Source organism: Nonomuraea sp. WAC 01424 (genome assembly GCF_003947315.1).
GTDB classification, from domain to species: Bacteria; Actinomycetota; Actinomycetes; order Streptosporangiales; family Streptosporangiaceae; genus Nonomuraea; species Nonomuraea spiralis.
The window spans coordinates 169,681-224,827 of the sequence record NZ_QHHZ01000021.1 but is presented as its reverse complement, the minus strand read 5'-3'; the positions used below and the strand labels follow the sequence as shown (position 1 = coordinate 224,827).

At 71.0% G+C, this 55,147-nt stretch carries 55 protein-coding genes and 1 riboswitch (2 of these 56 running past the window's edge); of the genes, 31 read left to right on the top strand and 24 right to left on the bottom strand.

Annotated features, from left to right (window positions below; genetic code table 11):
* Positions 1-785: the 3' portion of an L-glyceraldehyde 3-phosphate reductase gene (gene mgrA, locus DMB42_RS44335; RefSeq protein WP_125645738.1), read on the top strand. The gene continues 214 nt to the left of window position 1, outside the view; only the last 785 of its 999 coding nucleotides appear in the window; its start codon lies beyond the left edge, outside the window; the stop codon is at positions 783-785.
* A gap of 11 nt (positions 786-796) precedes the next feature.
* On the opposite strand, the gene DMB42_RS44330 is transcribed toward mgrA, so the two are convergent.
* Positions 797-3,172 (bottom strand): lysylphosphatidylglycerol synthase transmembrane domain-containing protein, encoded by a 2,376-nt coding sequence (locus tag DMB42_RS44330; RefSeq protein WP_125645736.1) that lies wholly within the window; start codon positions 3,170-3,172, stop codon positions 797-799.
* Positions 3,173-3,670: 498 nt separating this feature from the next.
* Here DMB42_RS44330 and DMB42_RS44325 point away from each other — a divergent pair, with 498 nt between their 5' ends.
* Entirely contained in the window at positions 3,671-5,683 is a 2,013-nt protein-coding gene (locus DMB42_RS44325; RefSeq protein ID WP_125645734.1) for a molybdopterin-dependent oxidoreductase, read from the top strand.
* Here DMB42_RS44325 and DMB42_RS44320 read toward each other — a convergent pair.
* Positions 5,661-6,452, bottom strand: a complete 792-nt coding sequence (locus DMB42_RS44320) for a hypothetical protein (protein ID WP_125645732.1) — start codon at positions 6,450-6,452, stop codon at positions 5,661-5,663. The two genes, DMB42_RS44325 and DMB42_RS44320, sit on opposite strands and share 23 nt — an antisense overlap.
* 93 nt (positions 6,453-6,545) lie before the next feature.
* On the opposite strand from DMB42_RS44320, the gene DMB42_RS44315 reads away from it, so the two are divergent.
* Positions 6,546-7,088 (top strand): PadR family transcriptional regulator, encoded by a 543-nt coding sequence (locus tag DMB42_RS44315; RefSeq protein ID WP_125645730.1) that lies wholly within the window; start codon positions 6,546-6,548, stop codon positions 7,086-7,088.
* Positions 7,089-7,119: 31 nt separating this feature from the next.
* Here DMB42_RS44315 and DMB42_RS56180 read toward each other — a convergent pair whose 3' ends face one another.
* Positions 7,120-8,046: a GNAT family N-acetyltransferase gene (locus DMB42_RS56180; RefSeq protein ID WP_125645728.1), complete on the bottom strand. Its 927-nt coding sequence runs from the start codon at positions 8,044-8,046 to the stop codon at positions 7,120-7,122.
* A gap of 75 nt (positions 8,047-8,121) precedes the next feature.
* On the opposite strand from DMB42_RS56180, the gene DMB42_RS44305 reads away from it, so the two are divergent.
* Positions 8,122-8,571 carry a hypothetical protein gene (locus tag DMB42_RS44305; protein WP_260478306.1) on the top strand — a complete coding sequence of 150 codons (450 nt, stop codon included), beginning with the start codon at positions 8,122-8,124 and terminating at the stop codon, positions 8,569-8,571.
* On the opposite strand, the gene DMB42_RS44300 is transcribed toward DMB42_RS44305, so the two are convergent.
* The 4 genes from DMB42_RS44300 to DMB42_RS44285 form a co-directional block, all read right to left on the bottom strand.
* Positions 8,537-9,460 carry a zinc-binding dehydrogenase gene (locus tag DMB42_RS44300; protein WP_125645726.1) on the bottom strand — a complete coding sequence of 308 codons (924 nt, stop codon included), beginning with the start codon at positions 9,458-9,460 and terminating at the stop codon, positions 8,537-8,539. The two genes, DMB42_RS44305 and DMB42_RS44300, sit on opposite strands and share 35 nt — an antisense overlap.
* Positions 9,461-9,484: 24 nt before the next feature.
* Entirely contained in the window at positions 9,485-9,868 is a 384-nt protein-coding gene (locus tag DMB42_RS44295) for a VOC family protein (protein ID WP_125645724.1), read from the bottom strand.
* A gap of 4 nt (positions 9,869-9,872) precedes the next feature.
* The gene (locus DMB42_RS44290; RefSeq protein ID WP_125645722.1) at positions 9,873-10,193 is read right to left on the bottom strand and encodes a multidrug efflux SMR transporter; all 321 of its coding nucleotides are present in this window, start codon (positions 10,191-10,193) and stop codon (positions 9,873-9,875) included.
* A gap of 33 nt (positions 10,194-10,226) precedes the next feature.
* Positions 10,227-10,286, bottom strand: a riboswitch (guanidine-III (ykkC-III) riboswitch).
* A 25-nt stretch (positions 10,287-10,311) separates the two neighbouring features.
* On the bottom strand, positions 10,312-11,109 hold the full coding sequence (locus DMB42_RS44285; RefSeq protein ID WP_229824979.1) for a bifunctional 2-polyprenyl-6-hydroxyphenol methylase/3-demethylubiquinol 3-O-methyltransferase UbiG: 798 nt from the start codon (positions 11,107-11,109) through the stop codon (positions 10,312-10,314).
* 103 nt (positions 11,110-11,212) lie between these two features.
* Between DMB42_RS44285 and DMB42_RS44280 the strand changes: the two genes are divergently transcribed.
* From DMB42_RS44280 to DMB42_RS44270, 3 genes are all read left to right on the top strand, one after another.
* A complete protein-coding gene (locus tag DMB42_RS44280) occupies positions 11,213-13,018 on the top strand; it encodes an acyl-CoA dehydrogenase (RefSeq protein ID WP_125645718.1) in 1,806 nt (601 codons plus the stop codon).
* A gap of 63 nt (positions 13,019-13,081) precedes the next feature.
* Positions 13,082-14,020, top strand: a complete 939-nt coding sequence (locus DMB42_RS44275) for an MBL fold metallo-hydrolase (RefSeq protein WP_125645716.1) — start codon at positions 13,082-13,084, stop codon at positions 14,018-14,020.
* A 71-nt stretch (positions 14,021-14,091) separates the two neighbouring features.
* The gene (locus tag DMB42_RS44270) at positions 14,092-14,316 is read left to right on the top strand and encodes a DUF6458 family protein (RefSeq protein ID WP_125645714.1); all 225 of its coding nucleotides are present in this window, start codon (positions 14,092-14,094) and stop codon (positions 14,314-14,316) included.
* Here the strand turns inward: DMB42_RS44270 and DMB42_RS44265 are convergent.
* Positions 14,313-14,606, bottom strand: a complete 294-nt coding sequence (locus tag DMB42_RS44265; protein WP_125645712.1) for a Dabb family protein — start codon at positions 14,604-14,606, stop codon at positions 14,313-14,315. The two genes, DMB42_RS44270 and DMB42_RS44265, sit on opposite strands and share 4 nt — an antisense overlap.
* A gap of 79 nt (positions 14,607-14,685) precedes the next feature.
* Between DMB42_RS44265 and DMB42_RS44260 the strand changes: the two genes are divergently transcribed.
* The 4 genes from DMB42_RS44260 to DMB42_RS44245 are packed head-to-tail and all read left to right on the top strand — an operon-like array spanning position 14,686 to position 18,384.
* Entirely contained in the window at positions 14,686-15,417 is a 732-nt protein-coding gene (locus DMB42_RS44260) for an NUDIX domain-containing protein (RefSeq protein WP_125645710.1), read from the top strand.
* Positions 15,414-16,268, top strand: a complete 855-nt coding sequence (locus DMB42_RS44255; protein ID WP_125645708.1) for a molecular chaperone DnaJ — start codon at positions 15,414-15,416, stop codon at positions 16,266-16,268. The genes DMB42_RS44260 and DMB42_RS44255 overlap by 4 nt, the downstream gene beginning before the upstream one ends.
* A gap of 11 nt (positions 16,269-16,279) precedes the next feature.
* Positions 16,280-17,215, top strand: a complete 936-nt coding sequence (locus DMB42_RS44250) for a hypothetical protein (protein WP_125645706.1) — start codon at positions 16,280-16,282, stop codon at positions 17,213-17,215.
* Positions 17,212-18,384 carry an adenylosuccinate synthetase gene (locus DMB42_RS44245; protein WP_125645704.1) on the top strand — a complete coding sequence of 391 codons (1,173 nt, stop codon included), beginning with the start codon at positions 17,212-17,214 and terminating at the stop codon, positions 18,382-18,384. The genes DMB42_RS44250 and DMB42_RS44245 overlap by 4 nt, the downstream gene beginning before the upstream one ends.
* Before the next feature lie 40 nt (positions 18,385-18,424).
* Here DMB42_RS44245 and DMB42_RS44240 read toward each other — a convergent pair whose 3' ends face one another.
* Genes DMB42_RS44240 through pdhA form a run of 3 tightly spaced genes read right to left on the bottom strand, consistent with a single transcriptional unit; the run spans position 18,425 to position 21,953 of the window.
* Positions 18,425-19,867, bottom strand: coding sequence for a dihydrolipoamide acetyltransferase family protein (locus tag DMB42_RS44240; protein ID WP_125645702.1), 1,443 nt, complete (start codon positions 19,865-19,867; stop codon positions 18,425-18,427).
* Between the two features lie 17 nt (positions 19,868-19,884).
* Entirely contained in the window at positions 19,885-20,865 is a 981-nt protein-coding gene (locus tag DMB42_RS44235; RefSeq protein WP_125645700.1) for an alpha-ketoacid dehydrogenase subunit beta, read from the bottom strand.
* Positions 20,862-21,953, bottom strand: coding sequence for a pyruvate dehydrogenase (acetyl-transferring) E1 component subunit alpha (gene pdhA, locus DMB42_RS44230; RefSeq protein ID WP_125645698.1), 1,092 nt, complete (start codon positions 21,951-21,953; stop codon positions 20,862-20,864). The genes DMB42_RS44235 and pdhA overlap by 4 nt, the downstream gene beginning before the upstream one ends.
* Positions 21,954-22,181: 228 nt before the next feature.
* Between pdhA and purS the strand changes: the two genes are divergently transcribed.
* The 4 genes from purS (at position 22,182) to purL (ending at position 26,089) form a co-directional block, all read left to right on the top strand.
* A complete protein-coding gene (purS, locus tag DMB42_RS44225; RefSeq protein WP_125645696.1) occupies positions 22,182-22,427 on the top strand; it encodes a phosphoribosylformylglycinamidine synthase subunit PurS in 246 nt (81 codons plus the stop codon).
* Between the two features lie 221 nt (positions 22,428-22,648).
* A complete protein-coding gene (locus tag DMB42_RS44220) occupies positions 22,649-23,038 on the top strand; it encodes an ATP-binding protein (protein WP_125645694.1) in 390 nt (129 codons plus the stop codon).
* Between the two features lie 118 nt (positions 23,039-23,156).
* Positions 23,157-23,840, top strand: a complete 684-nt coding sequence (purQ, locus tag DMB42_RS44215) for a phosphoribosylformylglycinamidine synthase subunit PurQ (RefSeq protein ID WP_125645692.1) — start codon at positions 23,157-23,159, stop codon at positions 23,838-23,840.
* Entirely contained in the window at positions 23,837-26,089 is a 2,253-nt protein-coding gene (gene purL, locus DMB42_RS44210) for a phosphoribosylformylglycinamidine synthase subunit PurL (RefSeq protein ID WP_125645690.1), read from the top strand. Before purQ ends, purL begins: the two co-directional genes overlap by 4 nt.
* A 55-nt stretch (positions 26,090-26,144) precedes the next feature.
* Here the strand turns inward: purL and DMB42_RS44205 are convergent, their stop codons facing one another.
* Positions 26,145-27,044, bottom strand: a complete 900-nt coding sequence (locus tag DMB42_RS44205; RefSeq protein ID WP_125645688.1) for a hypothetical protein — start codon at positions 27,042-27,044, stop codon at positions 26,145-26,147.
* Between the two features lie 194 nt (positions 27,045-27,238).
* Between DMB42_RS44205 and DMB42_RS44200 the strand changes: the two genes are divergently transcribed.
* Genes DMB42_RS44200 through DMB42_RS44190 form a run of 3 tightly spaced genes read left to right on the top strand, consistent with a single transcriptional unit; the run spans position 27,239 to position 31,479 of the window.
* Entirely contained in the window at positions 27,239-29,251 is a 2,013-nt protein-coding gene (locus DMB42_RS44200; RefSeq protein ID WP_260478305.1) for an adenylate/guanylate cyclase domain-containing protein, read from the top strand.
* 50 nt (positions 29,252-29,301) lie between these two features.
* Positions 29,302-29,964: a Crp/Fnr family transcriptional regulator gene (locus tag DMB42_RS44195; RefSeq protein WP_125645686.1), complete on the top strand. Its 663-nt coding sequence runs from the start codon at positions 29,302-29,304 to the stop codon at positions 29,962-29,964.
* A gap of 45 nt (positions 29,965-30,009) precedes the next feature.
* Positions 30,010-31,479 (top strand): MFS transporter, encoded by a 1,470-nt coding sequence (locus DMB42_RS44190; protein WP_125645684.1) that lies wholly within the window; start codon positions 30,010-30,012, stop codon positions 31,477-31,479.
* On the opposite strand, the gene DMB42_RS44185 is transcribed toward DMB42_RS44190, so the two are convergent.
* Both DMB42_RS44185 and DMB42_RS44180 read right to left on the bottom strand, forming a co-directional pair.
* Entirely contained in the window at positions 31,440-32,186 is a 747-nt protein-coding gene (locus tag DMB42_RS44185) for a methylenetetrahydrofolate reductase (RefSeq protein ID WP_125645682.1), read from the bottom strand. The two genes, DMB42_RS44190 and DMB42_RS44185, sit on opposite strands and share 40 nt — an antisense overlap.
* A gap of 10 nt (positions 32,187-32,196) precedes the next feature.
* The gene (locus tag DMB42_RS44180) at positions 32,197-32,850 is read right to left on the bottom strand and encodes a TetR/AcrR family transcriptional regulator (protein ID WP_260478307.1); all 654 of its coding nucleotides are present in this window, start codon (positions 32,848-32,850) and stop codon (positions 32,197-32,199) included.
* A gap of 71 nt (positions 32,851-32,921) precedes the next feature.
* On the opposite strand from DMB42_RS44180, the gene DMB42_RS44175 reads away from it, so the two are divergent.
* Positions 32,922-34,349, top strand: a complete 1,428-nt coding sequence (locus DMB42_RS44175) for an MFS transporter (RefSeq protein WP_125645678.1) — start codon at positions 32,922-32,924, stop codon at positions 34,347-34,349.
* On the opposite strand, the gene DMB42_RS44170 is transcribed toward DMB42_RS44175, so the two are convergent.
* Positions 34,304-36,190 carry an ABC transporter ATP-binding protein gene (locus DMB42_RS44170; RefSeq protein ID WP_125645676.1) on the bottom strand — a complete coding sequence of 629 codons (1,887 nt, stop codon included), beginning with the start codon at positions 36,188-36,190 and terminating at the stop codon, positions 34,304-34,306. The genes DMB42_RS44175 and DMB42_RS44170 overlap by 46 nt on opposite strands.
* A 34-nt stretch (positions 36,191-36,224) precedes the next feature.
* Positions 36,225-38,303, bottom strand: a complete 2,079-nt coding sequence (locus tag DMB42_RS44165; protein WP_125645674.1) for a PhoX family phosphatase — start codon at positions 38,301-38,303, stop codon at positions 36,225-36,227.
* A gap of 114 nt (positions 38,304-38,417) precedes the next feature.
* On the opposite strand from DMB42_RS44165, the gene DMB42_RS44160 reads away from it, so the two are divergent.
* The gene (locus tag DMB42_RS44160; protein ID WP_396985647.1) at positions 38,418-38,855 is read left to right on the top strand and encodes a sterol carrier family protein; all 438 of its coding nucleotides are present in this window, start codon (positions 38,418-38,420) and stop codon (positions 38,853-38,855) included.
* Here DMB42_RS44160 and DMB42_RS44155 read toward each other — a convergent pair.
* Positions 38,852-40,468 (bottom strand): DUF4190 domain-containing protein, encoded by a 1,617-nt coding sequence (locus DMB42_RS44155; protein WP_125645672.1) that lies wholly within the window; start codon positions 40,466-40,468, stop codon positions 38,852-38,854. The genes DMB42_RS44160 and DMB42_RS44155 overlap by 4 nt on opposite strands.
* Before the next feature lie 142 nt (positions 40,469-40,610).
* Between DMB42_RS44155 and DMB42_RS44150 the strand changes: the two genes are divergently transcribed.
* The 3 genes from DMB42_RS44150 to purM all read left to right on the top strand — a co-directional run bounded on the left by DMB42_RS44150 (position 40,611) and on the right by purM (position 43,568).
* A complete protein-coding gene (locus DMB42_RS44150) occupies positions 40,611-41,018 on the top strand; it encodes a MarR family winged helix-turn-helix transcriptional regulator (protein ID WP_125645670.1) in 408 nt (135 codons plus the stop codon).
* Between the two features lie 91 nt (positions 41,019-41,109).
* Positions 41,110-42,546: an amidophosphoribosyltransferase gene (purF, locus tag DMB42_RS44145; RefSeq protein ID WP_125645668.1), complete on the top strand. Its 1,437-nt coding sequence runs from the start codon at positions 41,110-41,112 to the stop codon at positions 42,544-42,546.
* Complete coding sequence (gene purM, locus DMB42_RS44140) at positions 42,543-43,568, top strand: phosphoribosylformylglycinamidine cyclo-ligase (protein WP_125645666.1); 1,026 nt, start codon at positions 42,543-42,545, stop codon at positions 43,566-43,568. Before purF ends, purM begins: the two co-directional genes overlap by 4 nt.
* A gap of 7 nt (positions 43,569-43,575) precedes the next feature.
* Here purM and DMB42_RS44135 read toward each other — a convergent pair whose 3' ends face one another.
* Positions 43,576-44,121, bottom strand: a complete 546-nt coding sequence (locus DMB42_RS44135) for an ABATE domain-containing protein (RefSeq protein WP_125645665.1) — start codon at positions 44,119-44,121, stop codon at positions 43,576-43,578.
* A 226-nt stretch (positions 44,122-44,347) separates the two neighbouring features.
* Here DMB42_RS44135 and DMB42_RS56515 point away from each other — a divergent pair, with 226 nt between their 5' ends.
* Both DMB42_RS56515 and DMB42_RS56510 read left to right on the top strand, forming a co-directional pair.
* Entirely contained in the window at positions 44,348-44,749 is a 402-nt protein-coding gene (locus DMB42_RS56515; RefSeq protein ID WP_396985670.1) for an alpha/beta fold hydrolase, read from the top strand.
* The gene (locus DMB42_RS56510) at positions 44,736-44,906 is read left to right on the top strand and encodes an alpha/beta fold hydrolase (RefSeq protein WP_396985641.1); all 171 of its coding nucleotides are present in this window, start codon (positions 44,736-44,738) and stop codon (positions 44,904-44,906) included. Before DMB42_RS56515 ends, DMB42_RS56510 begins: the two co-directional genes overlap by 14 nt.
* A gap of 92 nt (positions 44,907-44,998) precedes the next feature.
* On the opposite strand, the gene DMB42_RS44125 is transcribed toward DMB42_RS56510, so the two are convergent.
* Together DMB42_RS44125 and DMB42_RS44120 are read right to left on the bottom strand one after the other, a co-directional pair.
* A complete protein-coding gene (locus tag DMB42_RS44125) occupies positions 44,999-45,226 on the bottom strand; it encodes a DUF3073 domain-containing protein (protein ID WP_125645663.1) in 228 nt (75 codons plus the stop codon).
* Positions 45,227-45,377: 151 nt separating this feature from the next.
* Positions 45,378-46,457: a Glu/Leu/Phe/Val dehydrogenase gene (locus tag DMB42_RS44120; RefSeq protein WP_125645661.1), complete on the bottom strand. Its 1,080-nt coding sequence runs from the start codon at positions 46,455-46,457 to the stop codon at positions 45,378-45,380.
* A gap of 106 nt (positions 46,458-46,563) precedes the next feature.
* Between DMB42_RS44120 and DMB42_RS44115 the strand changes: the two genes are divergently transcribed.
* Positions 46,564-47,427: a hypothetical protein gene (locus tag DMB42_RS44115; protein ID WP_125645659.1), complete on the top strand. Its 864-nt coding sequence runs from the start codon at positions 46,564-46,566 to the stop codon at positions 47,425-47,427.
* A gap of 322 nt (positions 47,428-47,749) precedes the next feature.
* The gene (gene bldC / locus DMB42_RS44110) at positions 47,750-47,953 is read left to right on the top strand and encodes a developmental transcriptional regulator BldC (protein WP_013133571.1); all 204 of its coding nucleotides are present in this window, start codon (positions 47,750-47,752) and stop codon (positions 47,951-47,953) included.
* 121 nt (positions 47,954-48,074) lie between these two features.
* Here the strand turns inward: bldC and DMB42_RS44105 are convergent, their stop codons facing one another.
* Entirely contained in the window at positions 48,075-48,662 is a 588-nt protein-coding gene (locus DMB42_RS44105; protein ID WP_125645657.1) for a TetR/AcrR family transcriptional regulator, read from the bottom strand.
* A 281-nt stretch (positions 48,663-48,943) separates the two neighbouring features.
* Here DMB42_RS44105 and DMB42_RS44100 point away from each other — a divergent pair, with 281 nt between their 5' ends.
* The 4 genes from DMB42_RS44100 (at position 48,944) to DMB42_RS44085 (ending at position 52,929) form a co-directional block, all read left to right on the top strand.
* Complete coding sequence (locus DMB42_RS44100) at positions 48,944-49,936, top strand: LacI family DNA-binding transcriptional regulator (RefSeq protein ID WP_125645655.1); 993 nt, start codon at positions 48,944-48,946, stop codon at positions 49,934-49,936.
* 236 nt (positions 49,937-50,172) lie between these two features.
* Positions 50,173-50,421: a hypothetical protein gene (locus DMB42_RS44095; protein ID WP_125645653.1), complete on the top strand. Its 249-nt coding sequence runs from the start codon at positions 50,173-50,175 to the stop codon at positions 50,419-50,421.
* A gap of 70 nt (positions 50,422-50,491) precedes the next feature.
* Entirely contained in the window at positions 50,492-51,340 is an 849-nt protein-coding gene (locus DMB42_RS44090) for an N-acetylmuramoyl-L-alanine amidase (protein ID WP_125645651.1), read from the top strand.
* Positions 51,337-52,929, top strand: coding sequence for a beta-N-acetylhexosaminidase (locus DMB42_RS44085; protein ID WP_125645649.1), 1,593 nt, complete (start codon positions 51,337-51,339; stop codon positions 52,927-52,929). Before DMB42_RS44090 ends, DMB42_RS44085 begins: the two co-directional genes overlap by 4 nt.
* A 7-nt stretch (positions 52,930-52,936) precedes the next feature.
* Here the strand turns inward: DMB42_RS44085 and DMB42_RS44080 are convergent, their stop codons facing one another.
* The 3 genes in view from DMB42_RS44080 to DMB42_RS44070 are tightly spaced (at most 24 nt apart) and all read right to left on the bottom strand, a layout consistent with a single transcriptional unit that may run on beyond the window.
* Positions 52,937-53,497, bottom strand: coding sequence for a GNAT family N-acetyltransferase (locus DMB42_RS44080; RefSeq protein ID WP_125645647.1), 561 nt, complete (start codon positions 53,495-53,497; stop codon positions 52,937-52,939).
* Between the two features lie 24 nt (positions 53,498-53,521).
* Positions 53,522-54,574, bottom strand: coding sequence for a quinone-dependent dihydroorotate dehydrogenase (locus DMB42_RS44075; protein ID WP_185845183.1), 1,053 nt, complete (start codon positions 54,572-54,574; stop codon positions 53,522-53,524).
* 6 nt (positions 54,575-54,580) lie between these two features.
* Positions 54,581-55,147: the 3' portion of a response regulator transcription factor gene (locus tag DMB42_RS44070; protein ID WP_125645643.1), read on the bottom strand. Its footprint extends 84 nt past the window's final position; 567 of the gene's 651 nt are visible here — the last part of the coding sequence; its start codon lies beyond the right edge, outside the window; its stop codon occupies positions 54,581-54,583.

Sequence of the window (55,147 nt, the reverse complement as noted above, 5' to 3'; positions counted from 1 at the left end):
CGGCGGAGCGGAACTTCGGGCGGATCTTCCGGGAGGACTTCGCGGCGTACCGGGACGAGCTGGTCATCTCCACCAAGGCCGGGTACGACATGTGGCCGGGGCCGTACGGGGAGTGGGGGTCGCGCAAGTACCTGCTGGCCAGCCTCGACCAGTCGCTCGACCGTATGGGCCTGGAGTACGTGGACGTGTTCTACAGCCACCGTCCCGACCCGGACACGCCGCTGGAGGAGACCATGGGGGCGCTGGACCGGGCCGTGCGCTCGGGCAAGGCGCTCTACGCGGGCATCTCCAACTACTCGGCCGAGCAGACCGCGCAGGCCGCGCGGATCATGCGCGAGCTGGGCACGCCGCTGCTCATCCACCAGCCGTCGTACTCGATGATCAACCGGTGGATCGAGGACGACGGGCTGCGCGACGTGCTGGAGGAGGCGGGCATGGGCTGCATCGTGTACTCGCCGCTGGCGCAGGGGCTGCTGACCGACCGTTACCTGGAGGGCGTGCCCACGGACTCGCGGGCGGCGACGAGCCGGTTCCTGAACGCCGACCAGATCGACCGGGACCTCGCGCGCGACCTCAACGAGATCGCCAGGGGCCGGGGTCAGACGCTGGCCCAGATGGCTCTGTCGTGGACGCTGCGGGACCCGCGGGTGACGAGCGTGCTGATCGGGGCGAGCAGCGTCGGGCAGCTTGAGGACAACGTGGCGTGCGTGGACGGCCCGGTGTTCACCGAGGACGAGCTGGAGGCGATCGACAAGATCACCGGCCCGGTCGCGTCGGCTCGCTGATCAGCGGCCGGTCACAGGGCCTCGTGCCGCTGGAGGTAGGTGAAGGCCGCCCAGCCGGGCAGCACCGGCAGCCAGAACGTGAGCAGCCGGAACAGCAGCACGGCCGAGGCGGCCAGGTCCCACTCGAGGCCGGCGGCCACGAGGCCCAGGGTCAGCGCGTACTCGACCGTGCCGAGGCCGCCGGGCGTGGGCGCGGCCGAGCCGATGGCGTTGGCGGTGAGGTAGACGACGGCGACGGCGGTGAAGCTCAGCTGACCGCCGAACGCCGCGACGCAGGCGTCGAGGCAGGCCACGAACGCGATGGTGATCATGAGCGTGCCGACGCTGGCCTCGATCATCTTGGCCGGCGACTGCAGCACGTCGAGCAGCCGGGGCAACACGTTCGAGAACAGCGTGCGCATCCGTACGGTCACGATGCGGCGCAGCGGCGGCACGCCGAGCACCACCGCGACCAGCAGCGCGATGGCGAGCATCGCCACGACCAGGCCGCGCGAGGGGGTGAAGGAGGTGGCGGCGGCGGAGCCGGTGATGTAGGCGAACAGCAGCAGCAGGGCGATGTGGAAGACCAGCATGATGAGCTGCGAGGCGCCCACGCTGGCCACCGCGAGTGCCGGTGAGATGCCGCGTTTTTGCAGGTAGCGGGTGTTGATCGCGACGCCGCCGACCGCGGCGGGCGCGACCAGCTTGACGAACGACGAGGCGAACTGCACCAGGACGGTACGCCAGAGCGGCAGGCGTTCGGGCACGAAGCCGCGCAACATCAGGGCGGCGGCGACGAAGCTGCAGAACGAGGCGATCAGCGCCAGGCCGGACCAGGCCCAGTTGGCGGTGGTGGCCACCTTGTAGAGGTCGACCTTGCTGAGCTGGGAGAGCACGACGTAGGCGGCGACCGTGCTGGCGATGATCGTGATCAGGGTGCGCGGCCGGAAGCGCTCCAGGCGTACCTCTTCGACCTTGCCCTGGGGTTTGAGCGCGACGATGTGGTCGCGCAGGCCGGTGAGCACGTTCTTGGCCTTGGACAGGGCCGCGCGGGTCTCCCTGGTCAGGGCGATGCGCTGGAGCAGCGGCATGGCGGCGGCGAGCGCGTCGGGGCCCATCACGGCGGCGGCGGCCCGGACCGAGCGCTCGGGGCCGACGCGCAGCGCCAGGTAGGTGAGCAACTGGGCGATGTCGAGCCGGAGCAGCAGGTCGCCGGCGGCGATCTCGCCGCTGCGGGCGTCGGTCAGCACGACCCGGCCCGCGCGGTCGAGGTGGATGCTGTCGCCGGTGAGGCGCCGGTGGGCGAGCCGCTGGATCTGCAGCAGCTCGACCTGCTCCCAGATCTGGGCGAGCAGGGCGTCGTCGATCTCGGCGTCGGGCACCTCGTCGAGCGGGCGGGTCTCGATGTGCTCGTAGGCGAGCAGGGCGGCCTCGGTGCCGATCTCGCTGGTGCCGAGCAGGCGCGGCGTGCTGGCGCCGGCGGCCTGGGCGGCGTACGCCATGAGGGCCTCGCGTTCCAGCTCGGCCCGCAGCGAGCGGATGGCCCTGCGCCTGGTCTCGGAGTGGAGCCTGATCCGCCGCCACAGCCGGTACGGCAGCCCGGCCACCTGGCGGTCGCGGTCGAGGACGGTGACGTCGAGGCTGGTGCCGTCGACGAGGCCGATGGCGTAGCGGCGGCTGTCCTGGTGGTCGTCCTCGATGCGGCGGGCGGAGACCGGCGAGAACGACAGCTTGCGCAGCGCGGCGACCACGGCGCTGCCGGGCGGGCGGGTGTTGGGGCTGCCGACGCCGTAGAGGGTGGCGTAGCCGATGGCCATGCCGACCAGGACGGTCACGATGGCGCTGGGCAGGGTGATCTGCCGGCCGGAGAAGTAGGTGAGGATGTAGAGGGCGATCGAGGTCCACATGAGCATGCGCCACGTGGGGCGGCGGGCGATGCGGACCGCGGTGGTGTAGGCGATCACCGAGGTGAGCAGCGTGTTCAGCGGCTCGATCTCGCGGTCGCCGGTGAGCAGGATGCGCAGGTCGGTCAGGCTGCTCGCCTCGATCCACTGCCCGAGCAGGAACGACCCGGCCATGCCGATGATGGCCGCGATCAGCCCTTCCGCGACGCGCAGGCCGTCGCGGTGGAAGACCCGCTCGACGGCGAACGCGGCGGGCACGATGAGCACGGCCGCGCTGCCGATGAAGGCGGCCACCCGGCTGAGCAGCGGCACCATCTCGGCGCCCACCTTGACGTCCTGCTCCAGCCCGTTGAGCGTCTGCTTGGCGACGAGGGCGAGCAGGATCACCGCCCCGAGCACCATCAGCGTCGCGAAGAACCGCAGCAGGTCGGAGGGACGCCGCAGGCGCTGGGGAAGGAGCGGCTCTACTACGTAGACGCCGCCGTCGGCGCGTGACTCGGCCACGGCTGGATCCCCCTCCGCGAGGTCCGCCGTGTCATCATCTCGTTCCCTGATTTCGGCCACCGACAGTGATTCTGCACCTTCCCGGCCGGACCGTACGATCTCTGATCTCCAGTGTCCTCGTTCGTCGTCCCGGTGGGCGCACCGGGTGAGGACCCGGCCAGCATTGACCTGCCCGCGTGTGCACACCATGAAGCCTTGGGGTGTTCATGGCATGTGCACTCTCGCGATGCCGCCGCCGGCCCTCGTCGCCCTCGTCGCCCCCGACGCCCGGTTGTTTCCGGGATTTCGATTCCGTCGCCGGCGCGCACGGGGGAAACCGCGCGGCCGGGCGGCCCGGTCACGACGCGTCGGCCGAGTGCGTCGCGGCCAGGCTGCGCGAGGCAGGCTACACGGTGGAAGTCCCCCCGTTCACCTTTGCGTTCTTCCACGAGGTCGGACCGGCGGTGTCGCGGGGGCGGCTCGCCCGTCACGGGTGGGCCGGGACGTAGGCTGGGGCGCATGTCGGGCGAAATTAGGGTTTTGGGGGCATGTCCGCTTGACTGCCCGGACACCTGCTCGTGGGTCGTCACCGTACGGGACGGGCAGGCGGTCAAGATGCGCGGCAATCCCGACCATCCCTACACCCGCGGCGCGTTGTGCGTGAAGGTCAACCGGTACCTGGAGCACACGCAGGCGGATGACCGCATCCTGTACCCGATGCGGCGTACCGGGCCGAAGGGGTCGGGGCAGTTCGAGCGGATCACCTGGGACGAGGCGCTCGACGAGATCTCGACGCGGCTGCGCGGCATCGTGGACGAGCACGGCGGCGAGGCGATCTGGCCGTACCTGGGGACGGGGTCGCTGGGTTACCTCCAGGGCTGCGAGGGTGTGGCGGGCCGCCGGTTCTGGAACGTGCTGGGGGCATCCAAGCACTGGCTGAACATCTGCTCGGCGGCCGGCAGCAGCGGGCTGATGAAGGCCAACGGCACCGCGGGCGGCATGGACCCGGAGAACTTCGCCCAGGCCAGGCTGATCCTGCTCTGGGGCACGAACACGCTGACCAGCGGCCACCACCTGTGGAAGTTCATCCAGGACGCCAGGGCGGACGGCGCGTACGTGGTCGCCATCGACCCCATCCGCACCAGGACCGCCGACCAGGCCGACCAGCACCTGGCGATCAGGCCGGGCACGGACGCGGCGCTCGCGCTCGGGCTGCTGAACGTCGTGCTCGCCGAGAACGCCCAGGACGAGGAGTTCCTGGCCGAGCACACCGAGGGCTGGGACGACTTCCGCAAGGAGATCCTGGAGTACCCGGTGGAGCGGGTGGCGGAGATCACCGGCATCCCCGCCGAGGACGTCCACAGCCTGGGGATGCGCCTGGCCCACACGCGGCCGACCGCGATCCGCGCCACCATGGGCATCCAGCGGCACGCGGGCGGCGGCACGGCGATGCGGACGATCGCCGCGATCCCCGGCGTGACCGGCGACTGGCGCGGCGCGGGCGGCGGCGTGGCGTACTCGACGAGCGGTCACGTACGGGTGAACGTCGACCGGCGCGACGACCTGCTGGCCAAGCCGGTGCGCACGCTGGTCATGACCAAGCTCGGCTCGCAGCTCGACGACGTCAAATGCCTGTGGGTGTACGCCGCCAACCCGCTCGGCTCGACCCCCGACGCCAACACGATCAGGCGGCAGCTCGCCCGCGAGGACCTGTTCACGGTCGTCATGGAGCAGTTCCCGACCGACACCGTGGACTACGCCGACATCGTGCTGCCGGCGACCATGCAGACCGAGCACATGGACCTGCACGCCGGGTACGGCCACATGTACCTGCTGTGGAACGAGCCCGCCGTGCAGCCGCCCGGCGAGTGCCTGTCCACGACCGAGACCTTCCGCCGGCTGGCCGCCCACATGGGCCTGACCGAGCCCTCCCTGTACGACTCCGACCTGGAGCTGGCCGAGTCGCTGCTGGCGAGCGGGCATCCGTCGCTCGAAGGCGTGACGCTCGACCGGCTGCGCAAGGAGGGGTGGGTGCGGATGAACTACCCCAAGCCGTTCACGCCGTTCGCCGAGGGCTTCCCCACGCCGTCCGGGCGGCTGCGTTTCCCGCCCTCGGGGAAGGCGTACGTGCCGTCGCACACGGCTGTCGCGTCGCGGGCGGCGTACCCGTTGACGCTGGTCACGCCGGCCGCGCACACGTTCCTGAACACGATCTTCGGAAACAATCCCGAGCTGCGGCGGCGGGCCAAGGAGCCCGCGGTGCTGGTGAACCCGGCCGACGCGGCGGCCCGCGGGCTGGTGGGCGGGCAGCGCGTACGGGTGCACAACGACGGCGGCGAGTTCCTGGCCGACGTGGAGATCAGCGACCGGGTCGCGCCCGGCGTGGTGGCGACGCCCAAGGGCCGCTGGCCGAAGCTGAGCCCCGGCGGCGCGAACGCGAACGCGGTCGTGGCCGAGCGGGACGGCGACATGGGCCGGGGGCCCGCCTTCCACGACAACCTGGTCGAGGTCAGCCCTTGTGCCGGTCCATGAACGCCACGACGGCGTCGAGCACCTTGGCGGCGTGAGGGCTGCCGAACAGGGCCGAGGCGTGCAGCGACTCGCCGGGGATGATCAGCACCTGGTTGTCGGGAGCCTTGGCCGCGGCCGTCTCGGCGGCGCGCAGCGACCGGGCGCCGCCGTAGGAGTCGTGCTCGGAGCCGATCTGCAGCAGCGGCACGGTGAGCGCGGCGGCGTCGCCCTCGTCGATCTCGCCTGACAGGGCGACCACGCCGGCCACCTTCACGCCCGGCTTCCCCGCCGATTTCCCGGCGAGCTTCTCCGCCGCCGGGACCGAGGCGGTGGCGCCGATCGACCCGCCGACCAGGAACACGCGCTCGACGCCCTTCTCCTTGGCCAGGCGCCGGCCCATGGCGATGGCGCCGTCCTCGGGCAGGAGGCCGGCGTCCCTGGCGTAGAGCAGGACGCGGTAGCCGGCGGCGACCAGGCGGTCCGAGAGCGGGCGCCAGGTGCACACGCTGCCGCGGCGCTCGTAGGTGATCACCACGCCGACCGGGCCCTTGCCCGTGATCACGCCGGGCAGGCCGCGGACGTGGGTGAAGATCTTGCCGTCCTGCTCGGTGAAGCAGCCGGAGACGTTGGGGCCGGTGGGCGGCGCGCTCGGGGTGGGGGTCGGATCGGGGCTCGGGACCCCGGCGGCCGTGGCGGCCGGGGAGGCCGGGCCGGTTGTGGTGGGGACGTCGGCGGCCGTGGTGCGGACCGCGCCCCCGCAGCCGGTCAGCCCCAGAGTGAGGAGTGTCATCCATCCGACGATCTTCCGCATGGCCGCCGCGCCCTCCTTCAGACTATGTCTGAACAGACATAGTGCCGCAAGCACCATATCCTTGGACCCACCATGACCTCAACGCTCGGATACGCGATTTTGGCCGTGCTGGCGCGCGGCGAGCGCACCGGATACGACCTCGCGGCGTCCATGCGGCGGCCCGTCGGCTATTTCTGGACGGCCGGGCACAGCCAGATCCACGCCGAGCTGCAGAAGCTGCGGGCGGGCGGGCTGGTCGGGTTCGAGAGCGCGCACGGGCCCGGGCCGCAGGACAAGAAGGTCTACCACCTGACCGCCGAGGGGCTGGCGGCGCTGCGGGAATGGGTCACCGAGCCGCCGCGTGAACGGCCGGAGCGCGATGAGCTGGTGCTGAAGACGTACGCGGCTTGGGTGGCCGAGCCGGAGCTGGTCAGGCGGCTGTTCGCCGACCAGCTCGCCACGCACGAGGCGCGGCTGGCCGACTACGAGCGGCAGGAGGCGTCCTTCGGCGGGCAGCCGGCCTTCGGCGACCCGGGGTTCGGCGGCTACGCGACGCTGCGCTGCGGGCTGAGCTACGAGCGCCACCGGGCCGACTGGTGCCGCTGGATGCTGGCCCAGCTCGGCGAAACCCCCTGAAGGCCCCTTGGGGGACGCTCCTGGGGGCGGCTCAGGTCAGGGAGAGTTTGTAGCCCTCGTGGGAGGCGGTGAAGCCGAGCGCGGCGTAGAAGCGGTGGGCGTCGGCGCGTGACTTGTCGGAGGTGAGCTGCACGACGGCGCAGCCCCTGGCCCGCGCCCGGTCGACGGCCCACTGGATCATCTTCCCGCCCAGCCCCTGGCCGCGCGTCGAGGCCGCCACCCTGACCGCCTCGATCTGGCACCGCTCCGCGCCCAGCCGCGACAACCCGGCCAGGTACGTGAGCTGCATCGTCCCCACCACCTCGCCCTCCTGCTCGGCCACGATGAGCTCGTCGTACGGGTTGGCCTCGATGCGGTCGAAGGCCATCAGGTAGCGGGTGTCGTCGGGGGCGCCCTCGCGGGTCGCGCCGAGCGGGTCGTCGGCCAGCATCGACACGATGGCCGGCACGTCCTCCTTGCGGGCCTGGCGGAACAGCAGGGACAACACGTAGTTGGTCTCCATCAGGGCCGGGTTGGAGGGCAGGGCCATGACCTTGCCGCTGGGGGTGAAACCCTTGGCGCCGTAGAGGGCGCGGGCGGCGTGGTTCCGGTCGACGGCCCAGAGTTGCACCTGCTCCGCGCCGGACGAGCGGGCCCACTCGACGGACCGGTCGACCAGCCGGGAGGCGAGCCCGCGGCCCCTGGCCTCGGGGGCGACCCACATGGACAGCAGGTGGGCGCCGGTCTCCTCCAGGAGCATGCACACCAGGCCCACGTCACCCAGGCCGTCGCTCGTGGCCACCCACCACCGCGAATCCGGATTTTTCAGCCTTTCGGCCCAGTCCTCGGCGGAGAACCCGACCTCCCGCGCGTACGAGGAGCCGAACGCGTCCGGCGACTCCTGGAGCGCCCGCAGCCGGACCTCCTTCAGCCGCTCCCCTTCGTCCGGTCCCAACTGCACAATGGCGATTTCCCTCATATGGGAATCATGTCAGGGACAGGTCAGGGTCCGTCCCCGATGCCCCCAGGGGGCCCGCGGCGGCACCATGAGGACATGAACGAAATCAGTAGGCGCGATGAAGTCTCACTGTCTGCGGCGGCCCTGCGGGGCGCCCCTTGGAAGACCGCCGCCATCGGCGGCGTCGTGGTGTCGGCCGCCAGCTTCGGGATGGGCGCGCTCACCGGCACCGGCGACCTGGTCTGGGCCCTGGGGCTCGGCATCAGCCTCTTCGCCCTGATCGCCGCGATCGGCTCGGTCTCCAAGCCGAACGAGGGCGACCGCGTCACCCGCCAGGCCAGGCTCTGGTCGCTGCAGCACCCCTGGAAGTTCGCGCTCCTGCCCGCCGCCATCACCGCGGTGCTCGACTACCCGGTGCAGCTCGTGCTCGACGGCGAGGGGGTGTTCGGCTCGGCCGTGCAGGCGATGTGGCACGGCGCGCTGGTCTACCTGATCGCCGCGATCCTGACCGTCACGATGAAGGGACGAGCACGATCTTCCCAGTGACCCGTCGCTCCAGCAGGTCGTCCATGGCCCGGCCCGCCTCCGCCAGCGGCCTGACCTCCGGCGCCGCCGGGACGATGCCCGGCATCGCCAGCAGACCTTCGAGCATGACCCGATTCTCCGCCGCGTGGCCCATCGACCACGCGCCCCAGTCCACGCCCACGACCGCCCGGTCACGCAGCAGCACCTGGTTGGCGGGCAGCCTCGCGATGCCGCCCGAGGCGAAGCCGACGACCAGGAGCCGCCCGCCCTCGCGCAGCCCGCGAAGGGCCTGTTCGGACAGCTCCCCGCCGACCGCGTCGACCGCCACGTCCACGCCCCACGACCTGGCCGCTTCCTTCAGCCCGTCGTAGCCGATCGCGTCGTCGGCTCCCGCCCGCCGGGCGCGCTCCCTCTTCTCGCCGGTGGACGCCGCCGCCAGTACGACGGCGCCGAGTGCCTTGGCGACCTGGACCACGGCCAGTCCCACGCCGCCGCCCGCCCCGAGCACGAGCACCCGCTCGCCGGGAAGCAGCCGGCCGCGCTCCCTGAGCGCGTACATGGCGGTGCAGTAGCTCTGCGGGAACGTGGCCGCCGCGAGCATGTCGAAACCCTCGGGCAGAGGTACCGCCTGCGCCCGGTGCACCAGCACCCGCGTCGCGAAGCCGCCCAGCCCGGTGATCGCCACGACCCTGCGGCCGTCGGCCAGCCGCCCCGCCACCTCGTAGCCGGGCGTGAAGGGCAATGGCGGCCTGATCTGGTAGCCGCCGCGCACCATCAGCCCGTCGACGAAGTTGACCCCGGCCGCCTCGACCTCGACGACCACCTGATCGGGCCCGGGAACGAGATCCGGCAGCTCGACGACCTCGACCGGCTTGCCGTACCCGGTGCAGACGACGGCCCTCACGCTCATGGGGCCAGCTTCACCGACAGAACATCATTCCGGCAAGGCCCTCTCGGCCTCGCTCCTGCACACGCAGAACTCGTTCCCCTCGGGGTCGAGCATGGTCACCCAGCCCGTGCCGTCGGGCTTGCGCTGGTCCTGGAAGATGGTCGCGCCGAGGCCGAGCAGCCGCTCGACCTCCTCGTTGCGCGTCCTGCCACCGGTGCCGTTGACGTCGAAGTGCACCCGGTTCTTGCCGGTCTTGCCCTCGGGCACGCGGATGAACAACAGGAACGGGTCCTGCGGCGTACGCAGCATGACCTCGTCGGCACCCGGCTCGTCACCCTCGCCCAGCGGCCACCCGGTGGCCCGGCTCCACCAGCTCGCGATCTCATAGGGGTCGGCGGCGTCAACGGTAAGGGCGTGAATCTCAATCATCGCACTAGTGTCCACCAGCGAGGTTGAGCCCCACGACACCGGCCAGGATGAGCGCGATCGAGGTCAGGCGCAGCGGCGACACGTCGTCGCCCATGGCGACCATGCCGAGGATCGCGGTGCCGACGGCGCCGATGCCGGTCCAGACGGCGTACGCGGTGCCGACCTCCAGGGACTTGAGCGCGTAGGCGAGCAGGCCGAAGCTCAGCGCGGCCGTGGTCAGGAACGACAGGGTCCACCACAGGTTGCTGAGGCCGTTGCTGAGCTTGAGGGACAGCGCCATGGCCACCTCGAACAGGCCGGCCAGCAAAATGAGGATCCACGCCATGATCGACACTCCAAAGGACGAGACGTACAGGTACGTGCGTCGTCTTGGCGTGTCCGGGTACGGCGCGTCTCGTCCGGGAGCGGTCAGCTCATGTCGTAAAACGACCCAGGAAACCGGATCATTCCCACCAGACCGTGACCCAGCGGTCGCGGGGCACCGGCCACATGCCCAGTTCGACGGCCGTCTCGGCCACCTCCGCCACTCTGGACGGATCGAGGCACACCCGGCGGCAGGCGCTCTCGGCCAGCTCCTCGACCGAGCTGAATCGTTCCAGGGGCGCTTCCCGCTCCTCCACGCGCACCCGGAAGCCCAGCGCCGCGGCCAGCGCGACGCAATCTTCGGCGATGGGCCGGACCGGGCGGTCGACGCCGTGGAAGTGTTGCCAGAGCGGCGTCATCCAGCTCATGGGGTGGCGGTGCGGGAGTTCGAGCACCACCCGGCCGCGGGTGTGGCGGTCGAGCGCCACCAGGAACTCCGCCAGGTCGGGCACGTTGTAGACCACGTGGGCGGCGACGGACACGTCGACCTGCGGCACCTGGTCGCCCACGTCGGGCCAGCGTCCCTCGACGGCGGTGACCGGCACGCCCAGGTTCATCGCCCTGGCCGTCAGGCCCTCCAGCATGGGCGCCGAGGTGTCGACCGCGTACAGATGGCCGATGCGCTCGCGCAGCGGCAGTGACGCGGCGCCGGGGCCCGAGCCGACGTCGAGGAGCGTGCCCTTGTCGGGCAGCGCCTCGGCGAGCCGGGTCATGGTGGGGCCGTCGTCGGACTCGGCCAGCGCCCGGTCGGTACGGGCCGCGAACCTGGCCGGCGAATGGCTCCACGGATCAGCCGGGGCCTTGGCCAGGATCCACTCGGGGATGGCCCAGGATTCCAGGCGTTCCCGCCACCTGGCGGCGAGTTCTTCGGCGTCCATGGAGTCGAGCATGCCATGCATGGCCATGGTTACCCACGGGTAGCATTGCGGGTAAGGTTACTCGCCAGTACATGAAGACCTCGGTTCAAGGAGATCTGCACCCATGGGCCATTACAAGAGCAACGTGCGTGACCTGGAATTCAACCTCTTCGAGGTGTTCGGTCGACGCGAGATCCTCGGCACCGGGCCCTTCGCCGAAGTCGACGAGGACGTCGCGCGGAGCATCCTGGACGAGGTCAACAGGCTGGCGACCGGCGTGCTCGCCGACTCCTTCGAGGAGGGCGACCGCAATCCGCCGGTGTTCGACCCCGAGACGAGCACGGTGACGGTGCCGGCCGGCTTCAAGAAGTCGTTCAAGGCGCTGGTGGACGGCGGCTGGGCGCACCTCGACCTGCCCGTCGAGCTGGGCGGCCCCGGCATCCCCCGCAGCCTCGCCTGGGCGACCGCCGAGATGGTGCTCGGCTCGAACCCGGCCCTGTACATGTACGCCGCGGGCCCCAACTTCGCCTACACCTTGTGGAACGTCGGCACGCCGGAGCAGAAGCGCTTCGCCGAACTGGCGATCGAGAACAACTGGGGCGCCACGATGGTGCTCACCGAGCCGGACGCGGGCTCGGACGTCGGCGCCGGCCGGGCCAAGGCCGTGCAGCAGGCCGACGGCACCTGGCACATCGAGGGCGTCAAGCGCTTCATCACCAGCGCCGAGCACGACATGTCCGACAACATCTTCCACCTGGTCCTGGCCCGCCCCGAGGGGCACGGCCCCGGCACCAAGGGCCTGTCGATGTTCCTGGTGCCCAAGTTCCACGTGGACCTGGAGAGCGGCGAGCTGGGCGAGCGCAACGGCGTCTACGTCACCAACGTCGAGAAGAAGATGGGCCTGAAGGTCTCCACGACCTGCGAGCTCACCTTCGGCGACAAGCACCCGGCGATCGGCTGGCTGGTCGGCGACGTGCACGAGGGCATCAAGCAGATGTTCATGGTGATCGAGCACGCCCGCATGATGGTCGGCACCAAGGCCATCGCCACGCTCTCCACCGGCTACCTGAACGCCCTCGACTACGCCAAGTCCCGCTACCAGGGCTCGGACCTGACCAAGATGGCCGACAAGGGCGCGCCCCGGGTGACCATCACCCACCACCCCGACGTGCGCCGCGAGCTGATGCTCCAGAAGGCGTACGCGGAGGGCATGCGGGCCCTGGTGCTCTACACGGCCACGTTCCAGGACACGATCCTCATCGACCCGGACGACCGGCACGCGCACGCCATGAACGACCTGCTGCTGCCCCTCGTCAAGGGCGTCGGCTCCGAGCGGTCGTACGAGCTGCTGGCCCGCTCGCTGCAGACCCTCGGCGGCTCCGGTTACCTCCAGGACTACCCGATCGAGCAGTACATCCGCGACGCCAAGATCGACTCCCTGTACGAGGGCACGACCGCGATCCAGGGCCTCGACCTGTTCTTCAGGAAGATCCTGCGCAACCAGGGCGCCGCGGTCGGCGCGCTGCTCGCCGAGATCAACGAGTTCGCCGCCTCCGAGGCGGGCAACGGCCGGCTCAAGGAGGAGCGCAAGCTGCTCGCCGAGGCCGCCGCCGACGTCAAGGCCATGGGCGACACCATGGCCGGCTGGGCGCTCGGCTCGCTGGAGAAGCCGGAGGAGGTCTACAAGGTCGGGCTGAACAGCACCCGGTTCCTGCTCTCCCTGGGCGACCTGGTGATCGGCTGGCTGCTGCTGCGCCAGGCCGAGGTGGCGCGGGCCCGGCTGGCCGAGGGCGAGGACCCGTTCTACCAGGGCAAGGTGGGCGCGGCGTCGTTCTTCGCCACGACCGTGCTGCCCAGGCTGTCGACCGAGCGGCGTGTCCTCGCCGCCACCGGCCAGGACCTCATGGAGCTTCCCGAAGAGGCCTTCTGAGCCCGCTTCACCCGTGACGCCCGTTCCCGCTCCGGGGGCGGGCGTCCCTGTTAGGTTCCCGGCATGAGCTCCTCACCTCATGACCACCCCCTGCCCCCGCCGCGCGTCGAAGAGGTCTCCGAGGGCGTCTACGCCTACGTCCAGCCCGACGGGAGCTGGTGGATCAACAACACCGGGTTCCTGGCCGGCCGTCGCGGCGTGATCTGCGTGGACGCCTGCTCGACCGAGCGCCGTACCCGTGACCTGCGGGAGGCGGTCGGCAAGGTCAGCGGCCGGCCGATCACCACGCTGGTCAACACCCATCACCACGGCGACCACACCTTCGGCAACTGGCTGTTCCCGGAGGCCACGATCGTCGGGCACGAGGGCGTACGCGCCCAGATCCTGGCCGAGGGCGTCCCGTCGTACCGGGGGGCGTGGTCGGCGGAGGTGGTGTGGGGGACGACGGAGGTCGCGCCGCCGTTCCTGACGTACACCGAGGGGGTCACCCTCTACTCCGACGAGCTGCGCTGCGAGGTGCGGCACGTCGGGCCGGCCGCGCACACGACCAACGACTCGATCGTCTGGATCCCGGAGCGGCGGGTGTTGTTCCCGGGCGACCTGGTGTTCAACGGCGGCACGCCGTTCGTGCTGATGGGGTCGGTGGCCGGGGCGATCGCGGCGCTGGACACGCTGCGGGGGCTGGGCGCGCAGACGATCGTCCCCGGGCACGGCGAGGTGTGCGGCCCGGAGGTCTACGACCACGTCGAGGGCTACCTGCGGTTCGTGCAGGAGACCGCCCGGCGCGGCCGGGCGGCGGGGCTGACGCCGCTCGAGGCGGCTCTGGAGACCGACCTCGGCGAGTGGGGCGGGCTGCTCGACCGCGAACGCGTCGTGGGCAACCTGCACCGGGCCTACGCCGAGTTGGACGGACGCCCGCCCGGCGCGCCGATCGACGTGTCCGCGGCGATCCGGGACATGATCGCCTACAACGGCGGGCGGCCATTGTCCTGTCTCGCCTGACGCCGTGAGGGTGTGATCACCGATACCCGGGTATGACCGTGGGCGTACTTCGCCTTTGCCTGGAGGTCGTCATGGGTGTCGGGGTCAGCATCTTCTTCCTCACGCTCGGCGCCATCCTGCGGTTCGCCATCGAACCGGACGTGTTCGGCCAGAGCGTGCACATGGACATCGTCGGCATCATCTTCATGATCGTCGGGGGCGTCGGCATCGTGCTCAGCATCGTGCTCGCGCCCCGGCGGGGGCGCACCTCCGAGGACCGGCTGATGCACCGCGAGAACAACCCGCCGGAGATCTAGAGGCTGAGCTGCACGGCGGCGCGGGCCGCCACGATCGGCTTGATGTGCTCGGCGATCACGGCCTGGTGGCGCGGGTGGTCGCGGTAGACGAGGTAGTCGTCCACGTTGTCGAAGTCGGCGACCACGGCGAACTCGTGGTTGCCCTGGTTGATGCCCGCGTCGGGCCCCACCGTGTACGCCCGTAGCTCCGGGATCACCCCCGGCAGCTTGCCCAGCTCGGCCGCGACCCTGGCCTTCTGCTCGTCGGTGGCGTCGTCGGCCCAGGTGAACAACACGATGTGACGAATCATGCGGCAACCCTATCGACATCCCCGCGTCTTCCGAGTTATTCTCAAATGGAGATTTACTCGGATTGAGAAGGACTGCGGGATGGAAGAGTTCCTGGCCGGTTACAACCCACGGCTCTACGCGCCGGTCGCGGTCACCGTGGACGTGGTGGCGCTGACCGTACGCGACCGGCGGCTGCACGTCCTGATCGTCGAGCGGGGCGTGGAGCCGTACGCGGGCCGTTGGGCGCTGCCCGGCGGCTTCATCAGGCCGGACGAGGACCTGGCCGAGGCGGCGGTGCGCGAGCTGGCCGAGGAGACCGGCGTGGCCACCAGGCCGGCGCACATCGAGCAGCTCGCCAGCTACGGCGGCCCCGGGCGCGACCCGCGGATGCGGGTGGTGTCGATCTCCTACCTCGCCTTCGCCCCCGACCTGCCCGACCCCCAGGCCGGCACGGACGCCGCGGCGGCCGTGTGGCACCCGGTCGACGACGTGCCACCGCTGGCCTTCGACCACGCCCGCATCCTGGCCGACGCCGTCCAGCGGGCCCGGTCGAAGCTGGAGTACACACCGCTGGCCACGGCCTTCGCCGGCGCCGAGTTCACCGTCTCCGACCTGCGGCTGATCTACGAGACCGTGTGGGGCACCCCGCTGCACGCGGGCAACTTCCACCGGAAGATCCTGTCCGTCCCGGGGTTCGTCGAGAGCACCGGCCAGACCACCGAGACCGGCGGCCCCAGGGGCGGCCCGCGCGCCAAGCTCTACCGCGCGGGCGACGCCCGGCTGCTCCACCCCGCGCTGCTGCGGCCCTCGCGGGAGGAGGAGGTGCGGTGAACCCGGCGCGGGCGGCGGCGATCGTCGACGGGGCGCGGTCGGCCCAGGAGCTCTTCGCGGGCGACTCACCCGCCCGCGTCTACCGGCGGCTGGCCAGGGCCCTGCACCCCGATCTCGCACCGGGCGGGGAGGAGGCGTTCAAGCGGCTGGTCACGCTCTGGGAGACCTACCGCCGGGGGCAGCGGGTCGGCGACTTCCTGGTCGGACCGCCGCTGCACAAGGGCGGCACGGCCGTGCTCTACCCGGCCGGGCGCGGCGCCGAGCGGGACTCGCTGCTCAAGGTGGCCCGCGATCCGGCCGGCGGCCGGCTGCTGGTCCGCGAGGCCGCCGCGCTGCGCCGGATCGCGGCCGAGGGCGACCCGCGCTTCCTGCCGTACGTCCCCCGCCTCGTCGCGAGCTTCCGCTACCGCGGCGGCGGCGTGGTCCGGCAGGCGAACGTGATCAGCCGGGCGCCCGCCGGGTTCGTCACCCTCGAACACGTCGGCACCGGCCTCGATCCCCGGGACGTGGCCTGGATCTGGCGGCGCCTGCTCGTGGCCGCCGGGCTCGCCCACCGGGCCGGCGTCGCGCACGGCGCCGTGCTCCCCCGCCACGTCCTCGTCCATCCCCTTGACCACGGGCTCGTGCTCGTCGACTGGTGCCACGGCGACCGGCTCGACGAGCGCGCCGACATCGCCGGCCTGACCGGGTGCGTCGATCACCTGATGGGCGCGTGCCCGCGCCGGATGCGCGCCTTCGTCCGCGGCTGCCTGCTGCGCCCGCCGTCGGACGCGTGGGAGTTGCTGCGCGAGCTCGACGAGCTGCTCGACGACCTGTACGGGCCCCGCACGTACCGTCCGCTCCACCTTTGAGGGAGGCTGCCATGGGCAGCGGAATCTGGTCCACGAACGTCTACGACTCCGCCGCGCGCTACCGCGCGGCCAACGGCGCCAGCGCCTTCGCCTACAGCGACGGCGGCGCCCGGCGGGTCCACCCCGACCTCGACCCCTTCGGCGTGACGCGGGAGAGCCGCGACTCGGCCGAGCACCCCGACTCGCTGGCCGTCGCCGTGCTCTTCGACGTGACCGGCTCGATGCGGTCGGTCCCCCGCGCGCTGCAGACCCGCCTGCCCGACCTGCTCGGGCTGCTGCTGCGAAAGGGGTACGCCACCGACCCGCAGATCATGTTCGGCGCGATCGGCGACGCCACCTGCGACCGGGCGCCGCTCCAGGTCGGCCAGTTCGAGTCCGACAACCGCATGGACGACCAGCTCGGCCTGATCCTGCTTGAGGGCGGAGGCGGCGGCCAGAAGCGCGAGTCCTACGAGCTGGCCCTGTACTTCATGGCCAGGCACACCTCGATCGACTGCCACGAGAAGCGCGGCAGGCGCGGCTACCTGTTCGTCATCGGCGACGAGATGCCCTACCCGCGGGTGTCCAGGAGCCAGGTCAAGGACCTCGTCGGCGACCGCCTGGCCGCGCCGATCGGGGTGGCCGACATCATGGCCGAGCTGACCCGCAAGTACGACGTCTACTTCATCCTCCCCCAGGGGGCCAGCTACGCCGGAGACCCCGAGGTGCTGGACTCCTGGCGCGACCTGCTCGGCCAGAACGTGCTGGAGCTGGACGACCTCGACGCCGTGTGCGAGACGATCGCGCTGACCGTCGGGCTCGGCGAGGACGCGATCGGCCTCGACGAGGGCCTTGAGGACCTGGCCGAGCTGGGCTCGACGGCCGGGGCTTCGGTGTCGCGGGCGCTGGCCAGGCTCGACCGCGGCACGGTGGTCGCCGATGGCCCGCTGGACGGGCTGCGGCCGTGAACGAGCACCTCGTCGTCGTCGACCTCGGGTACGGCGACGCCGGCAAGGGCACCGTCGTGGACTGGGCGTGCGCCACGCTGCCCGTCCACGCGGTGGTCCGCTTCAACGGGGGTGCGCAGGCCGGGCACAACGTCGTCCTGGACGACGGGCGGCACCACACGTTCGCGCAGTTCGGGGCGGGGACGTTCCGGGGGGTTCGTACGCATCTGTCAAGGTTCGTGGTGGTCGATCCGCTGGCGTTGTCGGCCGAGGCGGAACATCTGGCGCGGCTCGGCGTGCCCGACCCCTTCGGGCTGCTCACGGTGGACCGCGACTGCCTGCTGGCGACGCCGTACCACGTGGAGGCCGGGCGGAGGCGGGAGCTGGCGCGCGGCGCGGCGCGGCACGGGTCGTGCGGGATGGGCGTCGGGGAGACGATCGCGTACCGGCTGGAGCACGGCGAGCTCGCGCCGCGGGCCGGGGACGCGCCGCGCGAGCTGACGCGCAAGCTGACCGTGCTGCGGGAGGCGCTGGGGGTCGAGGGGCCGCCGGTGGCGGACTGCGTGGCCGTCTACCGGGCGTTCGCCGAGCGGGTACGGCTGGTGGACTCGTCGTACACGAACGGGCTGGTCAGGCAGGGGCCGGTCGTGTTCGAGGGGGCGCAGGGGGTGCTGCTGGACGAGCGGTGGGGGTTCGACCCGTACACGACGTGGAGCACGACGACCTTCGCCAACGCGCTGGAACTGCTGGACGGCGCCGGGGCGGCGCGGCTCGGGGTGTTGCGGACCTACACCACCCGGCACGGCCCCGGCCCCCTGGTGACCGAGGATCCCGCCCTGGAGCTGCCCGAGCCGCACAACACGACCGGGCCGTGGCAGGGCGCGTTCCGGCTCGGGCACTTCGACGCGGTCGCCCACCGGTACGCGGCCGAGGCGGCGGGCGGCGTGGACGGCCTGGCCCTCACCCACCTGGACGCGGACGTCTCCCGCATGTGCGTGCGTTACGACCGGCCCGTCACGTTCGCCGAGCCGGACCGTACGGCGCGGCTGCTGCGGGCCTCGCCGATCTACGAGGACGGTGTATCAGACTGGCCCGCCGCGGTCTCTCATGTCGTGGGCGCGCCCGTGTGGCTGGAGTCGTACGGGCCCCGCGCGCGGGACAAGAAGGCGTCCCGGCCGAGCCTGCGGTGATCGCCGGGAGAGGGGTCCTCCCGGCGATCACCGTCTGGATCTAGCCCCAGGCCAGCATGCGGAGCGGGTCCTCCAGCATGGCGCCGACGTCGCGCAGGAACATCGAACCCAGCTCGCCGTCGACGATCCGGTGGTCGAAGCTCAGCGCGAGCGTGGTCACCTTGCGTACGGCCAGCTCGCCGTCGACCACCCACGGCATGTCCCTGACCTGGCCGAAGGCCAGGATGGCCGACTCGCCCGGGTTGAGGATCGGGGTGCCGGCGTCGATGCCGAACACGCCCACGTTGGTGATCGTGATCGTGCCGCCCGCCATCTCGGCCGGCTGGGTACGGCCCGCCCTGGCCGTCTCCGCCAAGGCGCCCAGCTGCCCGGCCAGCTCGGGGAGCGGGAGGGCTTGGGCGTCCTTGATGTTCGGCACCACCAGACCGCGCGGGGTGGCGGCGGCGATGCCCAGGTTCACGTAGTGCTTGACCACGATCTCCTGGGCGGCCTCGTCCCAGGCGGAGTTGATCATCGGGTAGCGCCCGACCGCTGTCAGCACGGCCTTGCAGACCAGGAGCAGCGGGGAGATCTTGACCTCGGCGAAGTCGGGCAGGGTGCGCAGGCGCCGGACCGCCTCCATGGTCTCCGTCACGTCCACCTGGAGGAACTCGGTGACGTGGGGGGCCGTGAAGGCGCTGGCCACCATCGCCTGCGCGGTCATCTTGCGTACGCCCTTGACCGGGACGCGTTCCTCCCGCCGCTGTTGCTGCGGCTGGGCCTGCGGCGCGGGCGCCGCCTGGGTGCCCTCGGCGGCGGCGTGCACGTCGTCGCGGGTGATGGAACCCTGCGGGCCGGTGCCGGTGAGGGTCGTGAGGTCGACGCCGAGGTCCTTGGCCAGCTTGCGTACCGGCGGCTTGGCCAGCACGGCCACCCGCCCGGCAGCCCCGGCGGGGGCGGGCGTGGTGGGGGCCGGGGCGGGCTGCGGCGGGGACGCCGCGGGCTGCCGGCCGGTCACCTCCACGCGGGAGGGGTTGGCGACGGGGGCGGCCGCGATGGAGGGCGGCTGCTGTTTGCGGGGGCGGCGCTTGGATGCGCCGGTCTTGACGCCGTAGCCGACCAGGACCGCCTGCCGCTCCTCCTTGGGCGCCGGGCTGCCGTGCGCGCCCGGCTCCACGGCCCCCTCCGCCGGCGGCTTGGGGACCATGTCGTCGGCCAGCGCCTGAAGACCCTCGTCGGCGCCGCCCGCGTCACCACCCGCCTCGCCGCCCGTGTCCACGGAGACGATCGGCGTGCCGACGTCGACCGTGACACCCTCCTCGACCAGCACCCCCGCGACCACGCCATCCCACGGGATCGGCAGCTCGACGATGGACTTGGCCGTCTCGATCTCCACCACGATCTGGTTGACCTTGACCGCGTCGCCCGGCCGGACGTGCCAGCGGACGATCTCGGCCTCGGTCAGGCCCTCCCCGACGTCGGGAAGCTTGAACTCGCGTCGCATGGAAACACGTCCCCCTTTCAGAACCCGAAGGCGCGGTCGACGGCGTCGAGCACCCGGTCCAGGTCGGGCAGGTAGTGCTCTTCGAGCTTCGACGGCGGATAGGGGGTGGAGAATCCGCAGACCCGCAACACCGGCGACTCCAGGTGGTAGAAGCACCGCTCGGTGATCCTGGCCGCCAGTTCGGCGCCGAAGCCGCTGTAGACGGGCGCCTCGTGGACCACGATCGCCCGGCCGGTCCTGCGTACGGACTCCATGACCAGCGGCTCGTCCAGCGGGTTGAGCGAGCGCAGGTCGATCACCTCCAGCGAGCGCCCGTCGTCCTCGGCGGCCGCGGCGGCCTCCAGGCAGGTCTTGACCATGGGCCCGTAGGCCAGCAGTGTGACGTCGGCCCCGGGGCGTACGACCCTGGCCTTGTCGAACGGCGTCCACCAGTCGGTCGAGGCCGTGTCGATGTCGTCCTTCTCCCAGTAGCGCCGCTTGGGCTCGAAGAAGATGACCGGGTCGTCACTGCGGATGGCCTGCTGGATCATGGTGTAGGCGTCGGCCGGGTTGGAGCAGGCCACCACGCGCAGGCCGGCCGTGTGCGTGAAGTACGCCTCCGGCGACTCGCTGTGGTGCTCGACCGCGCCGATGCCGCCGCCGCACGGGATGCGTACGACGACGGGCAGCTTGATCGCGCCGAGCGAGCGCATCGGCATCTTGGCGAGCTGGGTGATGATCTGGTCGGCCGCCGGGAAGACGAACCCGTCGAACTGGATCTCGCACACCGGCCGGTAGCCGCGCAGCGCGAGGCCGATCGCGGTGCCGATGATGCCGGACTCGGCGAGCGGCGTGTCGATGACACGGTCCTCGCCGAAGTCCTTCTGCAGGCCGTCGGTGACACGGAACACGCCGCCGAGCTTGCCGACGTCCTCGCCCATGATGAGGACCTTGGGGTCGTCCTCCATGGCTCGGCGCATGCCTTCGTTGAGCGCCTTGGACAGGCTCAAAACCGTCATTTCTCAAAGCCCTCCAAGTAGGCGGCGAACTGCGCCCGTTCCCCGTCGATGAGCGCGTGGGGCTCGCGGTAGACGTGGTCGAAGATATCGAGCGGCTCGGGGTCGGGCATCGCCAGGCACCGCCTGCGCAGGTCGGCGCCGAGCTGGTCGGCCTCGGCGGTCACGGAGTCGAAGAAGGCCTGGTCGGCCAGCTCGTTGCGGAACAGGTACGACTTGACCCGCTCGATCGGGTCCTTGAGCTTCCACGCCTCCAGCTCGCTGGCCACCCGGTAGCGGGTCGGGTCGTCGGTCGTGGTGTGGGCGCCCATCCGGTACGTGAACGCCTCGATCAGCGTCGGCCCCTGGCCCGTACGGGCGGCTTCGAGCGCCTTCTTGGTCACCGCCAGGCAGGCGAACACGTCGTTGCCGTCGACCCTGATCCCCGGGAAGCCGAAGCCCGAGGCCCGGCGGTAGAGGGGGATGCGGCTCTGCTTCTCCAGCGGCTCGGAGATGGCCCACTGGTTGTTCTGGCAGAAGAAGACGATCGGCGCGTTGAACACGCTGGCCCAGATGAACGACTCGTTCACGTCGCCCTGGGAGGTGGCGCCGTCGCCGAAGTAGGCGATCGTGGCGGCCGTCGCGTCGTCGCGCTGGATGCCCATGGCGTAGCCGACCGCGTGCAGGGTCTGGCTGCCGATCACGATCGTGTAAAGGTGGAAGTTGTGCTCCTCGGGGTCCCAGCCGCCGTGGTTGACGCCCCTGAACAGGCCGAGCAGCTTCACCGGGTCGACGTCGCGACACCAGGCGACGCCGTGCTCACGGTAGGTCGGGAAGGCCATGTCGGAGTCGGTGAGGGCCCGGCCGGAGCCGATCTGGGCGGCCTCCTGGCCCAGCAGCGAGGCCCAGATGCCCAGTTCGCCCTGGCGCTGCAGGGCCACGGCCTCCAGGTCGATGCGCCGGACGAGAACCAGGTCGCGGTAGAGCGAGCGGACCTCGTCGGGCGTCAGGTCTATGTCGTAGTCGGGATGCTCGACCCGTTCTCCCTCGGGCGTGAGCAACTGCACGAGCTCAGGGGGTGCTTCGGCACCACGAGAGGCGTCGACTGTCACGTGCCGCTCCTGTGCGATCGGGGCCGGTGTCGATGGGGTCGCCACCTGAGGCCAGCCGTGTGTGCGTGTGAACCATGTGATGGTGGTTCATACGCGTTTGGGGACATCGTGGCAGACATCACAACCCTCCGCGCAAGCCCCATGTCCTCCCCGTTCCCGTTGTCCTGACTGCCACACACGCCGGTAGGCTTGCTTTCCCAAGCACCCACTCCACCCAGGAGGAACGCAGTGGCGCGCGTCATCGTAGACGTCATGCTGAAGCCCGAGATCCTCGACCCGCAGGGCCAGGCCATCGCCAGGGCGCTGCCCAGGCTCGGCTTCTCCGGCGTCTCGGCTGTCCGTCAGGGCAAGCGGTTCGAGATCGAGCTGGAGGGCCCGGCCGACGAGGCGGCGCTCGAAGAGGTGCGCAAGATGGCCGAGACACTCCTGGCCAACACTGTGATCGAGGACTACAGCGTCCGGGTTGAGGGGTAGAAGGCACATTTGATGCCTGGTTTTACCCCTGGTGGGTTAAAGTCGCGTTCGGCCATGCCACAATGCCACGGGCGTGCCAACACTAAATAACAACAACGTGATTTTGCGGTTAGCCCCGATTTCACAGGGAAACCTACTCCAGGTGACATTCCGGAGCCCGGAGGAGTCCGGTGGATATTGAGTTCTCGTTGGCGCTGCCTCGGGATGCTATCGGCATTCCGATGGTCAGGCGAGTGCTGGGCGACGCGATGCGTTCACTCAACGTGAGCGAGACGTGCATCGCCGACATGCTGCTCGCCGTCTCCGAGGCGTGCTCCAACGCGGTGCGGCACGGCGGTCCCGCCAACCGTTACGAGGTGTCGGCGGCGATCGGCTACGGTCGCTGCGACGTGCGCGTGGCCGACAGCGGCGACGGTCTTCCTTCGATGCCGCTGCACTTCCCTCCGCCCGACACCGAGAACGGCCGCGGCCTGCTGATCATGCGCTCCGTGGTGGACGAGATCTCCTTCGGCACGACACCCGGCCGTGGCACGACGGTCCACCTGCGCAAGATGCTCGCCTGGGACGACGAGGCCGAGGGCGCCCGTCACCGCGAGCTGGCCGCGGTCTGACCCGCTGCCCGGAACACAACCGCGCACCCGATAATCTGAGTACACCGCCGTAGACCGCCGTCCGCCCCCAAAGAGACGGTGGCACGCGCGTGCGCATTCCTCGGAGGGGACGACTGTCATGAGCGCTGCCCGTGTGGGCGTAGTCACGTTTCCAGGAACTCTCGACGACCAGGACGCCGCCAGAGCCGTGCGCCTCGTGGGCGCGCAGGCGGTCCCGCTGTGGCACGCCGACCACGACCTGAAGGGAGTCGACGCCGTGTTCCTGCCCGGCGGCTTCTCCTACGGCGACTATCTGCGTTGCGGCGCGATCTCTAGGTTCGCCCCGCTGATGGACGAGCTCATCCCGGCAGCCAAGGCCGGTCTGCCGGTCATCGGCACCTGCAACGGCTTCCAGATCCTCTGCGAGGCCCACCTGCTGCCCGGCGCGCTCACCCGCAACGCCTCGCTCCACTACGTCTGCCGCGACCAGCGGGTCACGATCGAGCAGCCCGCCACCGCCTGGACCAACTCCTTCGAGCGGGGCCAGGAGATCGTGTTGCCGGTCAAGCACGGCGAGGGCCGCTACGTCGCGTCCGAGGACACGCTGGCGGCGCTGGAGTCCGGCGGCCACGTCGTCGTGCGCTACGCCGGCGGCAACCCCAACGGCTCGCTCAACGACATCGCCGGCATCCGCAACGAGGCGGGCAACGTGGTCGGCCTCATGCCGCACCCCGAGCACGCCGTCGAGCAGCTGGTCGGCGCGCCGAGCACCGACGGGCTCGGCTTCTTCACGTCCATTTTGAAGAATCTGGTGAACGCATGAGCACCGACAGCGTCAAGCGGGCCGCCGACACCCCCGACGAGCCGATGCCCTTCGCCGAGCTGGGGATGAAGCAGGACGAGTACGACCGGGTCAAAGAGATCCTGGGCCGCCGTCCGACCGGCTCCGAGCTGGCCATCTACAGCGTCATGTGGTCCGAGCACTGCTCGTACAAGTCGTCCAAGGTGCACCTGAAGCAGTTCGCCACCAAGGCGCCCAAGTCCGAGGCGCTGCTCGTGGGCATGGGCGAGAACGCGGGCGTCGTCGACATCGGCGACGGCTGGGCGGCCACGTTCAAGATCGAGTCGCACAACCACCCGTCCTACGTCGAGCCGCACCAGGGCGCGGCCACCGGCGTCGGCGGGATCGTGCGCGACATCATGTCGATGGGCGCCCGCCCGATCGCCGTCATGGACGCGCTGCGCTTCGGCGGCGCCGACGCCGTCGACACGCGGCGGGTGCTGCCCGGCGTGGTCGAGGGCATCAGCCACTACGGCAACTGCCTGGGCCTGCCCAACATCGGCGGCGAGGTCGTCTTCGACCCCTGCTACATCGGCAACCCGCTGGTCAACGCGCTCTGCGTCGGCCTGCTGCGCAAGGACCAGATCAAGCTGGCCACCGCGCCGGGGCCGGGCAACCAGGTCGTGTTGTTCGGCGCGTCCACGGGCCCCGACGGCATCGGCGGCGCGTCCGTGCTGGCCTCGGCGACGTTCGAGGACGAGTCGCAGGCCAAGCGGCCCGCCGTGCAGGTGGGCGACCCGTTCATGGAGAAGCTGCTCATCGAGTGCTGCCTGGAGCTCTACGCGGCCGACGTCGTCGTCGGCATCCAGGACCTCGGCGCGGCCGGCGTCTCCTGCGCCACCACCGAGCTGGCCGCCAAGGGCACCGGCGGCATGAAGGTCGACCTCAACCTGGTCCCGCTCCGCGACTCCTCGCTCCGGCCTGAGGAGATCCTGATGAGCGAGTCCCAGGAGCGGATGATGGCCGTCGTGCGGCCGGACGACATCCCGGCGTTCATGGCGATCTGCGCCAAGTGGGATGTTCCGGCCACCGTCATCGGCGAGGTCACCGACACCGGCCGCCTCGTCATGACGTGGGACGGCGAGGTCATCGTGGACATCCCGCCGGGCACCGCCGCCGACGAGGGCCCGGTCTACGAGCGTCCCTACCACGAGCCGTCCGGTCAGGCCGCGCTCAACGCCGACACCCCCGACCGGCTGGCGCGCCCCGACGACCTGCGGGCCACCCTGCTCCAGCTCCTCGCCTCGCCCAACCTGGCCTCCAAGGAGTGGGTGACCTCCCAGTACGACCGGTACGTCCGTGCCAACACCGTGCTGGCCCAGCCGGCCGACGCCGGGATGGTGCGCATCTCCGAGGTCATGGCCGGGGCCGAGCCGACGACCAGGGGCATCGCGCTGTCCACCGACGGCAACGGCCGTTACGCCAAGCTCGACCCGTACGCGGGGGCGCAGCTGGCGCTGGCCGAGGCGTACCGGAACGTGGCCGTGACCGGCGCCAAGCCGCTCGCCGTCACCAACTGCCTCAACTTCGGCTCGCCCGAGGACCCCGAGGTCATGTGGCAGTTCGCCGAGGCCGTACGCGGTCTCGCCGACGCCTGCCGCACCCTCGGCGTGCCGGTGACCGGCGGGAACGTCTCCTTCTACAACCAGACGGGCTCGACGGCCATCCACCCCACGCCGGTCGTGGGCGTGCTCGGCGTCATCGACGACGTGGCCAAGCGGGTGCCGTCCGGGTTCACCGCCGAGGGGCTGCGGGTGGTGCTGCTCGGCGACACCGGCGAGGAGTTCGGCGGCTCGGAGTGGGCGCACGTGGCGCACCGCCACCTGGGCGGCCTGCCGCCGCACGCGGACCTGGAGGCCGAGCAGGCGCTGGCGACCGTGCTGGTGGAGGCGGCGGCCCGGGGGCTGCTGGAGGGCTCGCACGACCTGTCCGACGGCGGGCTCGCCGTGGCGCTGGCCGAGTCGTGCCTCGCGCGCGGGATCGGGGCCACGGTCGCGCTGAGCGGCGACGCGTTCACCGACCTGTTCAGCGAGTCGGCGGGGCGGGCGCTGGTCGTGGTGCGGCCTGAGGCGTTCGAGGAGTTCGCGGCGTTGTGCGGGCGCCACGAGGTGCCCTGCTACGGGCTCGGGGTCACCGGCGGGGAGTCCCTGGTGGTCGAGGACGTGTTCGAGGTGCCGGTCGAGGAGATCCGCGAGACGCACGCGGCGACGCTGCCCGCGCTGTTCGGCTGAGGCTCAACGAGAAGGGCCGGTGCGGGGTCGCCCCGCACCGGCCCTTTCAGCGTCGTCAGACCTTCTTGATGCAGACGACGTAGACCTTGCCGGAGACGCTGGTGCCGTTGTTGCCGCCACCGTGGGTCTGGGTCTCGGCGGTGAGGTTGTTGCCGCCGCCGTTGTCGTCCTTGGCCACGGTGACCGTCCAGCCGGAGGCGCCGGGGTAGCTGCCCATGACGACGGCGTTCTTCAGGGTGCCGAAGGCGAAGCCGCCGCCGGTGGGCGAGCCGCCCTTGTCGCAGGTGGCGGTCACCGAGCCGAGCCCGTTGATGGAGGCGTCGTTGGTGTAGGTGGCGTAGGCGGCGCCGGCGCCGTCCTTGCCGGGCTCACCCTTGGGACCCTGCGGGCCCTGCGGGCCGCGCTCGCCGTCCTGGCCGTTCTTGCCCGGGAGGCCGTCCTTGCCGTCCTTGCCGGGGAGGCCCTGCTTGCCGTCCTGACCGTCCTGGCCGTTCTTGCCGGGGAGGCCGTCCTTGCCGTCGTCGCCCTTCGGGCCCTGGGGGCCCTGCGGGCCGCGCTCGCCGTCCTTGCCCGGGAGGCCGTTCTTGCCGTCCTGGCCGTTCTTGCCAGGGAAGCCCTGCTTGCCCTGGGGGCCCACCGCGCCGGTGTCGCCCTTGGGGCCCTGCGGGCCCTGAGCGCCGGGCTTGCCGGGAGCGCCCGTGTCACCCTTGGGGCCGGACGTGCCACCGTTCAGCTGCGTCGTGCTGCCGCCGATCACCACGCGCTCTTCGGTCTTGCGGCACGGCGTGGTCGGGTTGACGATGCGGACGTAGCGCGTCTTCTTGTGCACGCAGGCGTACACCTCGCTCGCAGCCGACGAGGCGGTGGCCACGCCACCGACAGCGAGGAGCGAGGCGGCGAGCGCTCCGACAGTGGCGAGGGTGAGCGTGCGCCCACCGCGAACCTTGATACCCACGGCTTTCCTTCCAGGGACAAGTGATGCTCATGTTGTGCATGAGGATCACGTTTCAACCGTTCCAAAGGTTGGCAAGAACTACATAACGTATTTGTCACGAAGCGGAGGGTTACTGACCAGATTGACCGGCTGTCGTGGGAGCAGTGGGTAAAAGGACGCATTGGCGGCGGCGGTCCCGCGTGCATAATCGGTCTGTGTCCAGCCCCTACCTGCCGCCGGCCACGCAGCCTGTCCGAGGCGTGGTCTGGGGCATCCACCTCGCCCTCCCCCTGCTGGGGCTCTGGTTGCTGCTCGGGCAGCAGCACCTCAACGTCGTCTGGCAGCACAACGCGAGCCACTTCTGGATGATCCTCACGGTGGCCGGGATCAACGTGGCGCTCGGCGCGATGATCACCGAGGCCGCCCGCCGTCGTCGGGACGCCCGGCTGTTCCTGGTGTCGATGGTGTTCCTGAGCAGCGCGGGCTTCTTCCTCCTGCACGGCCTGGCCACACCGGGGATCATCCTGCCGACCGGCTCGCTGGGGTTCGACCTGGGGCAGCAGGTGGGTCTCACGATCGCCTCGATGTTCGCGTTCGCCTCGGCCCTGCCGCTGGGCGAGCGGGCCGCCAAGGGCGTCCTGGACTCCCAGCACTTCGTCCGGGCGATGTTGCTCGGCTTCATGCTGCTGTGGGGGCTGGTCTCGCTGGTGCCCGAGCTGACCGCGCTCAGCGAGCCGCCGCCGGTCGCGCCGATGGGCTGGCTGGGCCCGGCCTCGATCCCCGGCGTCCTGCTGTACGGCGCGGCCGGCGTGATGATGTTCCTGCTCCACCGCCGCCGCCCCTCGGCCATGCTGGTCAGCCTGATCACCGCGTACGCGCTGCTGGCCGAGGCGATGATCGCCGGGATGTCGCAGCTCAACTGGCACCTGTCGTGGTGGGAGTGGCACGTGCTGCTCACCCTCGCCTTCGTGTTCGTGGCCTACAGCGCCTACCTGCAGTTCAGGCGGGAAGGGTCGAGCGCCGGGCTGTTCGACTCGGTGACGCTGGCGGCGACCGTCGCGCGCATCCAGCAGGACTACGACCAGGCGCTGGAGGAGCTGGTCGAGCACGTACGAAGGGGCGAGCCGCTGGCCGCGACCCGGCTGTCGGGCAAGTTCCGGCTGAACGAGAGCCAGGTCGCCGTCCTCGACCGCGCCGGCGAGGCGCTGGCCCACGAGCGGGAGCTGTCGGAACGGCTGGCCGCCCTGGTGGCGGTGAGCGCGCAGACGCGGGTGGGCCTGCCGGAGGGCGAACTGCTCGCCACCGCGCTCGACCGGGTACGGCAGGCGTACGGAGACGTCAAGATCGCGCTGGTGTCGGAGGGCAGGACCCAGATCGGCTCCCGCGCGTACGAGTTCGACGGCGGCACGCCGATCCGCCGCGACCACCTGCTCGCCTACCCGCTCACCGTCAGAGGCCATCTGGCCGGCGTGCTGGAGGTGCCGGTGGGCCGCACCGGCCACGACGAGGCGCTGGCCGCCACCCTCGCCGGCCAGTTGTCCATCTCGCTGGAGAACGCCCGCCTCTACCAGGAGCTGGACACGCTCTTCCGGCAGTACATGTCGCCCGACGTGGCCAACGCACTGCTCGCCGACCCCGCGCGGGCGGAACTGGGGGGCGAGCTGAAGGAGCTGACCGCGCTCTTCGCCGACCTCAAGGGCTTCACCTCGTTCTCCGAGAAGGTCACGCCCGGCGAGATCGTCGAGATGCTGAACCGCTACCACACGGCCGCGGTCCCCTGTGTGCTGAACAACGGCGGCACGATCGTGCAGTTCGTCGGGGACGCGATGCTGGCCCTGTTCAACGCGCCGGCCACGCAGGCGGGCCACGCCAGGGCGGCCTGCCGGGCCGCGCTGGAGATGCAGCGGGCCGCCGCCGAGGTGGCCGAGGAGATGGCCTGGAAGCGCGTGGACGACGTGGAGTGGCCGACCTTCCGGGTGGGCGTCAACACCGGCCCGGCCCTGGTCGGCAACATCGGCAGCCCCGAGTTGCGCGGCTTCAACGCGATGGGCGACTGCGTGAACGTGGCCGCCAGGCTCCAGGCGCTGGCCGAGCCGGGGACCGTGGTGATCGGCGAGACGACGCTCAGGCAACTGGGCGGCGGGGCCTCGGTGAACGCCCTTGGACGGCTCAGCCTGAAGGGCAAGGAAGAGCCCGTGGCCGCGTACGTTCTGACCGGGATGCCATAGAAGGCCGGAATGCCATAGAAGGGCCGTGCCCGTACGTACATAATCGGCGCATGGATCCTGAGCCCGGCGAGTTCCTTTCCATGCTCACCGCCGAGGAGATCGAGGCGCTGCGAGCCGCCGGACGCCCGCGGCGCTGGGACCGCGGCACGACGGTGATCACCGAGGGCGACACGGCCGACTGGGTGCTCGTGCTGACGCACGGCAGGGTCAAGGTGTCCTCGCACACGAGCAGCGGCACCGAGGTCGTCCTCGCGGTACGCGGCCCCGGGGCGCTGCTGGGCGACATGTCGGCCGTGGACGGCTCGCCGCGTTCGGCCACGGTGACCGCGCTGGAGCCCGTCCAGGGTTTCGTGGTCCGCGACTTCAGCAGTTTCCTGGCCGCGCACGGCCGCATCGCCGTCCTGCTCATGCAGCTCGTCGTCGGCCGGCTGCGCGACGCGGACCGCAAGCGCGTCGAGTACGGCGCGTTCGACACGACCGGCCGGGTGGCGACCCGGCTGCTCGAACTGGCCGACCGGTACGGCGAGCCGACCACCACCGGCGTGCGCGTGGCCCTGCCGCTCAGCCAGGACGAGCTGGCCGGCTGGACCGGCTCCTCGCGCGAGGCGGTCAGCAAGGCCCTGCGCACCCTGCGTGACCGCGGGCTCATCGAGACCGGGCGGCGGCGGGTGGTCATCCACGACGTGGAAGGGTTACGCAAGCGAGCCAGGTGACCCTTGGCGCAAAACGGACGTACGACGTACGTCATAGTGGGAGTCATGGTCGCGGTCACCCCCGAAACCGGCACCTCCATGCGGTACGCCTGGCGCGTGTGCTCGGTCACCAGCCTGGGCCTCGTCCTCATCGGCATCGCGGGCAGCACGCTCAACGTCGCCCTGCCGACCGTGGTGCGGCACTTCCACGCCGACGCGACCCAGTCGGGATGGATCCTGCTGGCGTTCCTGCTGGTCAACACGGCGAGCCTGGTGTTCTTCGGCCGGATCGCCGACCTGCTCGGCAGGCGCGAGGTGTATCTGGCGGGCTTCGCCCTGTTCACCGTGGCCTCGCTGCTGGCCGGCTTGTCGCCGAACGTCTGGTTCCTGGTCGGGATGCGCGTCGTGCAGGCGATCGGCTCGGCGATGATCCTGGCCAACGGCACCGTGATCATCACCGACGCGTTCCCGCCCGAACGGCTCAGCCAGGGCATGGGCGTCTACATCGGCACGCTGTCGGTGGCCCAGCTCGCCGGTCCGACGCTCGGCGGCCTGATCGCCGAGACCGCGGGCTGGCAGTGGATCTTCTGGGTGAACGTGCCCGCCGGGCTGATCGCGCTCGGCTGGGGCGCGGTGATCTTACGGAAGATGCCGAAGCGCCCGAAGGAGCCGGTGGACGCGCTCGGCAACGTGCTGGTGTTCGCCGCGCTGTCGGCCGTGTTGCTGGCCGTCAACGAGGCCGGGTCCGGCGGGCTGACCAGCCCGGTCGTCCTGGCCGGGGCGGCGCTCTTCGTGCTGCTGGTGCCGCTGATCGTGCTGGCCGAGCGGCGGGCGCCGAACCCGGTGCTGGACCTGCGGCTGTTCGGCGGCCTGCTGCTGGCCTACGCGAATCTGGCCTCCTTCTGCAACGCGCTGGCCCGTTCCGCGCTGATCCTGGTGGTCGCGCTCTACTTCCAGGCGGCGCGCGGGCTGGACGCGTTCTCGGCCGGGCTGAGCGTGCTGCCCGTGCCCGTGGGCATCGGGCTGGCCTCGCCGATCGCGGGCCTGCTCGGGCCCCGGGTCTCGCCGTACGGGTTGTCGATCGGCGGCGCGGCGATGAGCGCGCTCGGGCTGGGCACGCTGATGCTGACGGCCGATCCGGCGACGCCGTACTGGGTGACCGGGATCGCCCTGTTCGTGGCCGGATGCGGCAGCGGGACGTTTCTGACCGGCAACACCACCCAGGTCATGGCCGCGCTGCCGAGCGGCAGCCTGGGCGTGGTCAACGGCTTCCGGGTCATGATCATGAACGTCGGCATCGTGATCAGCGTGGGCCTGTCGCTCAGCGTCGTGACCAGCTCCGTGGGCCCGGCGCTGCGCGCCCAGGTGTACGCGGGCACGCTGTCCACGCTCTCCCCGGTCGCCGTCGGGCAGCTCATGGACGGCTTCCAGCGGGCGTACGCGGTGTTGTTCGCCGTGGCGCTGGCCGGCGCGGTGCTGGCCGCGCTCGCGAGGTCTCAGAGGGCTCCGGCGAGCCTCGACTCCACGTCGCGGTAGCGGGTGACCGGGATGAGGTGCACGCCGTCGAACGCGCCCGAGTCGCGCAGCGCGAACACCTGCTCGCAGGCGGCCTCGACCCCCGCCATGCGGTCGGCGGCCACCCGCTCGACCAGGTCGGCGGGCAGCGCGATGTCGGGGATGGCGGCGGCCAGCGTACGGGCGTGGCGCTCGCTGGCCAGCACCATGACGCCGGCGTAGACCGGCACGTCGACCGGGTTGGCCTCACGCCAGCGCACCTGCGCCTCGACCGAGAAGCTGACCTGCGAGAACAGGAAGTCGGCCGCGCGCTTCCAGGCGGGCAGCGGGCGCAGCCCGGCCGCCGCGCCGACGCGGAAGTCCGCCGAGAACCCCCTGGCCTCCTCGATCATCGTACGGACCGTCAGATCGCCCGTACGGTTGCCGCTAGCGGGCTTGTCGCCGTAGACGAACAGGAACCGGCCGACGCCGTAGGCCGCCGCCGTCAGCAGGTCGCGATGGAAGCCGAGCAGGTTGCGGTCGCGCGAGTTGAGACAGGCGATGCTGCGCCCGCCCATCGCCTCGACCTCGTGCGCCACGGCCACGCTCGACACGGTGGCCCGGCCGATGTGGTTGTCGGGGATGAGGAAGGAATGGGCGACCTGGCTGAGCGTGCCGATCTGGTGGCGTACGCGCTTGAGGTCGGGCTTGGTGGGAGGTTCGATCTCACATACCAGCTCGAAGGGCATGATCCAGACTTTAACGGGAGGCGGCCAGCGCCTCGATGCCGCGCAGCACGAGATCGACGCCGAAGGAGTCGTAGAAGGCCGGGTCGGCCCCCGCGACCAGCGGCGAGGCCATCTCCACCAGGTACGGGTACTTCTCGGCGGACAGCGACTGGAGACCGACCCGCTTGACCCTGACGATCTCCGCGATCTCCTCGCCGGTATGGCCGGCCAGGTGGTGGACGGGCGCGTCGGCGATGGCCAGGGCGCTCTGGAGCAGGTACTTGGTGATCAGGCAGCTCTCCTCGACGTCGAACCCGGCCGTACGGGTCAGGCCCAGCGCCTTGTCCCAGACGACCAGGAAGTTCGGGACGGAGATGGGGTCGATCTGCTCGATCACGTTCTTGGCGCAGGGATGGGTGCGCAGGGTCCTGATGAGGCCCTGGGTCAGGTCGCGCAACTGCTCCTGCCAGGGCCGCTCGTCGGCCGGCTCGGGCACGAAGCCGCCGATCAGGTGGTCGGCCATGCCTACCAGGAGCTGGTCCTTGTTCTTGAAGTGCCAGTAGAGGGCCATCGGCGTCACGCCCAGGTCGGTCGCGAGCCGCCGGATCGTCACGGCGTCGAGCCCTTCGCCGTCGCCGATCTCCAGAGCCCGCACGGCGATGGCCTGCGCGGTCAGTTTTCCCATCACGGTTGACAACTATACGTCGTACAGTTGAACTGTACGACGTACAAGTACGGCGTATAGGAGGCTGTGGCATGCGATGGTGGGCGCTGGGTGCCGTGACACTGGGCACTTTCATGACGTATCTCGACAACAACGTGGGCAATGTCGCACTGCCGACGATCCAGCGGGAGCTCGGGCTGACGATCTCCGGGCTGGAGTGGATCGTGAGCTCGTACATCCTGGTCTTCGCCGGGCTCATGCTGGTCGGCGGCCGGCTCGCGGACTTGTTCGGGGCCCGCCGGGTGTTCCTGGCCGGGCTCGCCGTCTTCACCGTGGCCTCGCTGGCCGCCGGACTGGCCACCTCGGGCGGCATGCTGATCGCGGCGCGGGCCGTCCAGGGCGTGGGGGCCGCGCTGCTCACGCCCACGTCGCTCACCCTGATCAGCCAGCTCTTCCCCGACCCCGGCGAGCGCGGCAGGGCCGTGGGCATCTGGAGCGCGTCCGGCGCGTTGTCCATGGCGCTCGGCCCGGCGACCGGCGGTTTCATCAGCGAGAACCTGCACTGGGGCTGGATCTACCTGATCAACGTGCCGATCGGGATCGCCACCTTCGGCCTGGCGCTCTGGGCGGTCCGGCCCGCGTTCACCCGCCTGCGGCACCGGCTCGACCTGCCCGGCCTGGCCACCTCGGCGCTCGCACTGGTCTCCCTCACGTACGCGCTCATCGAGGGCGACCGCGCCGGTTGGGCGTCGGCCGAGATCCTGGCCGCGTTCGGCCTCGCGGCGGCGGCCGCACTCGGGTTCGCGCTGGTCGAGACGCGGGCCGAGCGCCCGATGATCGACCTGTCGCTCTTCCGCTCCCGCGTGTTCAGCGGCGGCGCGCTCACCATGGGCATCTGGTCGTTCGGCGTGTTCGGCATCTACTTCTTCAGCGCCCTGTGGCTGCAGAACGTGCTCGGCTTCTCCCCCACCCAGGCCGGCCTGGCGTTCGTGCCGATGGCCCTGGTCATGGCGGTCGTCGCCATCCTGTCGCAGCGGATCTCCGCGCGGCTCGGCACCGGCCCGACGGTGGCGCTCGGCATGGCGCTCATGGGCGCGGCGATCTACCTGATCTCCGGCGTCGGGGCCGACGGCGACTACGCCGACGTCGCGCCCTGGTTCCTGCTCTACGGCCTCGGCGGCGGCATGCTGGTGCCGCTGACCTCGGCGATCCTCGGCGGCCTGCCCAAGGAGCGGACCGGCGTGGCCTCAGGCGTGCTGAACGTCTCGCGCGAGGTGTTCGGCCTGCTCGGCATCACCGTGCTCGGCGCGATCCTGAGCTCCAGCCAGAGCGGGAGCGACCAGCCCCCGCTGGTCGCCTTCCTCGACGCCTACCAGTTCACGCTGGTGATCGCCGCGGTGATCGTGCTGGCAGCCATCCCGCTCAGCCTGTACGCCCTGCGCCCCGCCCGGAGCCTGCCCGAGCAGGACGACCCTCAGGCCACCGCCTCCACCGCCTCCACCGTGGGCTCGTCGAACTGAGTGCGGTACAGCTCCTCGTAGCGCCCGCCCAGGGCCAGCAGCTCGGCGTGCGTGCCCCGCTCGGCCACGCGGCCGTCCTCGATCACCAGGATCTGGTCGGCCGCCCGGACGGTGGACAGCCGGTGCGCGATCACCACGGCGGTCCTGCCCTCCAGCGCCTCCCCCAGCGCCGCCTGCACGGCCGCCTCCGAGGTGGAGTCGAGCGCGGCGGTGGCCTCGTCCAGGATCACCACGCGCGGCCTGGCCAGCAGGAGCCGGGCGATCGTCAGGCGCTGGCGCTCGCCGCCGGACAGCCGGTAGCCGCGCTCGCCGACCACCGTGTCCAGCCCGTCGGCCAGCGACTCGACCAGCGTCCGCAGCCTGGCCCTGGTCAGGGCGTCCCAGATCTCCTCCTCGCTCGCCTCCGGCCTGGCCAGCAGCAGGTTCTCCCTGATCGTGTCGTGGAAGAGGTGGCCGTCCTGGGTGACCATGCCGAGGGTGTCGCGGATCGCGTCGAAGCTCAGGTCCCGTACGTCAACGCCGCCGAGGCGGACCGCGCCGGAGTCGACGTCGTACAGTCTGGGCAGGAGCTGGGCGATCGTGGACTTGCCCGCGCCCGACGAGCCCACCAGCGCCACCATCTGGCCCGGCAGGGCCGTGAACGAGACGCCGTGCAGCACCTCCTCGCCGCCCCGCGAGTCCAGCGTGGCGACCTCCTCCAGCGAGGCCAGCGACACCTTGTCGGCCGAGGGGTAGGCGAAGCGCACGTCGTCGAACTCGACCGCGATCGGGCCCTCGGGCACCTCGCGGGCGTCAGGGCGTTCCTGGATGAGCGGCTTGAGGTCGAGCACCTCGAAGACGCGCTCGAAGCTGACCAGGGCGCTCATCACGTCCACGCGGGCGCTGGCGAGGGCCGTCAGGGGCGCGTACAGGCGGGTCAGCAGGAGGGCCAGCGACACGACCGCGCCGGGTTCGAGCTGGTCGCGCAGGGCGTAGAAGCCGCCGAGGCCGTAGACCAGGGCCAGGGCGAGCGCCGAGACCAGGGTCAGGGCCGTGACGAACACCGACTGGTTCATGGCCGAACGCACGCCGATGTCGCGCACCCGCCGCGCCCGCGCGGAGAACTCGGCCGACTCGCGGGCCGGCCGGCCGAACAGCTTCACCAGCGTCGCGCCCGGCGCGGAGAACCGCTCGGTCATCTGGGTGCCCATGGCGGCGTTGTGGTCGGCGGCCTCGCGCCGCAGCCGCGCGATCCGGACGCCCATCCGGCGCGCGGGCAGGACGAAGACTGGCAGGAGCAGTAGCGCGAGCAGCGTGATCTGCCACGAGATGCCGATCATCACGGTGAGCGTCAGCACGAGCTGCACCAGGTTGCCCGCCACGCTGGACAGGGTGTCGGTGAAGGCCCGCTGCGCCCCGATCACGTCGTTGTTCAACCGGCTCACCAGCGCCCCGGTACGCGTCCGCATGAAGAACGCGACCGGCATCCGCTGCACATGGTCGAAGACGGCCGTACGCAGGTCGAGGATCAGTCCTTCGCCGATGGTGGCCGACTGCCAGCGGTTCACCAGGCCGAGCCCGACCTCGGCGAGGGCCAGGCCGGCGATCAGCAGCGCGACCCAGGCCACCACGCCGAACGGCTCACTGTTGAAGATCGCGTCGACCACCCGCCCCGCGAGCAGCGGCGACACCACGGCCAAGCCCGCCAGCACCACGCTGAGCAGCAGGAACAGCGTGATCCTGCGGCGGTGCGGGCGGGCGAACGCGCCGATACGCCGGAGCGTCGCCCGGTTCAGCGGGCGACGCTCGGGACGGTTGTTCATCGAATAAAGCTGATGCCAGGCGGTCACTTCCATGCTCATGGCATGGAGACTATTTCCTCAAGTTAACTTGAGGTCAACTGCCGATCTTCCTGCCCCTGCCGTGCCAGACCACCGCCACCGACGGGCGCGGCTGGTCGCCGTCGGGCCACCGGCTGGCCGGGCTGTCCGGGGTCGCGCCGTCGATCTCACCGGGGTGCTGCACGGCCACGAACACGCTCTTCTGGTCCGCGGTGACCAGCGGGCCGCAGGTCTCCGCGCCGAGCGGGACCGTGAGGAACTGCCGCAGGTGGCCGCGGTCGGAGCCGCGTACCGGCATGACGAACAGGCCGTCGTTGCTGCCGAGCTGGTTGCCGTCGGTGGAGATCCACAGGTTGCCGTCGGCGTCGAACGTCACGTTGTCCGGGCACGAGATCGGCGAGACCTTGCTCTTGTCGAAGCCCGCGAAGTAGGTCGTGGGGTCGTTCGGGTCGCCGCAGACGAGCGGGAGCGACCAGGCGAAGGTGGTCTCGCCGGCGTCGTCGCGCCGCTCGGTCACCTCCAGGATGTGGCCGTGCTTGTTGGACGGGCGCGGGTTAGCCTCGTCCACCTGGGCGGCGGTGCGGTTGGAGTTGTTGGTCAGAGCCACGTAGACGCCGCCGGTGACCGGGTTGCGCTCCATGTCCTCGGGACGGTCCATCTTGGTGGCGCCGACCTTGTCGGCCGCGGTACGGGTGTAGACCAGCACCTCGGCGGCGGTCATGCCGTCCACGTACGACCTGTCGCCCGACACCAGCGGGATCCACTGGCCCGAGCCGTCGAACTGCCCGTCGGCGGGCAGCCTGCCCGACCCGTCGATCTCGGCGGCCGGGCTGTCGCCGGTGAACTTGGCGACGTACAGGGTGCCCTCGTCCAGCAACGCGCGGTTGTGCCGGTCGAAGCCAGGGATGTACCGGTTCTTGGAGACGAACTTGTAGATGTACTCGAAGCGCGAGTCGTCACCCATGTAGACGACCAGGCGGCCGTCCCTGGCCAGGGTGGTGTTGGCGGCCTCGTGCTTGAACCTGCCGAGCGCGGTGCGCTTGATCGGCGTCGAGTCGGGGTCGAACGGGTCGATCTCCACGATCCACCCGAACCTGTTGGCCTCGTTCGGGTGCTTGGCCAGGTCGAAACGCTCCTCGATCCGGTCGAACCGGCGGCTGCTCGCCGGGGTGCCGGCCGTGATCGTGTACCGGGAGATGTACGGCCGCTGCGCCTCGGGCACCTTGTCGCCGTTGACGAAGTACTGGTCGAAGTTCTCCTCGGCGGTCAGGACCGTGCCCCACGGGGTGAAGCCGCCCGAGCAGTTGTTCAGCATGCCGACCGGCACCAGGCCCTTGGGGTCGGCGGCCGTCCTGAGCAGGGCGTGACCGGCGGCCGGGCCGCTGAAACGCATCGGCGTCTGGGCGGTGACGCGCCGGTTGTAGCGGCGGCGGCCCTTGGTGGTCAGCTTCCACTCGCCGGTGCCGCGCACCCGCTCGATCTCCACGACGGAGCCGCCGTACGCGGCCAGCGCGATCCTGATCTGCTCCTCGGTCGCGGCCGCGCCGCCGGTGTACCCGCGGAACATCAGGTTCTCGTCGGTGTACTCGTGGTTCACCCAGAGCAGGCCGCGGTTGTTGCCCATCGGGAAGAACGTCACGTAGTCGCAGTTGTAGCCGAACTGCTTGTTCTGGGCGTCGGCCGTCTGGTTGTCGAAGTCGAAGGCCGGCGCGTCGGGCAGCACCGGGTCACCCCAGCGCACGACCACGGAGGAGGCGTAGCCGTCGGGGATGCGCAGCGCGTCGTCCTTGTTGGGCGGCACGGGGGTGAAGGCGATCCCGCCGCGGCCGTGGAAACCCTCGTCGAGCGGCGCGGCGGCCGCCGCGGCCTGGGCCAGGGGCTCGTCGGCGAAGGCCGGCACCGCGCCCGCCACGCCCACGCCCGCCGCCAGCGCGCCGAGCGCGCCCGCGCGCAGCACGCCGCGGCGCGACAGCGCCTCCTTCACCACGTCGCCGAAATAGGCGTTGCCCGTCGTGTTGGCCACGTCGTGCGCGCACGCGTTCCCGCAGCGGAACTGACAGGTCAGCGCGGATCGGCCGCCTTTGTGCGGGGTGGAAAGCAGCGGCAGCAGCCGTCCCGCCTCAGGGTTCGCCACAGGTCCTCCAGATTTATGCGCAGTTGTACGGCGGGGACGTTACGGTCACCGGCGAAACCCGAGGTGAACGACGACCTCCGTCCCGGTGAACGCTTCCCGCGAGACAATGGGCCCGTGCCACCACGCAAGATGGACCCGGAGAAGTTGCGCGCGGCCGTCGACGGCCAGCTCGTCGCCCTCGACGAGCCGCCCTACGACGGCCCGGCCTCGGCCCTGCCCGACGCCCTGGTCGCGGCGGTGCTGACCGCCTACGACCGCGGGCTCGTCCCCGAGCGCGACGCGGCCAGGCAGGCGGTGCGCCACCTGCTGGAGAAACTGGCCGCCGCGGCGCCCGGCCGCACGGTCGAGGTGCGCGTGCCGCCGTACGCGGCCGTCCAGGCCATACCCGGCCCCCGCCACACCCGCGGCACGCCGCCGAACGTGGTGGAGACCGACGCCCGTACCTGGATGGAGCTGGCGCTCGGCCGGCTGACCTGGGACGAGGCCATGGCCAGGGGCTCGGTCGCGGCGAGCGGGTCCCGCGCCGACCTGTCAGCCCACCTGCCGCTCTAGTGACCCCTGCTCATCCAGGGGAACTTGCTCTCGAAGCACTGGTCGGCGAGCTGACCAGGAAGCTCGCCACACTCCTTGACCACCTTCCAGAACCAGATCGCGACGATCGCGAACAACACCAGCGAGAGCACGCTGATCACGATCCCGGCGATGGCGCGGCCCTTGCCCACCCGCTTGGCCAGGGCCACGCAGCCGAAGACGATCGACAGGATGGCTGTGAGCACGCCGGTGAAGCAGACGAACACCAGGAACGGGCTGGCCACGCCCAGCACCAGCGAGGCGGTGGCCAGGCCGCTGCCCGGGGGTGTGGGCGGCTGGGTGCCGTAGGGGCCGTACTGGCCGTATGGGGGGCCTCCCGGGGGGCCGTAGCCGGGCGGGCCGCCGTAGGGGCTGGACGGGGTGGTGCCGGGCACTGACGGGGTGGCGCTGGGGGCGGACGGCTCGCGGCCTCCCTCGTACGATCCCGCCGGGCCCTCGTAATGCCCGCCGGCCGCGCCCGTCCCCCCGTACGACGCCTCTCCCCCGTACGGCGCCCCAGGCCCACCCGCACCTCCACCGGGAGCACCTGCACCGGGCGCGCCTCCCGGGCCCGGCACGCCTGATCCGGCCGCCTCCCCGTGGGGCGTCTCCGACGGTGTCCCTCCCGGCCCGGCGCCCGGCTCCTGCGGCCCCGCGGCGGCGGCGTGGGGGCCGGTGACCGGGGGCTCGAAGGTGGGTACGTCGCCGTACTCGTAACGGGACGGCGCGGGCCGCCCCGGCTCCTCGTCGGGCTGCGTACCCCAGCCCGGGTAGGCCGGGGTCGCCCCAGGCCGCGGATAGACCTGCGTCGCCTCGGCATCCCCCCCGAACGGCCTCCGCGTCCCCGCGTCACCCTCGGTCGGACTCGGCGTCTCGGGGGAGGTGGGCAGGTCGGGGTGGTCAGGCTGGCCCGCCGGCCTGGGCTCGTGCGTCGGCGGCACGTCGGCCGGCGGCACCACGGGCGGCGCGGGCGCGATCGGCTCCTCGCCCTCCCGCTCGCCACCCCCAGGCTCCTCGAAGATCCACTCATTCTCGTCCCGCCCACCCCCGGCGGCCCCGGGAGCCCCCTCACCCTCAGCCCGCCCAGACGGACGCTCCCCGCCCCCCTCAGCATGCCGAGCACCGGCCTGAGCGCCAGGCTGAGCGCCTCCGGGCTCCGGCGGGCGGGCGTGGCTGCCGTGCGGCGCGCTCTCGCGCCCAGGCGCGCTCTCATGGCCGCTCTCATGGCCGGGCTCGTGGTCGGGCGTGGTCCACTCCTCCGGGGTCTCCCCTCCGCCGGTGGGCCCCGCGCCGGGCGGGCCACCGACGGCCCACTGCTCCGGACTCCACTCACCGCTCGTGGGCCCGCCCTCGTACGGTCCGCCCTCGTACGGTCCAGCTTCGTACGGCCTGCCCTCGTGCGGCCCAGCTTCGTGCGGCCCGCCCTCCGGAGGCTCCGCGCCGGTCGCCGGCCGATCCTCCTCGGCCGCGCCCTCCCGCCACCATTCGGGCGTGTGCTGCGGCGGCGTCTGCTCGGGCCGGCCCTCTCGGTCCTGGCCTTCGCGGTACGGGTCCTGCCCCTCGCGGGGCTCGTTGGGGTCCCCAGGTGTGGTCACGTCTGCGTCTCCCGACGGGTATGCATGCCGGATACTTCACCTTTTCGCGGAGGCCATCGGCAAAAGCGCACGACACGGTAAGACGGCCGCCATCCTTGGGTCACCATGCGCCAAAGCGGCAGGCGCTGGGCAAGATGAGTGCATGCTGGACGAGACCCTGACGTACGCCCTGATCAAGGTCGTGAAGGCCCACCGCAACCGAATGGCCGCCGCCCTGGTGCCGCTGGGCCTGCACGTGGGCCAGGAGTTGCTGCTCAACCAGCTCTGGCGGCAGGACGGCCTCACCCAGGGCGAGCTGATCTCCCGGCTGGGCGTCGAGCCGCCCACCGTCACCAAGACCCTCCAGCGCCTAGAACGTTCCGGCCTCGTCTACCGCTCCCCCGACCCCGAACGCCCCCGCGTGGCCCGCGTGCACCTGACCGAGGCCGGAAAGGCGCTGCGCGAGCCGGTCGAGGAGATCTGGACGAGAACGGACGAACAACTCCAGCGTGGCCTGAACGACACCGAACGCGACCTGCTCGCCCGCCTCGTCCGCGCGATGCCCCGCTGACCCGCGTCCAACACCAGGCAGATGCCCTCACATCAGCAGATGTCGCACCCGGGTGTGCAAGCACGGAAGCTCTCAACCTAAACTGAGGCATGTGCTGAAGGGCGACGGCCGGCTCGGCCATGACCTGGACCCCCACGACCGCGCACCCAAAGACGCCTGTGGCGTCTTCGGCGTCTGGGCTCCAGGCGAGGAAGTTTCCAAACTCACCTACTACGGGCTGTACGCGTTGCAGCACCGCGGCCAGGAGTCCGCGGGCATCGCGGTCAGCGAGGGCAGCCGCATCCTCGTCTACAAGGACATGGGCCTGGTGGCCCAGGTCTTCGACGAGTCGGTGCTCGGCACCCTCCGCGGCCACCTGGCCATCGGCCACTGCCGTTACTCCACCACCGGTTCCAGCGTGTGGGAGAACGCCCAGCCGACCCTCAGCTCCACCGAGGTCGGCGGGCTCGCGCTCGCGCACAACGGCAACCTGATCAACACGCCGGAGCTGGCCGAGCGCCTGGCCCCCGGCTCCACCAGGGCGACCACCGACACCGAGGTCCTCACCTCGCTGCTGGCCCAGGACCGCACGCGGTCCATCGAGGAGTCGGCCGCCGAGCTGCTGCCGCAGGTCAAGGGCGCCTACTCGCTGGTCTTCATGGACGAGACGACCCTCTACGCGGCCCGCGACCCGCAGGGCATCCGCCCGCTGGTGCTGGGCCGCCTGGAGCGCGGCTGGGTGGTGGCCTCGGAGACGGCGGCGCTCGACATCGTGGGCGCCACGTTCGTCCGCGAGATCGAGCCCGGCGAGCTGCTCACCATCGACGAGGACGGCGTCAGGTCGCGCCGCTTCGCGCTGGCCGAGCCCAAGGGCTGCCTGTTCGAGTACGTCTACCTCGCCCGCCCCGACACCACCATCGCGGGCCGCGGCGTGCAGGTCACCCGGGTCGAGGTCGGCCGCGTGCTGGCCCGCGAGCACCCGGTCGAGGCCGACCTGGTCATCCCCACGCCCGAGTCCGGCACCCCGGCCGCCGTCGGCTACGCCGAGGAGAGCGGCATCCCGTACGGCCAGGGCCTGGTGAAGAACTCCTACGTGGGCCGCACGTTCATCCAGCCCTCGCAGACCATCCGCCAGCTGGGCATCCGGCTCAAGCTCAACCCGCTGCGCGAGGTCGTCGAGGGCAAGCGCCTGGTGGTCGTCGACGACTCGATCGTGCGCGGCAACACCCAGCGCGCGATCGTGAAGATGTTGCGCGAGGCGGGGGCGCGCGAGGTGCACGTACGCATCTCCTCGCCGCCCGTGAGCTGGCCCTGCTTCTACGGCATCGACTTCGCGACCAGGGCCGAGCTGATCGCCGGTTCGCTGTCGGTCGAGGAGATCCGGGCCTCGCTGGGCGCCGACTCGCTGGGGTACATCTCCCTGGAGGGCCTGACCAAGGCCACCACCATCCCCGCCGAGCGCCTGTGCCGAGCCTGCTTCGACGGCTCGTACCCGATCCCGATCGACCAGGACAACGTGGGCAAGTTCGTGTTGGAGAGCAAAGCGTGAGCACATACGAGGCCGCCGGCGTCGACATCGAGGCGGGCGAGCGCGCCGTCACCCTGATGAAGGACAAGGTGGCGCGGGCCCGCCGGCCTGAAGTGGTCGACGACGCCAGCGGCTTCGCCGGGCTCTTCGACGCCTCGGCGCTGCTGCGTTACCGGCGTCCGCTGCTGGCCTCCTCCACCGACGGCGTGGGCACGAAGGTCATGATCGCCCAGCGCTACGGCAAGCACGACACGATCGGCATCGACCTGGTCGGCATGGTCCTCGACGACCTGGTGGTCTGCGGGGCCGAGCCGCTGTTCATGACCGACTACATCGCCGTGGGCAAGGTCGTTCCCGAGCGCGTCGCCGAGATCGTCGGCGGCGTGGCCGAGGGGTGCCGCCTGGCCGGGGCGGCGCTGGTCGGCGGCGAGACCGCCGAGCACCCCGGCGCCATGGGCCCCGACGAGTACGACCTGGCCGGCGCCGGCACCGGCGTGGTCGAGGCCGACGCCATGCTGGGCCCCGACCGGGTCAGGGAGGGCGACGTCGTCCTCGGGCTCGCCTCCTCCGGCGTCCACTCCAACGGCTACTCGCTGGTGCGTCACGTACTGCGTGAGGCGTCGTTGTCGCTCGACGCGGTGCTGCCCGAGCTGGGCCGCCCGCTCGGCGAGGAGCTGCTGGAGCCGACCCGCATCTACTCGCTCGACTGCCTCGAACTGGCCCGGAAGACCGAGGTGCACGCGTTCTCGCACATCACGGGCGGCGGGCTGGAGGCCAACCTGTCGCGGTCGCTCCCCGGTCACCTCGACGCGCTGCTCGACCGGTCCTCCTGGACCCCTCCCGCGATCTTCGGCGTGCTCGCCGGACACGGGCAGATCGCCCAGAAGGACATGGACCGTACGTTCAACCTGGGTGTGGGCATGGCGGCCGTGGTGGCTCCCGAGGCGGCCGACGAGGCCGTCCGGGTGCTCGGCGGGCGCGGGCTCGACGCCTGGGTGCTGGGCGAGATCGTCGCGGGCTCGGGCCAGGCCCGCTACCGCTGACCCGCGTTCACTCCGGCTTGTGCCGCCGGTAGTGGCGGGCCACGCGCACCCGGTTGCCGCACAGCTCGGGCGAGCACCAGCGGCGCCGGGGATGCGCGGGCAGGAAGATCATCCGGCATCCCGGGCCCTCGCAGGCCCGGATCCGGCCCGCCGCCGGATCGGTCAGCAGGTCGGCCGCGGCCTCGGCTAGCTGGGCGAGCAGCCGGGCCCGCCGGTCGCCGTCCCTGCGCGCGCCCTTGGTCAGGGCGCCGCCCGCGACGTCCAGACGCGCGTACGCGGGCGCGGCGCGCATCGCCACGTTGATCGCCTCGACCGTCTCCCGGGACGGCCCCTCGCCCCGGCGCACCGCGTCGACCGCCGCCTCCACGTGCGCCCGCAGGTCGCGCACCGCGCCGAGATCGTCCGCCGTGAACGGCCCCTCGGACGGGGTCAGCCGCCCCGCCTGACGATCGAGCCAGATCCCGAACCCCTCGGGCGTGTCAAGGGCGTCGAAGTCACGGGTACGGGTGTTCACCAGGTCCAGCGCGAGCGGCTCGCCGATCAGGAGCTCCATGACTCTAATGCTACATCGCCTACTTGACCCGTTAGAAGCGGGCTCGCTATAACTAATGCATCATTGAGCGAAAGAGGCATTAGATATAGAGATCCCGCAGATCCGCCACGGTTTCGTGGACGTCGACGGCGTACAGGTGTTCTACCGGGAGGCCGGCCCCCGGGACGGTTTGCCCGTACTGCTGCTGCACGGCTTCCCCTCGGCCTCGCACCAGTACCGGCGCCTGATGGACGCCCTGGGCGGCACCCCCTACCGCCTGATCGCGCCGGACTACCCCGGTTTCGGCCACACGCGGGCACCTGACGACTTCGTCTACTCCTTCGACCGCCTCGCGGACGTGGTCGAGGGTTTCGTGCAGCGGATCGGCCTTGAGCGGTTCGCCTGGTACGCCTTCGACTTCGGCGGCCCTGCCCGTCACCCGCGGCCAGTACGAGGGCGGCGCGTCGGACGTCTCAGCGGTCGCACCCGACGGATGGACCCTCGACCAGCACTTCCTCGACCTGCCCGGACGCCAGGAGGCCCAGCTCGCGCTCGCGCTGGACTACCGCTCCAACCTCGCGCACTACGCCGGCTGGCAGGCATGGCTGCGCGACCACCGGCCGCCCACGCTGATCGTGTGGGGACGTGAGGACGCCTTCTTCCCGGAGGCGGGCGCGCACGCCTACCTGCGGGACCTGCCGGACGCCGAGCTGCACGTGCTCGACACCGGGCACTTCGCGCTTGAGGACAAGCTCCCCGAGATCGCACCGCTGATCGCGGACTTCCTCGACCGCACGCAAGCGTGACGAAGGCCCCACGGTTGCCCGTGGGGCCCGACGATCATGAACGAGGATCCGGCAGGACGCCGGACCCTCGGCCACGTCACTCTGAAGAACGGCTATCGGCGGCCGGATGGACGGCCGTCGTCGTCGTCTCCGGAGCCATAGTCATCGGCGTAATCGGCATAGCGATCCGCCAGCTCATCGTTGAGGTCGTCGGCGTCGTCATTGCTGGAGTCGCCGACCCCGAGTTCGTCGCGAAGACGGTCAAGATCCGTGCCACCGCTGTTGTACTTCAGCTGGCGAGCAACCTTGACCTGCTTGGCCTTTGCTCGGCCGCGCCCCATTGGCTCGACCCCCTCGTGTGGGGTCGTCCCCGACCCCTCGTCGCTAACGCACCACACACTGACGCCGCCTGACTTTGGACGTCAGCCTATCGTTCGCCTATTACCGTACCTGTTTTGTGCCCAGCTCGGTACGTCGTATGGGCGTGGGGCGTCAGTGGCCCAGCCAAATGGCCCTTATACGCCCGACTTCCGACATTCTGCGCTCGGCTAGCCTATCCGCTGCCGCGGCCGGCGGAACGCCCTCGTCGGACGCGATCCCGAAGATCTTCAGAGTCGTGTCGTAGATCTGGGCCGCCTTCGCCCTGGCGCGTTCCATACTGAACCCCTCGATCTCGTCGGCGACCTGGATGACGCCGCCGGAGTTCACCACGTAGTCGGGCGCGTACAGGATCCCGCGGTCGGCCAGTTGCTTCTCGACCCCGGGGTGCGCGAGCTGGTTGTTGGCCGCGCCGCACACGATCCTGGCCCGCAGACCGGCCACCGTGGTGTCGTCGAGCGCGCCGCCCAGCGCGCAGGGCGCGAAGACGTCGATGTCGGACGTCGTGAGCGCCTGGGCGTCGGCGACCACCTCGACCTCCGGATGCCTCTGGCGCACCCGTTCGATCGCCCTCGGGTCGACGTCGCAGATCACCACCTCGGCGCCGGCCTCGCGCAGCCCGTTGACCAGGCGGTGGCCCACCTTCCCGACCCCCTCGACACCGACCCGCCGGCCGTGCAGCGACGGGGTGCCGAACACGCGTTCGGCCGAGGCGCGCATGCCCTGGAAGACGCCGAACGAGGTGAGGACGGAGGAGTCGCCGGCGCCGCCGTGGGCCAGGGTGCGGCCGGTGACGTGGCGGGACTCCCGCGCGACGACGTCCATGTCCTCGCTGTAGGTGCCGACGTCGCAGGCGGTGATGTAGCGCCCCCCGAGCGACTCGACGAACCTGCCGTAGGCGCGCAGCAGCGCCTCGCTCTTGAGCCGCGCCGGGTCGCCGATGATGACGGCCTTGCCGCCGCCGAGGTCGAGCCCGGCCAGCGCGTTCTTGTAGGACATGCCCCTGGCCAGGTTGAGCACGTCGGCCAGGGCCGCCTGCTCGTTCTCGTACGGGTAGAACCTGGTGCCGCCCAGCGCGGGGCCGAGTGCCGTGTTGTGGACGGCGATGATGGCACGCAGGCCGCTCTGCTCGTCGGCGCAGAAGACGACCTGCTCGTGGACGTCCTTGTGGGACGTGCCGAAGACGTCGGTCACGGTAGTGACTCCCTGTCCGGTCCACCGCTTCTTTGCGGCGGAGATCACTCTCAGAGTAGTAAGCCTCAACGGTGCACGCAGGTGCTCTTCGTGACACGATGCCTCCGTGCTGCCCTATGCCGCCTACCTCCGCGTCTATGAGCCACTGACCGCGTTCGCCGAGTCCGAGCGCAAGCTGTGGGCCGATTACGCCGACTCACGCGACCGTCCGCGCCGGGCGAACGCGCTCAATGCGGAGCACGGTGAGTCGGTCATGCGACTGCTCGGCATGCCCCCTCAACCCGTTCCCGCTCAGGAGAGCCCCAACGCCTATCTGCGGCGTGTTGAGGACCGTTTGTACGTTTGCCCTTGGCAGACCCGGTTGCGCTCGTGGCTGGCGTTCTCACGGCTTCGTGGCGCCACTCCGGTGAAGCTGATGGACCGGCTCGTGCCGAAAGCCATCGCGGAGCAGACGGCCGACGACTTCGACCGGTTCAAGCGGCAGGCCGGTTCGTCCGCCTTGCGTACGCACATTCGCACCACGGCGTGGCATGTGCCGCCATCGTGGTTCGTGCCGTTTGATGGGAACGAGCGCTGGCTGGTGCTCGGCTCCTCCACCCCGGGACAGGACGTGACGACCGCTACGGGCCGTAACCTCATCTACGTCACCTCCATGGCACAGGCCAGGAGGCGGGCCGCCCGCGCCCTCAACGTGCTGCGCAGGCATCTCGGCGACGTGTCGTCCAACTTCGACGTGGAGGACATCGCGCGGTGGCTGGAGGAGTTCCACCCGCACTCGCTGGTGGAGCTCGACTACGGCGGCCTGGTCCACCTGATGAACGACGACGCCTTGCAGGCCGACCAGTCGGTTGCTGAGCTTTCGGCCGCTTTGACCGGTCTGGACACGGGTCAAGAAGAACTTGCCTATGCCATGTACCAGCGCGTCATCCTTCGGTGGAAGTCAATGCAACAGCTGGAATCTGCCAACTGAGCCCCAAAACAACCGTCTGACCTGCATGAGTAGGTCACGTCTCCCGGCTGCTCTCTTCTGCGAACTGAGTAGTTTGCCGTTTTCACTGCGATACCACGAACCGTGTCGCTAGAATCACCGAGCGTGACATCGCCACGGGGGCGGGCAGTTGGGTCAAAGAAGGGCTCGCCAATCGCTCTGCGTGGCGGTATGGTCACATCGGGTGATGCCGCATATGGCTCAGAAAAGCCGCACGCTCTGTGCCATAGGGGGACATCCGTGACACGCGCAAAAGCAGTCACAGGATCGCTAAGCCGGTCCACACGGAGGAGAGGCCGCACAAATGTCAGCTCGTACACCCGAGGCCGAGCCGCTGCTCACGCCCGCTGAGGTCGCGACCATGTTCAGGGTCGACCCCAAGACCGTTACGCGGTGGGCCAAGGCGGGCAAGTTGACGTCGATTCGTACCCTCGGTGGTCATCGGCGTTACCGGGAGACCGAGGTTCGCGCACTGCTGGCGGGCATTCCGCAGCAGCGTTCCGAGTAGTCGAGAGGGTCGTCACGAACCTCAGGGGGGTTGAGGGTGGACCAGGTACGCTTGCCCGGTCCACCGACGTGACGTCGCACGGGGAAGTTGGCGTCGCCCGCCCGGCGCCACTCTTCCCCCGCTATGCCAGCTGCTCCCTGGTGAGAAGTTCGAGCAGCCGGCCGACGTCGCCGTCGTAGGCGGCGGCGACGCCCAGCAGCGCCACCATGTGATCGACGAGCATCTTCTCCAGCGTCGGCCGCTCGACGTCGCGGTGTTCCAGCCAGTCGAGGCCGGCCGTCTCCACGGAGGCGATCCACGAGCGCAGCGTGGTGCGCAACACCGGGCTCGGCTCGTCGACGCGCATCTGCTTCTGGATGAGGCGGAACAGCCTCCGGCGCACGCCGTCGACGATCTCCCCCACCTCGCCCGCCCGGTTGGCGGGCCCTCCGCGCAGCAGCGCGGCGAAGCCGGCGGCGTGCTCCTCGACGAAGTCGAAGTAACGCCCGAGGCCCGCGGCCAGCTCGTCGAGCGGCCTGCCGCCCCCGGTCGGCCGCAGCCGCGACTCCAGTTGCTCGGCCGCGCTCTTCAGCGCCGCCACGTAGAGCTCCTGCTTGCCGCCGAAGTAGTGGTAGACGAGCGCCCGTGAGGCGCCGGCCGCCGAGGCGACGTCGTCGATCGAGACGTCCTCGGCGTCACGGGTGCTGAACAGCTCCAGCGCAGCCGCCATGAGCTCTTCGCGACGGCGGTCCACACTCAGCCTTCGGCGTGCGGGGCGTGCCGTCTCGGCTGACTTCCCGGGTGTCACACCAGCACAGTATCCGACGCCGTGCCCAATAGCGGACGTGTGGCGAATGGGTCAATATCAGGCTTCCCTAACCCGAAGCCGTACCCTGCGGCTTGCTCGATCGTTTGGTGAGACAGGTGCCCATATCCGCATCGCGGGGGAGACACATGTCAGGACCGCCCGTCAACACTTCAACCATCGCCGAGCTCCGCGAGGTAGATCCATTGCCTCGGCCACGACCCACCATCCGCAACGTCGCCGAGCGAGCCGGCGTCTCCAAGTCGCTGGTCTCACTCGTGCTGCGCGGATCCCCGCACGTGAGTGAGCATCGGCGGCAGGCAGTACTCCAGGCGGCACGCGAGCTCGGCTACCGGCCGAACGCGGTCGCGCGCAGCCTGGTGGAAGGTCGTACGCATCTGGTCGGCGCGCTCGTCGCCGATCTGCACAACCCGTTCTACGCCGAGTTCCTCGACGGCCTGCAGGAGAGCCTGCACGGCGACGGGCTGCGCATGCTGATCGGGAACAGCCAGTGGGACCCGGCGTTCGAGGACGAGGCCGTCGAGGCCTTCCTGGAGCTGCGGGTCGACGGGCTGGTGCTCTTAGGCATCGCACCGACCAGCGAGACGCTGATCGAGGCGACCGCCTACACCCCGACCGTCGTCGTAGGGGAACGTGACATCGAGCTCGACGGCGTCGACATCGTGGTCGACGACGACCAGCTCGGCGCCCGTCTGGCCATCGACCACCTGGTGAACCTCGGGCACAAGCGGATCGCGCACATCGAGGGCCCCCGGTCCTCGCGCTGCGAGGGGTACCTCGTGGCGATGCGGCGGCATTCGCTGGCGCCGTACATCATGGTCGAGGCCGCGGACGCGAACGAGGAGAGCGGCCGGGAGGCGGCGATCGCGCTGCTGACCCGCGACCCGCGGCCGACGGCCGTGTTCGCGGCGAACGACGTGGTCGCGCTCGGCGTGCTGGCGGCCGCGGCCGAGCTGGGGCTGCGGGTGCCGGACGACCTGTCCGTGGTCGGCTACGACAACACACACCTGTCGGCCTCCAGGCACATCTCGCTCACCTCGGTCGACCAGCCGCGCCGCGCCATGGGCAGGTCGGCGGCGGCGCTGCTGAGCGACAGGATCGGCGAGCCGGCCAAGGGCGCCCGGCTGCGCGAGATCCAGCCCGAACTGATCGTGCGTCGCAGCACGGGACCCGCCTGAGGGGAAAGCAGCACGGGACCTGCCTGAGGGGAAATCTGCCGGTTGCGCTGCCGTTGCGGGCCTTCGTCGGGCGCCGCAATGGCACGGCGGGCCAATGTGCAGGTCTCTCGTCGGCAAGCCCGCCCAAAGCCTGGGTCAAGCCGTACGGCAGCGTCGCCGCACGGCGGTTTACTCGACAGGGTCATGCTAATTGTGGCCGAATCTGGTTCGGTCACGATCTGATCCGGGGGACAGTCATGCGTGATCCAGAACTGGTGTCCTGCGCCCAGCGCGCGGCGGCCGAGCTCGAACGCGCCTGGGGGCACTGGCGGGCGGGCAGGGGGCGGGGCACCGACGTCGGCGCCGAGTCCGTCGCCAGCTACGTGGCGCACTCCCTCGACCACCCGTGGGGCCGCCCCCGCGTCGTCCTCGGCCTCGACGCCGAGGACGCGCGGGAGCTGGCCGCCCTGCTGGAAAGGCAGGAGGTCGGCGAGCACGTCTGGTGAGGCGACGACCGACGCGCAGGATTCCTGGTCATACCGGCCTGAACGCGTGGCTTCACGTAAGTTGGAGCGCATGCGTGCTCTACCAGCCACCGTCCTCGCCGTCTGCGGCCTGATCGCCTCCGCGTGCGGCGGCACCGAGCCCGGTGGCGCCGCGGCAGGTCAGGCCGCCTCCTCCGCCCAGGGGACCGGCAAGGCGTCCGTCCAGGACGGGCCGACGGAGACGGCCACGGCGCGGCAGGCGCCGCCCGGGGCCAAACCGCTCGCCGGCAAGGTCATCGTCATCGACCCCGGGCACAACGGCGGCAACTACCGCCATCCGGCCGAGATCAACCGCAAGGTCAACGTGCTGACCCAGATGAAGGCCTGCGACACGACCGGCACGGCCACGAAGAGCGGTTACAGCGAGGCCGCCTTCACCTGGGACGTCTCCAACCGCATGGTGAAGATCCTCGAGCAGCGCGGCGCGACCGTCAAGCTGACCAGGTCGAACAACGACAGCGTCGGCCCGTGCATCGACAAGCGGGCCGCGATCGGCAACAAGGCCCATGCCGACGTCGCGATCTCGGTCCACGGCGACGGCTCGGACAACCCCTCGCACCGGGGGTTCCATGTGATCATCCCGAAGAAGATCAACGGGCCGGTCGACAAGGTCGTGGGCGCCTCGACCAAGCTGGGGATCGACGTGCGCGACGCCTACCTCAAGGGCACCGGCATCCCCTACTCCAACTACGTCGGCACCAAGGCACTGAACTTCCGCAACGACATCGGTGGGCTCAACCTCTCGACCGTGCCGAAGGTCCTCGTCGAGTGCGGCAACATGCGCAACGCCATCGACGCGGCCAAGTTCCAGGACCCGAAGTTCAGGCAGCGGATCGCCTTGGCACTCGCGAACGGGATGCAGCACTATCTCGAAGCATGATTCCTCGCCCAGAGCTGCTCAGTGATCTTTCCGGCTCCTTCGAGCTGACCTCGGGCGCGACCGTCGCCGGTCCGTTCGCGGACGCGGTACGTCGCGCACTCCCCCTTCTCGACCTGCGCCCGGGAGACTCCGGCGAGATCGAGGTACGCCAGGATCCCGCGCTCGGCGAGGAGTCCTACCGGCTGGCCACCGGCTCGCGCGGCGTGGAGATCGTCGCCGGCGGGGCGGCGGGCGCGTTCTACGCGGCGCAGTCGTTGCACCAGTTGTTGCCGGACGCCTCCTACCGCTTCTCGGACAGGGCGTCGTGGCGGGTGCCCGGGGTGCGGATCGAGGACTCGCCGCGGTTCGCCTGGCGCGGGCTGCACCTCGACGTTGCGCGGCATTTCTCCACCAAGCGGGAGGTGCTCCGGCTGATCGACCTGATGGCCGCGCACAAGCTGAACCGGCTGCACCTCCACCTGGTGGACGACCAGGGGTGGCGGGTGGAGAGCAAGGCGTACCCGCTGTTGCAGGAGGTCTCATCGCACCGGCCGCGGACGGCCGTCAACTACTACCGGGAGCCGGAGGCGTACGAGGACATCCCGCACGGCGGCTACTACTCGCTGGACGACCTGGCCGAGATCGGGGCGTACGCGCGGTCCAGGTTCGTCACGGTGGTGCCCGAGATCGACGTGCCGGGGCACGCCTCGGCGATCCTGGCCGCCTATCCCGAGCTCGGCGCGACCGGCGAGCGCTACGACGTGCTCGACCGGTGGGGCATCTCGCCGGCGATCCTGTCGCCGCTGCCGCCGACGATCGAGTTCCTGACCACGGTCTTCGACGAGATCATCGGGGCGCTGGGCGAGGTGCCCTTCTTCCACATCGGCGGGGACGAGGTCGTGCTCGACCACTGGGCGGAGTCGGCGGAGATCACGGCCTACCGCGACTCGCTGGAGCTGGCCACGAGCCCGGACCTCCAGGCGTGGTTCCTGCGCGCGCTGGCCGACGCCCTCGCCGAGCGCGGCGCCCGTACGGTGGTGTGGGACGAGGCGTTCGTCGCCGGCGGGCTGCGCCAGGACACGGTGGTCATGCCGTGGCGCGGCATGGGCGTGGGACGGCGGGCCGCCGCTGCGGGGCACGACGTGGTGGCCACGCCGGTGTTCCCGCTCTACTTCGACTACGCCGAGGCGGCCTCGGCCGACGAACCGATGGCCATCGGCGACACCACCACGATGGCGGACGTGGCCGCGTTCGACCCGGCCCCGGCCGACTGGACGGAGGAGGAGCGGGCCCGCGTGATGGGCGTGCAGGCGCAGCTCTGGACCGAGCGCGTGCCCGACCCGCGGACGGTCGACTACCGGCTGTGGCCGCGCTCGTGCGCGCTGGCCGAGGTGGCGTGGGCCGGCTCGGGCGGCGACGGGTTCGACGAGCGGCTGCGCGAGCACCTCGGGCGGCTGGACGCGATGGGCGTGGAGTACCGGCCGCCGGCGGGTCCGCGTCCGTGGCAGCGGCGGCGTCCGCACCGGCCGAGCGGGGTGAAGGTCACCGACGTGATGGCGCGGATCGACGGCATGACGCACGACGCGGAGTCGACCCGGCCGAGCGTCTGACCGCCGGTCACATCGGCGCGGGACGGTCGTTGAGGATTCGCTGGAACAGGGTGTGGTCCTGCCATTGGCCGTCGATGCAGACGGCGCGGGGGGCCATGCCGTACTCCTCGAAGCCCGTCCTGCGCAGGACCGCCTGCGAGGTCGTGTTGTGCAGGAGGGTGCCCGCCTCGACCCGGTGGAGGGCGAGGTCCTCGTCGGCGGCCCGGCACGCCTCCAGCACGGCCTTGGTGGCCAGGCCCCGCCCGTTGTACTCGGCGTCCACCCAGTAGCCCAGCGACGCGCTCTGGGCGGCGCCCCGGATGATGCTGTTCAGGTTCATCCGGCCCACCAGCCGGTCGCCGTCCATGAGCACCCACGGCATCACGAACCCGGCCGCACGGTCCTCGGCCAGTCTTTCGAGGCGTGCGGCCTGGCCGGCGACGGTGAAGAAGTCGTCCGGCCGGCGGGGCTCCCAGGGGCGCAGGAAGTCGCGGTTGCGCCGGTAGGCGTCGGCCAGCGCGTGCGCGTCGGACTTGGCTATCGCCCGCATGACGACGTCATCGGTGAGTTTCACCGGGGAATTGATCATGCGTCCCACGATAGGGGGGAGCCCCTACGCCGTGCGGCCGATCGCCTCGGTGACGGAGGACAGGCCGTGGCGGCGTACGCGGCGGGCGAGCTGGCGGTGGATGCGGGCGGCCCACAGCGGGCCGCCGTAGATCCAGCCGGTGTAGCCCTGGACCAGGGTGGCTCCGGCCAGCAGGCGCTCCCAGACGTCGTCGACGTCCTCGACGCCGCCCACGGAGACCAGGGTGAGGCGGTCGCCGACCTTGGCGCGCAGCCGGCGCAGCACCTCCAGCGAGCGCCGCTTGAGCGGGCGACCGGACAGGCCGCCGGTCTCGCCGCCGTGCCTGATGGTGGTGTTGGTCGCGATGATGCCGTCGAGGCCCAGCTCCACGGCCAGCTCGGCGACGGCGTCGACGTCCTCGTCGGCCAGGTCGGGGGCGATCTTCACCAGCAGCGGCGTACGGCGCGGCGTCGCGTCGGCGACCTCCTTGACCGCGCTCAGCAGCGGGCGCAGCAGCTCGACCGCCTGGAGGTTGCGCAGGCCGGGCGTGTTGGGCGAGCTGACGTTGACCACCAGGTAGTCGGCCAGCGGGGCCAGCTCCCTGGCGCCGGCCACGTAGTCGGCCACCGCCTCGGACTCCGGCACCACCTTGGTCTTGCCGATGTTCACCCCGACCACGACGGGCACCCCGCGGGTGCGGCGCAGCCTGCGGGCGGCGGCGCGGGCGCCGTCGTTGTTGAAGCCCATCCGGTTGATCACCGCCCGCTCCCCCACCAGCCGGAACAGGCGCGGGCGCGGGTTGCCGGGCTGGGCGTGCGCGGTGACGGTGCCGACCTCGACGTGGCCGAAGCCGAGCGCGGCGACCGCCTCGGCGCAGGCGGCGTCCTTGTCGAACCCGGCGGCCAGGCCGAACGGACCGGGGAAGTGCACGCCGAACGCGGTCACCCGCAGGACCGGGTCGTGCGGGGCGAACGCTCGGTGGAGCAGCCGCTTGAGCAGGGGCAGCCGGGCGAGCACGGCGAGGCCACTGACGGTGAGACGGTGCACGGCCTCGGCGTCGAAACGCCGCAAGACCTGCGTGAACACGAGGCGATACATCACGGGTCAGGCTACCAACCCGGCCTCGTGGGCGATGATCGCGGCCTGGACGCGGTTGCGCACGTCGAGCCGGGTCAGGATCGTGCTCACGTACGCCTTCACCGTGCCCTCCACGATGTGCAGCCGCCGGGCGATCTCCGCGTTGGACAGGCCCGCGCCGAGCAGGGCGAGGACCTCGCGCTCGCGGTCGGTGAGCCCGGCGACGCGGTCACGGGCCTGGGCCTCGCGGCTCATCCGGCCGCCCGCGAGCTGGGTGATCACCCGCTGGGCCACCTTGGGCGACAGGTACGCCGCCCCGTCGGCGACCGCGTGGATCCCGGCGATCAGCTCGCGCGGGTCGCCGGACTTGAGCAGGAACCCGCTCGCCCCGACCTCCAGCGCTCTGGCGATGTAGTCGTCCTCGCCGAACGTGGTCAACATCACCACGGCCGTGGCGGGCGCCACGCGGCGCAGCTCGGCCGCCGCGGCCAGGCCGTCGAGCCGCGGCATGCGGATGTCGAGCAATGCGACGTCAGGGCGGTGGGCGAGGGCCAGATCGACGGCCTGGCGGCCGTCGCCGGCCTCGGCGACCAC

Excerpts from the sequence above, each read along its gene's own strand:
- DMB42_RS44080 (WP_125645647.1), bottom strand. The coding sequence starts at position 53,497 with ATGATCAATTCCCCGGTGAAACTCACCGATGACGTCGTCATGCGGGCG.
- DMB42_RS44300 (WP_125645726.1), bottom strand. The coding sequence starts at position 9,460 with ATGAGCGTGAGGGCCGTCGTCTGCACCGGGTACGGCAAGCCGGTCGAG.
- DMB42_RS44195 (WP_125645686.1), top strand. The coding sequence starts at position 29,302 with ATGGATCCTGAGCCCGGCGAGTTCCTTTCCATGCTCACCGCCGAGGAG.
- DMB42_RS44235 (WP_125645700.1), bottom strand. The coding sequence starts at position 20,865 with ATGACGGTTTTGAGCCTGTCCAAGGCGCTCAACGAAGGCATGCGCCGA.
- DMB42_RS44085 (WP_125645649.1), top strand. The coding sequence starts at position 51,337 with ATGATTCCTCGCCCAGAGCTGCTCAGTGATCTTTCCGGCTCCTTCGAG.
- DMB42_RS44305 (WP_260478306.1), top strand. The coding sequence starts at position 8,122 with ATGAACGAAATCAGTAGGCGCGATGAAGTCTCACTGTCTGCGGCGGCC.
- DMB42_RS44175 (WP_125645678.1), top strand. The coding sequence starts at position 32,922 with ATGCGATGGTGGGCGCTGGGTGCCGTGACACTGGGCACTTTCATGACG.
- DMB42_RS44275 (WP_125645716.1), top strand. The coding sequence starts at position 13,082 with ATGAGCTCCTCACCTCATGACCACCCCCTGCCCCCGCCGCGCGTCGAA.
- DMB42_RS44320 (WP_125645732.1), bottom strand. The coding sequence starts at position 6,452 with ATGACACTCCTCACTCTGGGGCTGACCGGCTGCGGGGGCGCGGTCCGC.
- DMB42_RS44185 (WP_125645682.1), bottom strand. The coding sequence starts at position 32,186 with ATGCCCTTCGAGCTGGTATGTGAGATCGAACCTCCCACCAAGCCCGAC.
- purQ (WP_125645692.1), top strand. The coding sequence starts at position 23,157 with ATGAGCGCTGCCCGTGTGGGCGTAGTCACGTTTCCAGGAACTCTCGAC.
- DMB42_RS44295 (WP_125645724.1), bottom strand. The coding sequence starts at position 9,868 with ATGATTGAGATTCACGCCCTTACCGTTGACGCCGCCGACCCCTATGAG.
- DMB42_RS44260 (WP_125645710.1), top strand. The coding sequence starts at position 14,686 with ATGGAAGAGTTCCTGGCCGGTTACAACCCACGGCTCTACGCGCCGGTC.
- DMB42_RS44095 (WP_125645653.1), top strand. The coding sequence starts at position 50,173 with ATGCGTGATCCAGAACTGGTGTCCTGCGCCCAGCGCGCGGCGGCCGAG.
- DMB42_RS44250 (WP_125645706.1), top strand. The coding sequence starts at position 16,280 with ATGGGCAGCGGAATCTGGTCCACGAACGTCTACGACTCCGCCGCGCGC.
- DMB42_RS44315 (WP_125645730.1), top strand. The coding sequence starts at position 6,546 with ATGACCTCAACGCTCGGATACGCGATTTTGGCCGTGCTGGCGCGCGGC.
- DMB42_RS44170 (WP_125645676.1), bottom strand. The coding sequence starts at position 36,190 with ATGAGCATGGAAGTGACCGCCTGGCATCAGCTTTATTCGATGAACAAC.
- DMB42_RS44265 (WP_125645712.1), bottom strand. The coding sequence starts at position 14,606 with ATGATTCGTCACATCGTGTTGTTCACCTGGGCCGACGACGCCACCGAC.
- DMB42_RS44075 (WP_185845183.1), bottom strand. The coding sequence starts at position 54,574 with ATGTATCGCCTCGTGTTCACGCAGGTCTTGCGGCGTTTCGACGCCGAG.
- DMB42_RS44285 (WP_229824979.1), bottom strand. The coding sequence starts at position 11,109 with ATGGACGCCGAAGAACTCGCCGCCAGGTGGCGGGAACGCCTGGAATCC.
- purL (WP_125645690.1), top strand. The coding sequence starts at position 23,837 with ATGAGCACCGACAGCGTCAAGCGGGCCGCCGACACCCCCGACGAGCCG.
- DMB42_RS44090 (WP_125645651.1), top strand. The coding sequence starts at position 50,492 with ATGCGTGCTCTACCAGCCACCGTCCTCGCCGTCTGCGGCCTGATCGCC.
- DMB42_RS44150 (WP_125645670.1), top strand. The coding sequence starts at position 40,611 with ATGCTGGACGAGACCCTGACGTACGCCCTGATCAAGGTCGTGAAGGCC.
- DMB42_RS44180 (WP_260478307.1), bottom strand. The coding sequence starts at position 32,850 with ATGGGAAAACTGACCGCGCAGGCCATCGCCGTGCGGGCTCTGGAGATC.
- DMB42_RS56180 (WP_125645728.1), bottom strand. The coding sequence starts at position 8,046 with ATGAGGGAAATCGCCATTGTGCAGTTGGGACCGGACGAAGGGGAGCGG.
- DMB42_RS44270 (WP_125645714.1), top strand. The coding sequence starts at position 14,092 with ATGGGTGTCGGGGTCAGCATCTTCTTCCTCACGCTCGGCGCCATCCTG.
- DMB42_RS56515 (WP_396985670.1), top strand. The coding sequence starts at position 44,348 with ATGGACGCCCTGGGCGGCACCCCCTACCGCCTGATCGCGCCGGACTAC.
- DMB42_RS44190 (WP_125645684.1), top strand. The coding sequence starts at position 30,010 with ATGGTCGCGGTCACCCCCGAAACCGGCACCTCCATGCGGTACGCCTGG.
- DMB42_RS44240 (WP_125645702.1), bottom strand. The coding sequence starts at position 19,867 with ATGCGACGCGAGTTCAAGCTTCCCGACGTCGGGGAGGGCCTGACCGAG.
- DMB42_RS44125 (WP_125645663.1), bottom strand. The coding sequence starts at position 45,226 with ATGGGGCGCGGCCGAGCAAAGGCCAAGCAGGTCAAGGTTGCTCGCCAG.
- DMB42_RS44220 (WP_125645694.1), top strand. The coding sequence starts at position 22,649 with ATGGTCAGGCGAGTGCTGGGCGACGCGATGCGTTCACTCAACGTGAGC.
- DMB42_RS44290 (WP_125645722.1), bottom strand. The coding sequence starts at position 10,193 with ATGGCGTGGATCCTCATTTTGCTGGCCGGCCTGTTCGAGGTGGCCATG.
- DMB42_RS44280 (WP_125645718.1), top strand. The coding sequence starts at position 11,213 with ATGGGCCATTACAAGAGCAACGTGCGTGACCTGGAATTCAACCTCTTC.
- bldC (WP_013133571.1), top strand. The coding sequence starts at position 47,750 with ATGTCAGCTCGTACACCCGAGGCCGAGCCGCTGCTCACGCCCGCTGAG.
- DMB42_RS44105 (WP_125645657.1), bottom strand. The coding sequence starts at position 48,662 with ATGGCGGCTGCGCTGGAGCTGTTCAGCACCCGTGACGCCGAGGACGTC.
- DMB42_RS44325 (WP_125645734.1), top strand. The coding sequence starts at position 3,671 with ATGTCGGGCGAAATTAGGGTTTTGGGGGCATGTCCGCTTGACTGCCCG.
- DMB42_RS44135 (WP_125645665.1), bottom strand. The coding sequence starts at position 44,121 with ATGGAGCTCCTGATCGGCGAGCCGCTCGCGCTGGACCTGGTGAACACC.